The 57,671-nt window shown below is 71.0% G+C and carries 44 protein-coding genes and 2 pseudogenes (2 of these 46 running past the window's edge); 18 read left to right on the forward strand and 28 right to left on the reverse strand.

Annotated elements, in window-relative coordinates:
• From MVG78_RS07140 to MVG78_RS07155, 4 genes are all read right to left on the reverse strand, one after another.
• Nucleotides 1–1,277, reverse strand: the 5' portion of a protein-coding gene (locus MVG78_RS07140) for an ArgE/DapE family deacylase (RefSeq protein ID WP_247559457.1). It extends 4 nt beyond the left edge of the window; only the first 1,277 of its 1,281 coding nucleotides appear in the window; the start codon lies at nucleotides 1,275–1,277; its stop codon lies beyond the left edge, outside the window.
• A 62-nt stretch (nucleotides 1,278–1,339) separates the two neighbouring features.
• A complete protein-coding gene (locus tag MVG78_RS07145) occupies nucleotides 1,340–2,248 on the reverse strand; it encodes a LysR substrate-binding domain-containing protein (protein WP_247559459.1) in 909 nt (302 codons plus the stop codon).
• A 156-nt stretch (nucleotides 2,249–2,404) separates the two neighbouring features.
• A complete protein-coding gene (locus MVG78_RS07150; protein WP_247559461.1) occupies nucleotides 2,405–5,515 on the reverse strand; it encodes an efflux RND transporter permease subunit in 3,111 nt (1,036 codons plus the stop codon).
• Nucleotides 5,512–6,705: an efflux RND transporter periplasmic adaptor subunit gene (locus tag MVG78_RS07155; protein ID WP_428480769.1), complete on the reverse strand. Its 1,194-nt coding sequence runs from the start codon at nucleotides 6,703–6,705 to the stop codon at nucleotides 5,512–5,514. Before MVG78_RS07155 ends, MVG78_RS07150 begins: the two co-directional genes overlap by 4 nt.
• Nucleotides 6,706–7,439: 734 nt before the next feature.
• Here MVG78_RS07155 and MVG78_RS07160 point away from each other — a divergent pair.
• Nucleotides 7,440–7,610 (forward strand): hypothetical protein, encoded by a 171-nt coding sequence (locus tag MVG78_RS07160; RefSeq protein ID WP_247559464.1) that lies wholly within the window; start codon nucleotides 7,440–7,442, stop codon nucleotides 7,608–7,610.
• A 10-nt stretch (nucleotides 7,611–7,620) separates the two neighbouring features.
• Here the strand turns inward: MVG78_RS07160 and MVG78_RS07165 are convergent, their stop codons facing one another.
• The 8 genes and pseudogenes from MVG78_RS07165 to MVG78_RS07195 all read right to left on the reverse strand — a co-directional run bounded on the left by MVG78_RS07165 (nucleotide 7,621) and on the right by MVG78_RS07195 (nucleotide 16,544).
• On the reverse strand, nucleotides 7,621–8,349 hold the full coding sequence (locus MVG78_RS07165) for a Crp/Fnr family transcriptional regulator (RefSeq protein ID WP_247559465.1): 729 nt from the start codon (nucleotides 8,347–8,349) through the stop codon (nucleotides 7,621–7,623).
• Nucleotides 8,350–8,589: 240 nt separating this feature from the next.
• Nucleotides 8,590–9,171: a hypothetical protein gene (locus MVG78_RS07170; protein WP_247559467.1), complete on the reverse strand. Its 582-nt coding sequence runs from the start codon at nucleotides 9,169–9,171 to the stop codon at nucleotides 8,590–8,592.
• 66 nt (nucleotides 9,172–9,237) lie between these two features.
• On the reverse strand, nucleotides 9,238–10,626 hold the full coding sequence (locus MVG78_RS07175; protein ID WP_247559469.1) for a gluzincin family metallopeptidase: 1,389 nt from the start codon (nucleotides 10,624–10,626) through the stop codon (nucleotides 9,238–9,240).
• Nucleotides 10,627–10,629: 3 nt separating this feature from the next.
• Complete coding sequence (locus MVG78_RS07180; RefSeq protein WP_247559471.1) at nucleotides 10,630–11,700, reverse strand: TfuA-like protein; 1,071 nt, start codon at nucleotides 11,698–11,700, stop codon at nucleotides 10,630–10,632.
• A pseudogene (locus tag MVG78_RS21990) lies at nucleotides 11,700–11,963 on the reverse strand (TfuA-like protein); the annotation flags it as partial. The pseudogene MVG78_RS21990 and the gene MVG78_RS07180, both read right to left, overlap by 1 nt.
• On the reverse strand, nucleotides 11,960–13,219 hold the full coding sequence (locus MVG78_RS07185) for a YcaO-like family protein (RefSeq protein ID WP_247559473.1): 1,260 nt from the start codon (nucleotides 13,217–13,219) through the stop codon (nucleotides 11,960–11,962). The gene MVG78_RS07185 and the pseudogene MVG78_RS21990, both read right to left, overlap by 4 nt.
• A complete protein-coding gene (locus tag MVG78_RS07190) occupies nucleotides 13,216–16,335 on the reverse strand; it encodes an ATP-binding protein (RefSeq protein WP_247559475.1) in 3,120 nt (1,039 codons plus the stop codon). Before MVG78_RS07190 ends, MVG78_RS07185 begins: the two co-directional genes overlap by 4 nt.
• Nucleotides 16,272–16,544, reverse strand: a complete 273-nt coding sequence (locus MVG78_RS07195; protein ID WP_247559476.1) for an SAM domain-containing protein — start codon at nucleotides 16,542–16,544, stop codon at nucleotides 16,272–16,274. Before MVG78_RS07195 ends, MVG78_RS07190 begins: the two co-directional genes overlap by 64 nt.
• Nucleotides 16,545–16,800: 256 nt before the next feature.
• On the opposite strand from MVG78_RS07195, the gene MVG78_RS07200 reads away from it, so the two are divergent.
• Nucleotides 16,801–18,150 (forward strand): helix-turn-helix transcriptional regulator, encoded by a 1,350-nt coding sequence (locus MVG78_RS07200; RefSeq protein ID WP_247559478.1) that lies wholly within the window; start codon nucleotides 16,801–16,803, stop codon nucleotides 18,148–18,150.
• Between the two features lie 46 nt (nucleotides 18,151–18,196).
• Here MVG78_RS07200 and mutL read toward each other — a convergent pair whose 3' ends face one another.
• From mutL to MVG78_RS07240, 8 genes are all read right to left on the reverse strand, one after another.
• Nucleotides 18,197–20,155, reverse strand: coding sequence for a DNA mismatch repair endonuclease MutL (mutL, locus tag MVG78_RS07205; protein ID WP_247559480.1), 1,959 nt, complete (start codon nucleotides 20,153–20,155; stop codon nucleotides 18,197–18,199).
• Between the two features lie 92 nt (nucleotides 20,156–20,247).
• Nucleotides 20,248–20,493, reverse strand: a complete 246-nt coding sequence (locus MVG78_RS07210) for a DUF2171 domain-containing protein (RefSeq protein WP_247559482.1) — start codon at nucleotides 20,491–20,493, stop codon at nucleotides 20,248–20,250.
• Nucleotides 20,494–20,644: 151 nt separating this feature from the next.
• The gene (locus MVG78_RS07215) at nucleotides 20,645–21,427 is read right to left on the reverse strand and encodes a succinate dehydrogenase iron-sulfur subunit (RefSeq protein ID WP_247559484.1); all 783 of its coding nucleotides are present in this window, start codon (nucleotides 21,425–21,427) and stop codon (nucleotides 20,645–20,647) included.
• 17 nt (nucleotides 21,428–21,444) lie between these two features.
• Nucleotides 21,445–23,259 carry a succinate dehydrogenase flavoprotein subunit gene (gene sdhA / locus MVG78_RS07220; RefSeq protein WP_247559486.1) on the reverse strand — a complete coding sequence of 605 codons (1,815 nt, stop codon included), beginning with the start codon at nucleotides 23,257–23,259 and terminating at the stop codon, nucleotides 21,445–21,447.
• Nucleotides 23,260–23,461: 202 nt separating this feature from the next.
• Nucleotides 23,462–23,857: a succinate dehydrogenase, hydrophobic membrane anchor protein gene (gene sdhD, locus MVG78_RS07225; protein ID WP_247559488.1), complete on the reverse strand. Its 396-nt coding sequence runs from the start codon at nucleotides 23,855–23,857 to the stop codon at nucleotides 23,462–23,464.
• Nucleotides 23,858–23,876: 19 nt separating this feature from the next.
• Nucleotides 23,877–24,224: a succinate dehydrogenase, cytochrome b556 subunit gene (gene sdhC / locus MVG78_RS07230; RefSeq protein WP_247559490.1), complete on the reverse strand. Its 348-nt coding sequence runs from the start codon at nucleotides 24,222–24,224 to the stop codon at nucleotides 23,877–23,879.
• A gap of 314 nt (nucleotides 24,225–24,538) precedes the next feature.
• Complete coding sequence (locus tag MVG78_RS07235) at nucleotides 24,539–24,811, reverse strand: YMGG-like glycine zipper-containing protein (RefSeq protein ID WP_247559492.1); 273 nt, start codon at nucleotides 24,809–24,811, stop codon at nucleotides 24,539–24,541.
• A 235-nt stretch (nucleotides 24,812–25,046) separates the two neighbouring features.
• Nucleotides 25,047–26,078 carry an aspartate-semialdehyde dehydrogenase gene (locus tag MVG78_RS07240; protein WP_247559495.1) on the reverse strand — a complete coding sequence of 344 codons (1,032 nt, stop codon included), beginning with the start codon at nucleotides 26,076–26,078 and terminating at the stop codon, nucleotides 25,047–25,049.
• Nucleotides 26,079–26,543: 465 nt separating this feature from the next.
• Between MVG78_RS07240 and MVG78_RS07245 the strand changes: the two genes are divergently transcribed.
• From MVG78_RS07245 to MVG78_RS07260, 4 genes are all read left to right on the forward strand, one after another.
• Nucleotides 26,544–27,932 carry a M16 family metallopeptidase gene (locus MVG78_RS07245; RefSeq protein ID WP_247559496.1) on the forward strand — a complete coding sequence of 463 codons (1,389 nt, stop codon included), beginning with the start codon at nucleotides 26,544–26,546 and terminating at the stop codon, nucleotides 27,930–27,932.
• A complete protein-coding gene (locus MVG78_RS07250) occupies nucleotides 27,929–29,236 on the forward strand; it encodes a M16 family metallopeptidase (protein ID WP_247559498.1) in 1,308 nt (435 codons plus the stop codon). The genes MVG78_RS07245 and MVG78_RS07250 overlap by 4 nt, the downstream gene beginning before the upstream one ends.
• Nucleotides 29,237–29,372: 136 nt before the next feature.
• Nucleotides 29,373–31,016, forward strand: coding sequence for a glucose-6-phosphate isomerase (pgi, locus tag MVG78_RS07255; protein WP_247559500.1), 1,644 nt, complete (start codon nucleotides 29,373–29,375; stop codon nucleotides 31,014–31,016).
• A gap of 49 nt (nucleotides 31,017–31,065) precedes the next feature.
• The gene (locus MVG78_RS07260; RefSeq protein ID WP_247559502.1) at nucleotides 31,066–32,076 is read left to right on the forward strand and encodes a Gfo/Idh/MocA family protein; all 1,011 of its coding nucleotides are present in this window, start codon (nucleotides 31,066–31,068) and stop codon (nucleotides 32,074–32,076) included.
• 43 nt (nucleotides 32,077–32,119) lie between these two features.
• Here MVG78_RS07260 and MVG78_RS07265 read toward each other — a convergent pair whose 3' ends face one another.
• Nucleotides 32,120–33,088: a thermonuclease family protein gene (locus tag MVG78_RS07265; RefSeq protein ID WP_247559504.1), complete on the reverse strand. Its 969-nt coding sequence runs from the start codon at nucleotides 33,086–33,088 to the stop codon at nucleotides 32,120–32,122.
• Between the two features lie 166 nt (nucleotides 33,089–33,254).
• Between MVG78_RS07265 and MVG78_RS07270 the strand changes: the two genes are divergently transcribed.
• The 10 genes and pseudogenes from MVG78_RS07270 to MVG78_RS07315 all read left to right on the forward strand — a co-directional run bounded on the left by MVG78_RS07270 (nucleotide 33,255) and on the right by MVG78_RS07315 (nucleotide 46,522).
• Entirely contained in the window at nucleotides 33,255–34,433 is a 1,179-nt protein-coding gene (locus tag MVG78_RS07270; RefSeq protein WP_247559507.1) for an amidohydrolase/deacetylase family metallohydrolase, read from the forward strand.
• A 283-nt stretch (nucleotides 34,434–34,716) separates the two neighbouring features.
• A pseudogene (zapE, locus tag MVG78_RS07275) lies at nucleotides 34,717–35,908 on the forward strand (cell division protein ZapE).
• A 56-nt stretch (nucleotides 35,909–35,964) separates the two neighbouring features.
• A complete protein-coding gene (locus MVG78_RS07280; RefSeq protein ID WP_247559509.1) occupies nucleotides 35,965–36,477 on the forward strand; it encodes a hypothetical protein in 513 nt (170 codons plus the stop codon).
• Nucleotides 36,478–36,826: 349 nt separating this feature from the next.
• Complete coding sequence (gene mdh / locus MVG78_RS07285) at nucleotides 36,827–37,780, forward strand: malate dehydrogenase (protein WP_247559511.1); 954 nt, start codon at nucleotides 36,827–36,829, stop codon at nucleotides 37,778–37,780.
• A gap of 61 nt (nucleotides 37,781–37,841) precedes the next feature.
• Nucleotides 37,842–39,035: an ADP-forming succinate--CoA ligase subunit beta gene (gene sucC / locus MVG78_RS07290; protein WP_247559513.1), complete on the forward strand. Its 1,194-nt coding sequence runs from the start codon at nucleotides 37,842–37,844 to the stop codon at nucleotides 39,033–39,035.
• A 3-nt stretch (nucleotides 39,036–39,038) separates the two neighbouring features.
• Nucleotides 39,039–39,929 (forward strand): succinate--CoA ligase subunit alpha, encoded by an 891-nt coding sequence (gene sucD, locus MVG78_RS07295; RefSeq protein WP_247559515.1) that lies wholly within the window; start codon nucleotides 39,039–39,041, stop codon nucleotides 39,927–39,929.
• Between the two features lie 213 nt (nucleotides 39,930–40,142).
• Nucleotides 40,143–43,022, forward strand: coding sequence for a 2-oxoglutarate dehydrogenase E1 component (locus MVG78_RS07300; protein WP_247559517.1), 2,880 nt, complete (start codon nucleotides 40,143–40,145; stop codon nucleotides 43,020–43,022).
• Between the two features lie 22 nt (nucleotides 43,023–43,044).
• A complete protein-coding gene (gene odhB / locus MVG78_RS07305) occupies nucleotides 43,045–44,289 on the forward strand; it encodes a 2-oxoglutarate dehydrogenase complex dihydrolipoyllysine-residue succinyltransferase (RefSeq protein ID WP_247559519.1) in 1,245 nt (414 codons plus the stop codon).
• A 146-nt stretch (nucleotides 44,290–44,435) separates the two neighbouring features.
• The gene (locus tag MVG78_RS07310; protein ID WP_247559520.1) at nucleotides 44,436–45,758 is read left to right on the forward strand and encodes an LLM class flavin-dependent oxidoreductase; all 1,323 of its coding nucleotides are present in this window, start codon (nucleotides 44,436–44,438) and stop codon (nucleotides 45,756–45,758) included.
• Nucleotides 45,759–46,261: 503 nt separating this feature from the next.
• A complete protein-coding gene (locus MVG78_RS07315) occupies nucleotides 46,262–46,522 on the forward strand; it encodes a hypothetical protein (RefSeq protein WP_247559522.1) in 261 nt (86 codons plus the stop codon).
• Between the two features lie 166 nt (nucleotides 46,523–46,688).
• Here the strand turns inward: MVG78_RS07315 and MVG78_RS07320 are convergent, their stop codons facing one another.
• The 7 genes from MVG78_RS07320 to MVG78_RS07350 all read right to left on the reverse strand — a co-directional run bounded on the left by MVG78_RS07320 (nucleotide 46,689) and on the right by MVG78_RS07350 (nucleotide 54,742).
• On the reverse strand, nucleotides 46,689–47,666 hold the full coding sequence (locus MVG78_RS07320) for an ABC transporter ATP-binding protein (protein WP_247559524.1): 978 nt from the start codon (nucleotides 47,664–47,666) through the stop codon (nucleotides 46,689–46,691).
• On the reverse strand, nucleotides 47,663–48,691 hold the full coding sequence (locus tag MVG78_RS07325; RefSeq protein ID WP_247559526.1) for an ABC transporter ATP-binding protein: 1,029 nt from the start codon (nucleotides 48,689–48,691) through the stop codon (nucleotides 47,663–47,665). Before MVG78_RS07325 ends, MVG78_RS07320 begins: the two co-directional genes overlap by 4 nt.
• 2 nt (nucleotides 48,692–48,693) lie before the next feature.
• Nucleotides 48,694–49,488, reverse strand: coding sequence for an ABC transporter permease (locus tag MVG78_RS07330; protein ID WP_247559527.1), 795 nt, complete (start codon nucleotides 49,486–49,488; stop codon nucleotides 48,694–48,696).
• Nucleotides 49,485–50,429, reverse strand: a complete 945-nt coding sequence (locus MVG78_RS07335) for an ABC transporter permease (RefSeq protein WP_247559529.1) — start codon at nucleotides 50,427–50,429, stop codon at nucleotides 49,485–49,487. The genes MVG78_RS07330 and MVG78_RS07335 overlap by 4 nt, the downstream gene beginning before the upstream one ends.
• Before the next feature lie 7 nt (nucleotides 50,430–50,436).
• On the reverse strand, nucleotides 50,437–52,083 hold the full coding sequence (locus MVG78_RS07340) for an ABC transporter substrate-binding protein (protein ID WP_247559531.1): 1,647 nt from the start codon (nucleotides 52,081–52,083) through the stop codon (nucleotides 50,437–50,439).
• A gap of 146 nt (nucleotides 52,084–52,229) precedes the next feature.
• Nucleotides 52,230–53,537 (reverse strand): MFS family transporter, encoded by a 1,308-nt coding sequence (locus tag MVG78_RS07345; RefSeq protein WP_247559533.1) that lies wholly within the window; start codon nucleotides 53,535–53,537, stop codon nucleotides 52,230–52,232.
• Between the two features lie 269 nt (nucleotides 53,538–53,806).
• Nucleotides 53,807–54,742: a metal ABC transporter substrate-binding protein gene (locus MVG78_RS07350; RefSeq protein ID WP_247559535.1), complete on the reverse strand. Its 936-nt coding sequence runs from the start codon at nucleotides 54,740–54,742 to the stop codon at nucleotides 53,807–53,809.
• A 305-nt stretch (nucleotides 54,743–55,047) separates the two neighbouring features.
• Here MVG78_RS07350 and lpdA point away from each other — a divergent pair, with 305 nt between their 5' ends.
• Together lpdA and MVG78_RS07360 are read left to right on the forward strand one after the other, a co-directional pair.
• Entirely contained in the window at nucleotides 55,048–56,439 is a 1,392-nt protein-coding gene (gene lpdA, locus MVG78_RS07355; protein WP_247559537.1) for a dihydrolipoyl dehydrogenase, read from the forward strand.
• A gap of 165 nt (nucleotides 56,440–56,604) precedes the next feature.
• Nucleotides 56,605–57,671, forward strand: the 5' portion of a protein-coding gene (locus MVG78_RS07360; RefSeq protein WP_247559539.1) for a DUF1800 domain-containing protein. The gene runs 262 nt beyond the window's last position; 1,067 of the gene's 1,329 nt are visible here — the first part of the coding sequence; its start codon is at nucleotides 56,605–56,607; the stop codon falls past the right edge of the window.

The raw sequence follows: 57,671 nt of genomic DNA on the forward strand, positions 1-57,671 counted from the left end.
GCGCCCTCGACGCCGCACCAGCCTGCCACGAAGGCGGCGATACTCTTGGTGGTGCCGCGGATGGATTCGATCTCCACGCGCTCGTTGAAGCCGTGGATCTGCTCCGCCTTCGGCCCGTAGCAGAAGGCCGGGGTGCCGTAGAACAGGCTGTAGAAACGCGCGTCGTTCAGCCCGGTGCCGGCGCGGCTGCGCAACTCGCCACCGCCGAAGGCCGCGTTCGCCGCGCGCAGCATCGCCACCGGCTCCTCCGCATTCTCCAGCACATAGCCGCGCGACAGATAGCCCGACCAGACCACCTCCGGCGGGTTGTTGGAGAGGAAGGGATCGGCCTTCGCCGTGGCCGCCACGCAATCGGCGATCTCCTGGCGGCAGGCATCCACGTCCCAGCCCGGCAGGATCGCGATGCGGCAGTCCACGTCGCACCAGGCGGGCACGGAGGAGGCCCAGTCGCCGCCCTTGATGATGCCCGGGTTGAAGTTCAGCGGATGCTCCATCGAACCGTAATGCGGGTCGCTCTTCGCCCGCTGGTTCCAGTCCGCTTCCAGCCCCTCCAGTCCCTGGATCAGCCGGTAGGCCGCCTTGATCGCGTTGGAACCGTCGCTGGCATAGGCCACATGCGCCGGGATGCCGCGCACCTTCAGCCGGAACCACAGCACGCCGACGCAGACATCGGTGATGGTCCGGCCGCTCGGCTCCGGCAGCAGCGCGCAATCGGCGCGGTAGCCGCGCTGGAGGGTCGAAAGCGCGCCGACGCCCGTGCTCTCCTCCTCGATCACCGACTGGAAGTGCAACCGCCCCTTGAGGTTGTAGCCCGCCTGCCGCACCGCCTCGACCGCATAGAGCGCGGCGATGGTGCCGGACTTCATGTCGCCCGCGCCGCGCCCGTACATCCAGCCATCCTTCACCACCGGGCTGAAAGGCGGCGTGTCCCACATGTCCAGCGGCCCCGCCGGTACCACGTCGCAATGCCCCTGCAGGATCAGAGAGCGCCCTGTCTCCCGCGCCGGGCGCAGCGTGCCCACCACGGTCCGGGCCTGGGAGAAGTCGTGCTCGATCACGCCGCAATCGGGCAGGGCGGCGAGGTCCTCCATCCGGATCGCCCAGTCATCGACCGTGTAGCCGCGCTCGCGCAGCAGGTCGGCCATCATGTCCTGGGCCGGCCCCTCGGCGCCACGCGTGCTGGGGATGGCGGAGAAGCGCTTCGTCGTCTCGATCTGCGCGTCGAAGTTCCGGTCCACCACCTCGGCGATCCGGGCGGCGATCTGGGGATCGATCATGCGAAGCAGGCTCCTCTGCGTGGAGCGGCGATGATCCCGCAGGCCCTGGCGGGGACAATCAGCTATTTGGCGAGGACCGGTGCCTTTTCCGCACCACTCGCGCCGCCCGCCCCCGTCCGGTCTCCCATCTGGCACATCTCATGGAACCAGGCGCGCAGGGTCGCGATCTCCTCTTCCTCCCAACGCGCCGCATCGGCCAGGAAGTGATAGGATTTGGGCCGCACCTCGGAGGGGAAGGGCTCCACCAGCCGGCCGTCGCGGAGGTCCTCCTCCACCAGCAGCTCGTTCGCCAGCGCCACGCCCTGGCCCAGCCGCGCGGCATCCAGCGCCAGTTGCGCCGTGCCCAGGCAGGCCCCGAAAGGCTGCCGGCGCGACCGCATGGCGCGCAGCCAGTGCCGCCACAGGTCCATGGATTCGTCATGCAGCATCGGCAGGCGCAGCAGGTCGTCGATGTCGCGGATGCTCTGCCGCCGGTGCAGGTCCCGGCTCATCACCGGAAAGACGCGTGGCCGTGCGAGCGCCTCGCTGCGCAGCGGCGGCAGCACCGCGAGGTGTTCCAGATAGACCACCTCGACATCCACCTCGACGCCCTCCGGGCGGCCGCGGGACAGGCGCGGCTCCAGCACCACCTCCCGGCCCGGCAGCAGCCGCTGCAACCCCGGCAGGCGCGGCAGCACCCGCACATTGGAGAAGCCCGGCACGCAGCGGATGGTCAGCGGCCGCCGGCGGTGCCCCAGATCCGCGGCGGCCTCCGCCAGCCCCGCAAGATGTGGCGCCACCCGCGCGGCGAAGCGCGCACCCTCCGCCGTCAGCGCCAGACCGCGCCCGGAAGGGCGGGTGAGCGGCACGCCGAGCGCCAGTTCCAGATTGTGGACATGCCGGGACACCACCGTGTGGCTGACCCCCAGCGCCTCGCCCGCCGCCCGTACGCTGCCGGTGCGGGCCAGGGCGTGGAAGGCACGCAGCGCCACCAGGGGAGGGAGCTTCGGCAGCAGGGGTGGCACCTCCGGAAAGAACGGGGCGGGATCATACCGCGCCCCATCTGCCTGCGAAGGGCCGCCCGCCATCCGGGGCCATGCCGATGAGGGGCGGGGAAGGCCGTGCCTCCCCCAACCCAGGCGTGGTTCCTATTCCGCCGGCTGCGCCGCCGGCCCGATGCGCGGCCCCGCGCTGCGCCCGCCACGCAGGCGCTTCACCCGCTGGCCCAGCGCCTCGAAGCCCAGATAGAGCACCGGCGTCACGAAAAGCGTCAGCGCCTGGCTCACCGCGAGGCCGCCGACGATGGCCAGGCCCAGCGGCTGCCGCAGCTCCGCCGCGGCACCCCAGCCCGCCGCGATCGGCACCGCGCCGGCGGCGGCGGCCAGCGTCGTCATCAGGATCGGCCGGAAGCGCAACAGGCAGGCCGCGCGCACGGCGGAAAGCGGGTCCTCGCCCTCCCGCTGCCGGACCAGGGCGACATCCACCACCATGATGGCGTTCTTCTTCACCAGCCCGACCAGCAGCAGCACGCCGATCACCGCGATCACCGACAGGTCCAGGTTGAACCACCACAGCGTCGCCAGCGCGCCGAGCGCCGCCGCCGGCAGGCCGCTCAGGATGGTCAGCGGATGTACCAGGCTCTCGTAAAGCACGCCGAGGACCACATACATCACCAGCACGGCGGCCAGGATCAGCATGCCCTGGCCCGCCAGTGCCTGCTGGAAGACCTGCGCCGTGCCGGAGAAGCTGCCGATCACTCCGGCGGGCAGGCCCAGCTCCTCCTCCGTCTGCTGGATCGCCGCCGTGGCATCGCCCAGCGCCACGCCGGGCGCCACGTTGAAGCCGATCGTCACCGCCGGAAGCTGCCCCTGGTGCCCCACGGTCAGCGGCCCGGTGGAACGCGTCACCTTCGCCAGGGTGGACAGCGGCACCAGCTTCCCGCCGCTGGCGCGGAGGTAGATCTTGTCCAGCCCGTTCTCGTTGCGCTGGTCCTCCGGCAGGGCCTCGACGATCACCGGATAGGCATTGGCCTGGGCATAGATGGTCGAGATCTGCCGCGCGCCGAAGGCGGAATAGAGCGCCTGCCGCACCTGGTCGATGTTCACGCCCAGCGAGGCCGCGCGCTCCCGGTCCACCTGCACCGAGACCACCGGCGCATCCAGCGTCAGGTCGGTGTTCACGTCCTGGAGCTGCGGCAGCCGCCGCAGCCGCGCCGCCAGATTCTCCGAGAAATCATAGAGCGTGCCGGGATCCAGGCCCTGCAGGGTGTAGATATAGAGCGTGCGGGCCTGCCGCGCCCCGAAGGACAGGTTCTGGATCGGCTGCAGATAGACCGCCAGGCCCGGCACCCGCGCGGTCGCGCGGCGGAGCTGCTGCACCACCTCGCCGATCGGCGGCCGCTGGTCGCGCGGCTTCAACTCCACGAACATGCGGCCCTGGTTGATCGACAGGCTGGTCCCCACCGCGCCGACGGAGGAGTTCACCATCTGCACCGCGGGGTTGGCCTGGATGATCTTCGCCGCCTGGCCCTGAAGGTCCAGCATGGCGTCGAAGGAAGCGTCGCGCGGCCCCTCGGTGGAGACGGAGAGCAGCCCCGTATCCTCGATCGGGAAGAAGCCCTTGGGCATCGCCACGGCCATCCAGCCCGCCGCCGCCAGGGAGGCGATGAAACAGAGCCAGACCACGGCCCGCCAGCGCAGGGCGATGTCCAGCGCCCAGGCATAGGCCCGCTCCACCGCGCGGAAGCAACCCTCCAGCGCCGCATCGACCCGCGACGGCTTGCTGTGCGCCGGCAGCCAGGAGGACATCATGGCGGTCAGCGTCAGCGAGACGAGGCACGACACCGCCACGGACAGCGACACGGTGGCGGCGAAGGCATTGAACACCCGCCCCACCACGCCGCCCATCAGCAGGATCGGCAGGAAGACCGCGATCAGCGAGCAGGTGATCGAGATGATGGTGAAGCCCACCTCGCGCGAGCCGCGCAGCGCCGCCTCCAGGGGAGGCATCCCCTCCTCGACATGGCGCACGATGGCCTCCAGCATCACGATGGCGTCGTCCACCACGAGGCCGACGGCCAGCGTCAGCCCCAGCAGCGTCACGTTGTCGATGCCGTAGCCCAGCAGGTACATCAGCCCCAGCGTGCCGGCGAGCGAGACAGGCACCGCGATCACCGGGATCAGCGTCGCCATCGCCCGCCGCAGGAAGAGCCACACCACCAGCACCACCAGGGCGACGGCGATCAGCAGGCTTTCCTGCACGTCATGCACCGCCGCGCGGATCGACACGGACCGGTCCAGGTTCACGTCCAGCCGCGCGCCCGGCGGCAGCGCCGCCTGCAAGGCCGGCAGCGCCGCCCGCACCCCGTCCACCACATCCACCGTATTGGCGTCCGGCTGCCGCTGCACCGCCAGGGTCAGGCCGCGCGTGCCGTTGCGGAAGGAGGCGATGCGGTCGTTCTGCACCCCGTCCACCGTGTCGGCGATGTCGGACAGCCGCACCGGCGCCCCGGCCCGGCCCGCCACGATCAGGTGCCCGAAGGCCTCGGCATCGGGCGGCTGGTCATTGGCCCGCAGCACGAGCTGCTGCCGCGGCCCGCTCAGCGTGCCGACCGGCGTGTTGGAATTCGCCGTGGCGATGGCGTTGCTCACCTGGTCGAGCGTGAGGCCCATCGCGGCCAGCCGCTCCGGCCGCATCCGCACCCGCACGGAATAAAGCTGCTCGCCGAAGGTCACCACCTGCGCCACCCCCGGCACGCGCGAGAGGGCGGGCGAGATCAGCGTCGAGGCGATGTCGTTCAGCTTGTAGAGCGGCACGTCGCCGCCCGAGAGCGTCAGCAGCAGCACCGGCGCATCCGCCGGGTTCGACTTGCGATAGGAGGGCGGCGTCGTCATCTCCGTCGGCAGCCGCCGCTGCGCCCGGGTCAGCGCCGCCTGCACATCCTGCGCCGCCGCGTCGATGTTGCGGCTCAGCACGAATTGCAGCGTGATCTGCGTCGTGCCCTGGCCGGAGGTCGAGGAGATGCTGTCGATCCCCGCGATGGTCGAGAATTCCCGCTCCATCGGCAGGGCCACCGAGGTCGCCATCGTTTCCGGGCTCGCCCCCGGCAACTGGGCGGAGACGGTGATCACCGGGAAGTCCACCCGCGGCACCGCGGCCACCGGCATCGAGAAATAGCCGAGGATGCCCGCCAGCACCGCGGCCACGGCGAGCAGCCCGGTCATCACCGGGCGGCGGATGAAGGGTTCGGAAAGGTTCATCGCGCCGCCGCCTCGCGCAGCGCGCGGCCCGGCTCCGCGCTGCCGACCCTGGGGGCGCCTCCGGCACCGTGCACCGTCACATGCGCGCCGTCCTGCAGCCGCTGCGCGCCCTCCGTCACCACCGGCTCGCCATCCGCGAGCGCGGCATCGGCCAGCACGGCCCGGCCCGAGGCATAGCGCACCACGTTCACCGCGACCCGCCGGGCGGCGGCATTCTCGCCCTCGCCCTTCACCGCGTAGAGGAAGCTGCCCTGCTGCCCGCGCTGCACCGCCGCCGCCGGCACCGACAGGGCCTTCGGATCGGTGCGCGGCACCAGCACCACTTCCAGATACTGCCCCGGCCAGAAGCGCGCCGGGGCATTGGCGAAGCGCCCCTTCATGCGGATCGTGCCCGTCGTGCTGTCCACCGCGCTGTCCACGAAGACCAGCTCGCCCTCGGCGCGCGGCCCCTGGTCATCCGGCGCCCGCGCCAGCACCTTGGGCGGCGCGGCCTGCCCGGCGGCGGCGCCCTGCTGCGCCGCATGCACCTCCGACAGCCAGCGCTCCGGCACGGCGAAGGTGACCAGGATCGGGTCCGTCTGGGTGATGGTGGCCAGCACCACCCCCTCCGAGGCGCGCACGAAATTCCCCGCCTTCACCGGCAGCGCGCCCAGCCGCCCCGGCGCCTCGGCGCGGATCGTGGCGAAGTCCAGGTTCAGCCGCGTCTGCGCCAGCAGCGCCTCGTCCGCCCGCACCACCGCCGCCGCCGAGGCCGCATCCGCCTGCGCCTGTTCCAGCCGCTGCTGCGAGGCATAGGCCCCCGACTGCAGCGAGGCATAGCGCCGCGCATCCTCCTGCGCCCGCGTGAGCGTCGAGCGGTCCCGGTCCAGGTTCGCCTGCTGCTGCGCGAGCTGGGCCTGGATGAGGCGGCTGTCCAGCGTGAACAGCACCTGCCCCGCCTGCACCCGGTCGCCCTCGTTGACCCAGACCTTCTCCACCTGTCCATCGACGCGGGAGCGGACCGAGATGACCGAGGGCGCCTCGGCATTGCCATTGGTCAGCACCTCCACCGGCACCGGCCCCACCGTGGCCGGCGCCACCGCGACCGAGACGGCTGGCGCCCCGCCGCCGCGTTCCTGCGCCCGTGCGCCCGCCGGCAGCAGGCCAGGCACCGCGCCGAGAAGCGCCGAGCCAAGAAGGATCACGGGCATTGTTCCGGCCAGAGGGCTGGCTGGTTTCCGGGACGGAGCCCGGACGGACGCCCCGGGAAGGGATGGGGCGCGGAGCGCGAAGGGCATGGGCGACACCCGCGTGAGAGGGAATGGCGAGCTTTGGTGCTGCCTGTTCTGCAACGATCATACCGGAAACATCCCGCTCACGGAGCCGCGAACTTCGCCCTGTGATGCTTTGTCACCGGGAAAAGATGGTTTCGCCGTGCCGGATGAACGGCCTGCAAGCTGGCACGGTGGCGGTTCTTCCTGCGGTGGCGTCCTCATCCCCCTTCCGCCCCTCTGGCGCCGCCGCCCGGCCGCTCCCCCGTGATCCGCCGGGATGGCTTTCCCGCCATTCCCGGCACCGCCGGAGGAATGACAAGGACTTCATCTTTCGCGCCCCCGCCGCCGCTCTCCGGCAGGGAATCGCGGCCTGCGCGTCCGTCTCACCCTGGCTACCCGCGGGGCATCTGCCCCGCTGGTGGGCCGGACCTGGCCATGGCATGGCGGCGGGGCCCATGACGCCGCCCGCTTCCTCCTGTCCCCGCTGGATGTCCGGGCCGGATGCCCGGCGCTCCCCTCCAGGCCGCCGCCATCCCCGCCTGCCGCGGCTGTGGATGGCGTGGGGGCCTCCGCCCAACCCAATCCACCGGCCTTGTGCCCGGGCACACAGCCACCCGGCCGGCGAGCCGCCAGGATGCCGTCATGGCATCAGGGACGAGGAGGGGCCCGCAATGACGACGCATCCGGCGCAGCGCCTTGTCGCGCAGGTCTGGCAGGGGCTGGAACGGCTGGACAGGCGCAAGGCCCAGGCGGCCTCGTCTCTCGGCCCTGGCGAGCGTCTCGTCTGGCACACCTGGCGCTGGCTGCGCGGCCTGCGCTACGGCAGGCCCAGCCGCGCCTGACGCCGCCGCGTCAGGACAGGTTCAGCGCATGCACCGCCCGCTCGGCGCCGCGCAGCGCCGCGTCGAGCTCGGCGCGCATCGCCTCGGGCCGGCGCAGCACGATGCCGCTCCGGCTCGCATCGATCAGCCCGGCCTTCTCCATGTCCGACAACTGCCGCGACACGGCCTCGCGCCGCGCGCCGATGCGGGCGGCCAGCACATGGTGCGGCGGCGGCGGGCTGACCACACGCTCGGCCGTCTGGCCCGGCGCGGCGCGCCCGCGCGACAGGCGCAGGAGCTCGGCATAGAGCCGCTGCCGCACCGGCAGGGCCGCCAGCTCGAACAGCCGCTCGCTGCGCGAGCGCACGAGCTCCGCGAGATAGCGCATCAGCCGCAGCGACACGGCAGGAGAGGCCAGCACCAGTTCCATGAAGGCCGCCCCCGGCAGCACGCAGAAGCGCGAGCGGTGCAGGGCGGTGACATTGGCGGAACGCGGCTGTCCGGTGATGGCCGCCAGCTCGCCGAAGGCTTCGCCGGGCGACAGGTCGCCCAGGATCATCTCGTAACCCTCCCCGGTGCGCGCCACGACCCGCGCGGCCCCCTCGAGGAGGAAGTAGACATCGTCCGACAGCTCGCCGAAATCGATCAGGACCGTGCCGGGCTCGCAGGAACGGCAGCGCGCATGGCGGGCCGCCTTTTCCAGCGCACCCGGATCGGCGCCCTGCAAGAGGGCCAGGCGCCCCAGACTCTCGGTATCCACTCCATGGCTCCACATGCCCGGGGCCTCCTTTTCCCGAATATCGGAACGGTGCCGGGGAACGGTGCAGCGGTTATCCGGAGCCGCGGCATTCCGCCAGGGGGCAATCGCCCCCGGGGGGTGCTGCGCGGCCGGACCCGTGGCGGGTTCCGCGGCGGCTTCCTCGCATCTGTTCCGGGGTGATGCCGTGGCCCGGCCCCGCCTGCTTTCCTGTCCTCCCTCAGCCCGCTTTCCGCGCCATGCTCACCGCCCGCTCAGATTGGCGCGGCCGAAGACCTCGGCCCGCCCCGTCACCTCCGCCCGGCCGGTGACCTCGGCCCGTCCCGCCAGGGCATCGGCGCGGCCGCCATGCAACAGCGCCTCGATCATCCCGGTGCTGATGTCGATGCGCAGCCCCATGTCGCCACGGTCGAAGAGCCAGACCCGCAGCCCGTCCATGAAGTGCCCCGCATCCCGGATGAAGCCGGTCGTCGCGACGGAGCCGTGTTCCGGCACGGGAATGCCCTCACCCTCCACCAGGAAGACGGCGGGCGCGGGCAGCGGCACATACTGCCCGTCATAGCTGTAGCCGAAGATCCGGGCCAAGGCGGGCGGCGGCTTGGCATCCGGGGCCAGCCGCGCCATCAGCGGGTCCTGGAACCCTCCGCTCCGGGCATAGGGCGCGCGGGATGCCTCGCTGATGGTGAAGCCCAGGAAGGGCACGCCGAAGAGCCGGATCGCGGCCGGGGCGAGCAGGGTTTCCCCGAGCCGCGCCGCGGGGCTGATCTGTGCCCCGGCGCTGCCTGCTCCCACCTCGGCCTGTTCCGCTTCAGGGCTGTCCGACATGCTCCATCTCCATCCGCGAGACGCTTCGCGGCATTATATCCATTCAGGAATGATACGGCAGTGTTTTCAACCGGGCGATGCGCGCGACCCGTGCGGCATCATCCGGCGTGTGGCGATGATGTCGCCGTGGCAGGCGCAATGCCTCGGCCGGCCCAGCTCCGGCCCATGAGGGGGCCGTAGCGCTTCCGGCGCGGTCCGGGAGGCGGACGAAGGGGGTCCGGCCGGAGCCCCCGGCAGGAAGGGGCGCGGGTCGATATCCCTTTCGTCGAAGATGTCGAGCAGGGCGTCCACCGTGATGCGCGGGGCGGCGCCCGGTTCCGTCAGAGCCTCGATCAGCAATGCCGCCACGCGGTCGAAGCTGACCTCCTCCGGGTCCAGCCGCAGGATGGTGCGCGCCATGGCCAGCCCGGCCCGGTCGCGCGCCCGGTGCAGGCACAGGCGGAAGACGCTCTCGAAACGCGCCAGCGCCTCGGCCGAGGCATGCCGCAGCGGCGCCAGCGCGGCCGCGACCGCCGCCGGCGTCCAGCTCCGCGTGTCGCGGTCCGGCGGGATGACGCCTTCCGCCACCAGCCCTTCCTGGAACAGCTCCACCAGGATGTCCCAGACCGCGCCGGTCAGCGGCGCCGCCAGCATATGCGCGTTGCGGCCGAGGTTCAGCGGGTCGCGCCAGGTGCCGTCCTCCATCAGGCGCAGCCCGCGCAGGTCGCGGAGGCGGACCGTGTTGTCCACCACCCGTACCTGCTCGACATCCGAAATCTCGCCGAGCCGGCTGACCAGGTTCAGCTCGTAGAGATTGCCCGAGGTCTGGGCGAGCAGCCGCGTCACCACCGAGGGGAAGTGCAGCACCGCGACGGTCGAGATCAGGTCGGCGAAAGCTTCGTGGAAGGCCAGGAAGGCGCCGCTCACCGCGCCGGAAGCCGGCACGCCCATGGTGGAGAAAAGGATGGCGTGGCCGACCTCATGCGCCACGACATCGAAGCTGAGGCAGAGCGGCAGCGCCTGCCCGAAGCGGGTCCAGCGCAGCCCCGTTTCCAGGAAGCCGAAGCCGGACTGCGCATTGGCCCAGTACACGACCGGCTGCAGCTCCAGCCGCGGCAGCACGTCCGCATGCCACCACCGGACGGGCCGCCCCAGATAATCCTCCCAGATCTCCAGCACGAGCCGGGTCGTGCCGTAGAGATGCGCCGACAGGAATTCCGGCGCGCCGGAGGGGATGCGGTCGAAATTCCCGGCCGCATCCGGCAGGGCGGGCGGCAGCAGCGCGCCCTGGTAGGGCGGCAGCCAGGCCGGCGGGTCATAGGGCTCCCGCTTGTCCACCGCATGCGCGACATACATCCGGTCGTCCGACGGCCCCGGGCCGATGCTGCCGGGGGCAGCCGCCAGTTCCACCAGCTCGGGCTCGTCATAGCCCTGCGCCCATTGCGGGAAGAGCCGGAACAGCGTGCCCCCGGCCATGCCTCAGCCCCCGCCCTGGGGTGGGGAGGCCTCCACCCCGTCGCGCCGCATGGTCAGGGCCATGCGGTATTCCCGCCAGATGGCGGCCCGGAAGCGGTCCGCATCGGGGAAGCCATGGGCCCGCGCCTCGGCCTCCTCCCCGCCGGGCGGCGGGGGCGGCCGCTCCGCCCGTGTCTCGAACCACCAGCGCAGCGCCGCGTCGAGCACCGCCTCGCCGGCCATGTCCCGGTCTTCCTCCTCCCGCCCCGCCAGCCTGGCCCGCAACGCGGCGTAGCGGCCGGACAGGCGCAGCGCATCCAGCATCGCGCCCAGGGTGGCCGGGGCCGGCGGGCGCCGCAGCCCCTCCCGGATCGCGGCCTCCCGGGCGAGGAGCCGGTGCAGCCCGGCCTCGTCGAGGTCATGGGCCGCCAGCCAGGCTTCCAGCGCCGAGCGCCGCCACAGGCCATGGCGCCGGCGGAAATCCTCCAGCAGCGCGGCATCGGGCACCCCATGGCCAGGCGGGCCCGGATGACCCTCCGCCATCAGGCGCAACTCCCGCCATGCGGCCGGATCGGACACCGCGAGTTCCTGCAACACGCCTTCCCTCTGCTCCTCCCCCTCCGGCTGCGCGGCAAGGAAGTTCTCCCAGGCAAGGCTACGGATGAAGCGGAACCCCGGCGCCCTCCGATCGGGGGAGATCAGGCCGATTCGGGCCAACAATTCCTCGGCATCGCGCCGTTTCTGCGCGACCCGGTGGTGCCGCAGCCACTCCACGGCCTCACGCCCGAGCCCCGGCATGGCCGCGGCCTCCCGGACGAGGCGCGCATGGCTCCGCTCCGGGAAGGGCAGGCGCTTGAGTGCCCGGGCCAGGGCCTCGCACCCCTCCAGCCCGATCGCGCCGGCGCTCCAGGCGGCGGCCAGCGTGGCGCGCAGGTCCACCATGGCGTCGGAGGCGGCGACCCAGCCGGCCTCGGCGGGTGCGTGCAGGATGGCGACCTCGTCGTCATCCTCGAAGGCTTCGCCGAAAGGGGGAAGCGCCCGGCGCGATAGGCGCGGTAGACGGCGCCGACCCCCTCCATCCCGAAGGCGTCGCATTCGGCGGCGCGCAGGGCCCCCATGCTGGCGGCACCCAGCACCGGGATGCCTTCGGACAGAGCCCAGAGGATCTCCCGGTGCCAGACCGCCGGCGCCTCCCGGAACAGCCCGTCCACCAGCCCGATCGCGCGGGGGCGCAGGGAGCGTGCCGCGCGGTAGAGATCGCCCTGCCGCGCCGGGGGCAGGAGGATGGCCTCCGGCGCGATCGCCCGCGCATCCTCCCGCGGCAGGCTGGGGCCGAGAAAGACGACCGGCGCCCTCATGTCCGGCCCACCGCCCTGGCCCGGGCGCCGGGGGCATAGCCGCCGCCGGCCGGGCCCGGCGTGCCCTCCAGCCCCGCCACCACGGCCCGCACCACCGGGATGCCGATCTCCTCCCGCGTCAGGTCCACCCAGGCCACGGGCCCGAGCCCGGCCGCCCCGATCCGGGACAGCAGCAGGGCGAGGTCGGCACCGATCCCGGGAGCCGCGCAGCCCTGGACCTCCCCGAAGCGCCGCCGGGGCATCGCCGCCTCGGCCATGGCGCGCCGCGCGGCGGCGCGGCGGGCGGCCCGGGCGGGGGCGGCATAGGATTCCGGCGCGAAATCGTCCCGCGCGCCGGAGATGCGGGTGACGCGCGCCTGCGCCGCCTCGGCCAGGGCACGGGACAGGGCCACGCCCGGGTCGGGATGGCATCCCAGGCCAAGCTCCGCCTCCACCCCCGGCTCCTCCCGCCCCGGCAGGGCCAGGACGCGGAAGGCGGGGATGCCGAGGCCGGAGGTGATGTCCCAGATCGCCAGGGCGATGCCGGCGGCGGCGAAGCGGGCCAGGAAATCGGCGCAGAGCGGATCGGCGATGCTGGCGGGGTCGATCGCCGTCTCCGCCCGGGCCTCCGGCGGCCGGGCCAGCCAGAGGGCATGCGCGTCGCGCTCCACCAGCTCGGCCAGGGCATGCACCAGCGCCTCGGCGCGCGTGTTGCCGGAGGCAAGGCCGTTCGTGGTCGCCTGGAGGAAGCCGCCGGAGGGCGGCCCGTCCAGCGCATAGTCGGCGGTCACCAGATCCAGCGGCACCCAGAGCGGCATGCCATCGGCGAGGTCGCGCCCCTCCACCCAGAGCATCGGCACCGCGCACGGCAGCAGGTCCGGCGCCGCGCCGGCGCTGCGCGGCAGCCGGGCCGGGTCCAGCAGCCTCAGCCCGCCCTCCCGCAGCCCGTCATGGCTGCCCCAGCGCAGCGGCGCCGCATGGGTCTCGGCATGCCAGGCCTCCGCCGCCTCCATCACCGCCGAGGCCTTGGCCGCCGCCAGGGTCGCGCCCTTGCCCTGGAAGACGGAGAGGGAGCGCGCATTGGGGCGGACCGCCGCCGCGACGGGAATGCCCGTCACGTCCAGCCCGGTCAGCACCGCCACCCGCGTCAGGCCGAAGCGCTCCGCATGGCGCAGCGCCCGCTCCAGGGTGTCCCCGGGATCGCAGACCCGGTGCGCGCCGAGGCGGAAGCGCTTGGCCCCGTCCTCGGGCGGCAGACCGGGAGGAAGACCGGTCACGGCGCCAGGGAGACGGCGATCCGCCGGAGCCTCGCCAGCAGGCGCTCGACCTCGCCATCGCCGTCCCGTTCCGCGCGCTCCGCCGCCGCCGCGATCCGCCGCAGCATCTCCGCATCGCCGCGGCGGCCGAGCCGCAGGTCGAGATGCGCGAGGCTCAGCCGCGCCCGCAGCGCCAGCATCGACGCGCCCTGCGCCTCGGCCAGCCGCAGCGCCTCGCGCAGCGAGGCCTCGGCGGCGGCCTCCGAGCCGGGGCCGCCGGCCTGCAGGCGCAACTGGCCCAGCACGCGCCACACCTCCGGCATCCAGATCTGCAGCCCGACGCGCTCGAACAGCTCGCGCGCCTCGTCGAGTTCCGCCACCGCGCGCCGCACCTGTCCCGCCGTGGTCTGCGCCTCGGCCAGCAGCGTGTGGAAGATGGGGAAGTCCTCGATGGTGCCGACCTCGCGCTGCACGGCCAGCCCCGCCTCGATCGAGCGCAGCCCCTCCGCCGCCTCCCCGCGCGCCGAGGCCGCCCAGCCGCCGAAGATCATCCCCTTGGCCCGGTAGTCGGGCAGGTCATGCGTCTCGGCGGCTTCCATCATGCGCCGCGCCGCCTCCGCCATCTCCGCCGGGTCGCGGCGGTAGGCCCGGTGCATGGCGTGGATGTCCAGCGCGTGCAGGATGCTGCCCAGATGGTTGATCTCCAGCGCCCAGGCCCGGGCCTGGGCCTCGGCGCGCAGCGCCGCGCCGGGGCGGCCTTCCAGCCATTCCAGCAGCGCCGTCTCGCCCAGGGCGCAGACCTTGGCATCGTGGTTGCCGTAGAGCGTGGCGTGGTGGCGATAATCACCCGCCTCGTAGATGGCGAGCCCGGACTCGATGTCCTCCCGGCAGCCGCAGAGATCGCCCAGGCCGAAGCGCGTGCCCCAGCCGCAGTGATGCGCCTGCAGCAGGCTGCCCGGCTCGCCGCGCCGGCGGGCCCGTTCGGACAGGGCGCCGGAGCGCAGCCGCTTGATGTTGTAGTCCCGCGACACGCGCCACCAGCCCCAGGCGATGGGGAAATGCGCGCTCTCGTCGGCGGCCGTGTCGTTCAGCGCGGCATAGCTCTCGGCATAATGGTCCTGCGTCTCGGCGGCGCCCGGCCCGTGCAGGGCGATCAGCGCCGGGCCGAGCAGCGCCAGGAGTTCCAGCCGCTGCGCGCGCAGCGCCGGGGTGGGCGGCACCGTGTCGATCGCCCGCAGCGCCCGGCGCAGCAGGCGCGTCGCCTCGGCATAGGCGGAGCGCCCCAGGCTGCGCCGCGTCGCGGCGAGCCAGAGCGGCACGCTGTCCGCCACCCGCCCGGCTTCGGCGAGGTGATGCGCCAGGACCTCCGGCTCCGCGGCGACCCGGTCGGGGTCGAACTCCGGCAGCGCCTGGGCAAGCCGCGCATGCAGCAGGCGGCGCCGGTCGCGCACCAGGCTCTCATAGGCGGCGTCGCGCAGCAGCGCGTGGTGGAAGGTCCAGCCCTCGCGCCCGGACAGGCTGCGCCGCTGGAGCACCCCGGCCATTTCCAGATGCGCCAGGGCGGCGTCCAGCTCCTCGCCCGGCAGTTCCGTGGCCGCCTGGAGCAGGTCGCGCGGCACGGAGCGCCCGGCCGCCGCCGCCGCCTGGGCCACCGCCTTGGCGGATTGCGCCCGGTCGAGCCGCGCCACGAGGCATTCCCGCAGGCTGGGCGGCACCTCCGCCTCGGCCTCCACCGTGCCGTCCAGGATGGCGCGCGCCAGCTCCTGCGCATAGAGCGGCACGCCCTCCGTGCGCGACGCGACCAGCCGGCTGATCCGCCGCGTCAGATGCGGGGCATCCGGGGAGGAGCCGGCCACGGCCTCCACCAGTTGCACCATGTCGGGCTCGCTCAGCGGCCGCAGCTCCAGGAGCTCGACATCGCTCCAGGCCGGGGTGGCGGGAGGGGCGAAGGCCTCGCGCGAGGTGAGGAGGAGCAGGCAGCGGCCCGGCAGGCGCGACAGGGCGCGCTCCAGCAGCTCCATCGAGCTGGGATCGAGCCAGTGCAGGTCCTCCACCATCAGGCAGAGCGGCTGCCGCGCCGAGAGCCGGGTGAGCTGGTCGAGCAGCGCCGTGAGGGTCAGGCTGCGGAGCCGGCGCGGCGCCAGGGCGGCCAGGGCCGCCGGCCGCGCCCCCGCCCCGTCGCCGCCGACAAGCAGCAGCTCCGCCAGGGCGGCCGCGCGCTCGCCGGTCTCCGGCGCCTCCTCGCCCAGCCAGTGCCGCAGCTTGACCAGGGCATCCGGCCATTCCTCGTCCGGAGCCAGGCGGGCCAGGGCGCGCAGCGGCGTCACCAGGGGATGGAACGGCGTGTCGGTGTGGAAGGGCGAGGCCATGAAGGTCAGCGCGGCCGAGCCGATCCGGTCCCGCCGCGTCGCCAGGAAGCGGCGCAGCAGGCTCGACTTGCCGATCCCGGCCTCACCCCGCAGCAGCACGGTCCGGCTGGCGCCGGCCAGCACGCTGTCCCAGGCCTGTTGCAGCCGGGCGAGATCGGCCAGCCGGTTGACGAAGGCGTCGGGGCGGGCGAGGCGCCGGCGCTGGCCGCTGCGCTGGGCCTCCCGGCGCACCAGGAAGGCGGGGCAGGGCTCGCTGAAGCCCTTCAGCACCTGCGGGCCGAGATCGCGCATCTCGAAGATCGGCGTCAGCCGCGCCCGCGTCTCGCCGGACACGATGACCCCGCCGGGCGGTGCCAGGGCCTGGAGCCGCGCCGCGAGATTGGGCGTGGAGCCGATGGCCATGCTGTCGCCCGGCGCGTCGCCATGGCCCAGCAGGTCGCCGATCAACACCTGCCCCGTGGCGATCCCGGCCCGGGCGCGCAGCGGCTCCTGCCCCGGCGGCAGGTTCGGCAGCGGCACGCGCAGCCGCCGCACCGCCTCCACGGCCTCCAGCGCGGCGCGCACGGCGCGTTCCGGATCGTCCTCATGCGCGGCGGGGAAGCCGAAATAGGCGAGCACGCCATCGCCCAGGAACTGCGCGATGCGCCCGTCATAGCGCGCGACCGGGCCGGCACAGGCCTCGCGGTAGCGCTGCATGACCCGCATCAGGTCCTCAGGCTCCAGCAGCTCCGCGAGGCGGGAGGAACCGACCAGGTCGAGGAACAGCACCGACAGCGGGCGGCGCTCGGCGCCCTGCGGGCGCCCCGGGTCCGCAGCGCCCGGCGGATCTGCTTGCGCGCGCCGATCGGCAAGCCGAGCTCGCGCAGGTCCGCCTCGCTGAGCTCCGGCAGATCGGAAAGGCTGATCCCGTGCGCCGCGAAATCCGGCGCGTACTGGGCGAGGCCGACCGACTGCAGCCACCGGAGCACGTCATCCATACCGCAATCTGTCCATGGTCCTGCGGCAGCGTAAAGGATTCAGCGGCTTGGTGAAGGCGTGTTCGGCGGCACGCAGGGCCGGGCGGGTTGCCCAGGTGGTTGCCCAGCCGGGCGCAAGGCCGATTACCCGGGAAAAAGCGGCGGTCGACGGAGCGGTGTGACCTGCCGCACAGCCCGCCGGAACGCCGTCCGGCAGGATGTCCCCAACGAATCATCCATATGCCGGGCCGACCCAGCCCGGCCGAGAGGATAGACCATGCTGGAAGGCCAAGCGTCATCCATTCGGACGGTCCCGGATCGTACGGCCACGGATGCCCATGCCACCGTCAGCCTGTCCCCCCTGCTGCCGGCATCGCCCCAGGGCGAGGACCCGGTGTCCACCGTCATCGGCCTGATCTACGAGGCCGGCATGGCGCCGGAACGCTGGCCCGAGGCGCTGGGCCGGCTGGCGGACCTGTTCGGCAGCGCCGCCGCGGCGCTGCATGTCGGCGAGGCGGGGGTGCCGGCCCGGATCACCATGGCCTATGGCCTCTCCGAGGAGGCGGTGCGCGGCTATGGCGGCTGCTACAACGCGCTCGATCCGGTGACGCCGGCGCTGCTGGCCGGCGCGGCCTGGAAGGCCCCGGCGACGCTGCGGCAGATCTCGCCGGCGCTGGAGCGCACGCGCTTCTTCACCGACTGGATGCGGCCGCACGGGATGGAGGATGGGCTGTGCCTCGGCCTCTGCCCGCCGGACCGGCCGCAGCAGGCCACGCTGCGCCTGCTGCGGCCACGGCGCGCCACGCGCTTCGGCCCGCCGGAGAGCGCCCTGCTGATGCGGCTGGCCCCCCATCTGCGCCGCGCCGCGGAGATGCACCACCGGCTGGCCTCGCCCCACGCACGCCCGGACGGGCCGCTGGTGGAGATCCTGAACCGGCTCGCCTGCGGGCTGATGCTGGCGGATTCGCGCGGCGCCCTGATCTGGGCGAACCGTGCCGCCAGCCGGATGCTGGAGGAAGCCGACGGCATCGGCACCGAGCGCCAGGGCAACCTGCGCGCGGGGTCGCCGGGCATGACGCGCCTCCTGCGCGACCTGGTGAACCGCGCGGCGCTCGGCCAGCATGCGGCGCTGCCCCTGCCGCGGGCCTCGGGAAAGGTTTCCCTCGCCCTCCAGGCCATGCCGATCACGGTGCGGGAGGTGGAGCGCCACCGCCAGGTCCTGCCGGCCTCGCCACGGGCCAGCGTGCTGCTGCTGCTGACCGATCCGGCGCGCGGCGCCATGCCCACGCCGGAAATCTGCCAGCAGCTCCGCGAGATCTACGGGCTGACCACGGCCGAGGCCGGCGTGGCGGCCTGGGCGGCACAGGGCATCGGCCTGCCGGAGGTGGGGCAGATCCTGGGGATCACCGTCAACACGGTGCGGACCCATGTGCGCCGCGTCTTCCACAAGACCGGGGTGCGCAGCCAGGCGGAGCTGGCGCGGCAGGTGGAACGGCTCGCCCCGCTGCTGGCGGAGGAAGGCCCGGGGCGGGGTGCGGAAAGGCCCGCGGCCGGAAGCGGCCTGCCGCGCGCACGGGCGCCCTGGCCCGCCGTGGGGAGCCTGCGGGACAGCTCCCCGGGGACGTGATGCCGGGGACGTGATGCCGGGGACGTGATGCCGGGGGCATGACGGCTCACCGCCGGCCGAACATCTTCTCCAGCATCGGCTTGTCCATGCGCAGGAAGGTCGGGCGGCCATGGGAGCAGGTGGCGGCGCGGGGCGTCGCCTCCATGGCCCGCAACAGGGCCGACATCTCGGCCGTGTTCAGCCGGCGCCCGGCCCGCACGCTGCCGTGGCAGGCCAGCCGCGCGATGGCGGCGTCGATCCTGGCCTCCAGCGCCTCGGCGCCCTTCCATTCCGCCAACCCGTCGGCCAGGTCCTCCAGCAGCGGGCCGGGTTCCGGCGCCCCCAGCAGGGCCGGCAGGGCGCGCACCATGACCGCGCCGGGGCCGAACCCCTCGATCTCCAGCCCCAGGCGCAGCAGCTCCGGGGCATGGTCCAGCAGCCGGGCGGCGCGGGCGGGCGGCATGTCCACCACGGCGGGCAGGAGCAGCGGCTGCATGCGCACGCCGCCGGCCACGAACTGGGCGTGCAGCCGTTCCTGGGTCAGCCGCTCATGCGCGGCGTGCTGGTCCACCAGCACCAGCGCGCCATCCGGGGCCTCGGCCAGGACATAGGTGTCCAGGAGCTGGGCCAGCGGGCGGCCCAAGGGGCCATCGGCAAGGGGGGCCTCGCCGGCATCTTCTCTCACCGGAGGCAACGCGGCCGGGTCGCCGGATCGGGCGGCGTATTCCGCCATGGCCTGTCCGGGATGGGGCATGGCGGCCCCCTCCGCCTCCGCGCCGGCGGGCCAGGACGTCGCGGGCAGGCGGCGCGGCGCCAGGGGCAGTCCCGGCTGAAGCGGGGGCGGCGCGGGGAAGCTGGCGCGGCTTTCCGAGAAGCCGCTCCAGCCCGGCCCTTCCGCGGCCCGCGGCGAAAGGGGCTCCGGGCGGGGCGGGTTCCAGCCGCGCACCGTTTCCGCGAGCCCGCCGCGCAGCCCGGCCGCCGCGCCCTCCTCTCCACGGGCTCCGCCCCCGGCCCCGATTCCAGTCCCGGTCCCAGCTCCGGTCCCAGCACCGATCCCAAGGGCCCGGCGCAGCGCGACGATCACCGCGCCGCGCACCGCGTTCGGGTCGCGGAAGCGCAGCTCCGCCTTCATCGGGTGCACGTTCACATCCACCGTCGCCGGGTCGATCTCCAGGAACAGCGCGGCCATCGGATGCCGGCCGGACACCATCACGTCGCGATAGGCCGCGCGCAGCGCCGCCTTCAGCACGGGATCGCGCACCGGGCGGCGGTTGACGACCAGGTGCTGCTCCGCCGCCGTGGCGCGGGACAGGCTGGCGGGGCCGGCCAGCCCGTCCACCCGCAGATCGTCCCACAGGCCGCCGACCCGCAGGGCCCCGGCGGCGAATTCCTCGCCCATGATCGCCGCCACGCGGCCCAGCCGGTCGTCCGGCGCCACGTCCAGCACCACCCGGCCCTCGACCTCCACCCGGAAGCCGGTGCCGGGCCAGGCCATGGCGAGGCGCCGCACCGCCTCCGCCGCATGCTCCGCCTCGGTGCGGGGCTGGCGCAGGAACTTGCGGCGGGCGGGGGTGGCGAAGAACAGGTCGCGGACCTCGACCCGCGTGCCGGGGGCGCCGGAGGCCGGCACGACCTCGCCCTTGCGCCCGCCCTCCACCATGACCGCATGGGCCTGCCCATCCCTGGCGCGGGAGGTGATGGACAGCCGCGCCACGGCGCCGATGGAGGGCAGGGCCTCGCCCCGGAAGCCCAGCGTGGCGATGCGGAAAAGCGTGTCCTCCTCGGGCAGCTTGGAGGTGGCGTGGCGCTCGACGCAGAGCCCCAGATCCTCCGGCCCCATGCCGCAACCGTCATCCTCCACCAGCAGCCGGTCGATGCCGCCGCCCTCGATGGTGACGGCCACGCGGGTGGCGCCGGCATCCAGCGCGTTCTCGACCAGCTCCTTCACCGCCGCGGCCGGGCGCTCGACCACCTCGCCGGCGGCGATTCGGTCGGCGGTGACGGCGGGAAGAAGGCGGATGCTCATGCCCGGTAGATGGGGCAGGGAGGGCCGTCCTGGCCAGACCCCCCGCGCCGCATTCCGGCCTTCCGGACCGGCGGCGGATCAGGCTCCTGGGTTCAGGCTTCGGTGTGCTTCCCCTGCTCCGGGCTCCGTTCCAGCCGCTGGAGCTCGGCCCGGCTCAGTTGCAGCACCACGGTCTCGCTCCGGACCTCGGAGACCTCGGACAGCGGGACGGGGCGGGGCTCCCCCTGCCCCTGGCGCAACAGGAGTCGCCCGGCATCCAGGTGATCGACGGTACCGACGGCCTCGCCCCGGCAATCGACCACCCGCATGCCGCCCTCGATCATCGTGGTATCGACCATGGCCGCTCTCCTCCCACCGGGAAGAGACAACGTTCCGCGCCACCACCGGGCTGCATGGCCCGGGGGGGGGGCAGGGACGGGGGGCAGGGGCGGCCGGAACGAAAAAAGGGGGGCCGGAGCCCCCCTTTCCTTCCGTGGCGGCGCGGGGCGTTCAGCCCTCGCGCTCGACCATCATCTTCTTGATCTCGCCGATCGCCTGGGCCGGGTTCAGGCCCTTCGGGCAGGTGCGGGAGCAGTTCATGATGGTGTGGCAGCGATACAGGCGGAACGGGTCCTGCAGCGCGTCCAGGCGGTCGCCGGTGTGCTCGTCGCGGCTGTCCGCGATCCAGCGATAGGCCTGCAGCAGCACCGCCGGGCCGAGATAGCGGTCGCCGTTCCACCAGTAGGACGGGCAGGCGGTGGAGCAGCAGAAGCACAGGATGCACTCCCACAGCCCGTCGAGCTTGGCGCGCTCGTCCTTGGACTGCAGGCGCTCCGCATCGGGCGGCGGCGGGGTATCGGCCTTCAGCCAGGGCTCCACCGAGCGGTACTGCGCGTAGAGCTGGTTCAGGTCGGGCACCAGATCCTTCACCACCGGCATGTGCGGCAGCGGGTTGATCTTCACATCGCCCTTCACGTCCTCGATCGGCTTGAGGCAGGCGAGGGTGTTCAGCCCGTCGATGTTCATCGCGCAGGACCCGCAGATGCCCTCGCGGCAGGAGCGCCGGAAGGTCAGCGTGGTGTCCACCTCGTTCTTGATCTTGATCAGCGCGTCCAGGACCATGGGCCCGCACTGCGCCAGATCGATCTCATAGGTGTCGTAGCGCGGATTCTCGCCCGTGTCCGGGTCCCAGCGATAGATCTTGAAGGAACGGACGTCCTTGGCGCCCGGCTCGGCCTTGTGGGTCTTGCCGGCCTTGACCTGGCTGTTCTTGGGAAGCTGGAAATTGGCCATGATGCTCTGTCCGTCCCTCAGTACACGCGCGGCTTGGGCGGGAAGACCTGGACCTCGTTCGTGAGGGTGCGCATCTTCACGTCACGGTAGTCGAGCTTGACGAGCCCGTTGCTGTCGCAGGTGGCGATGGTGTGCTTCAGCCAGTTCACGTCGTCGCGCTCGGGATAATCCTCGTGGGCATGGGCGCCACGGCTCTCGTGCCGCGCCTCGGCGCTCACCATGGTGCACATGGCGTTGCCCATCAGGTTGTGCAGCTCCAGCGCCTCCATCAGGTCGCTGTTCCAGACCAGGGAGCGGTCATGGATGCGGATGTCGGACAGGCCGTCATAGACCGTCTGCATCTTGTCCACGCCTTCCTTCAGGCTGTCGGAGGTGCGGAACACCGCCGCATGGCTCTGCATGGTGCGCTGCATGCGCTCGCGCAGCGCGGCGACGCTGGTGCCGCCCTTGGCGTTGCGCACGCCGTCGAGGCGGGCCAGCGAGGCCTCGCCCGCATCGGCCGGCAGCGGCGCCTGGGTCGCGCCCGGCTTGACCGTCTCGGCGGCGCGGTGCGCGGCGGCGCGGCCGAAGACCACGAGGTCGAGCAGCGAATTGGTGCCGAGGCGGTTGGCGCCGTGCACGGAAACGCAGGCGGCCTCGCCCACCGCCATCAGGCCAGGGACCACGCGGTCCTGGTCCTCCGCTGTCGGGTTCAGCACCTCGCAATGGATGTTCGTCGGAATGCCGCCCATGTTGTAGTGGACGGTCGGCAGCATCGGGATCGGCTCCTTGGTCACGTCCACGCCGGCGAAGATCTTGGCCGTCTCGGAAATGCCAGGCAGGCGCTCATGCAGCAGCTCGGCGCCCAGATGCTCCAGGTGCAGGTAGATGTGGTCCTTCTTCGGGCCGACGCCGCGGCCCTCGCGGATCTCCATCGACATGGCGCGGGACACGACGTCGCGGGAGGCGAGGTCCTTCGCCGTCGGGGCATAGCGCTCCATGAAGCGCTCGCCCTCCGAATTGGTGAGGTAGCCGCCCTCGCCGCGCGCGCCCTCGGTCACGAGGCAGCCGGAGCCGTAGATGCCGGTCGGGTGGAACTGCACGAATTCCGGGTCCTGCAGCGGCAGGCCGGCACGCAGCACCATGCCGCCGCCATCGCCCGTGCAGGTATGGGCGGAGGTGCAGGAGAACCAGGCGCGGCCATAGCCGCCCGTCGCCAGCACCACGGTCTGGGCGCGGAAGCGGTGGATGGAGCCGTCCTCCAGGCACCAGGCCATCACGCCGCGGCAGGCGCCTTCCTCCATGATGAGGTCGAGGGCGAAGTATTCGACGAAGAACTCGCAGTTGTGCTTCAGCGACTGCTGGTAGAGCGTGTGCAGGATGGCATGGCCGGTGCGGTCGGCCGCGGCGCAGGCGCGCATCGCGGGGGTCTTGCCATAGTTCTGCATGTGGCCGCCGAAGGGCCGCTGGTAGATCTTGCCGTCCTCGGTGCGGGAGAACGGCACGCCGTAATGCTCCAGCTCGATGATCGAGGGCACGGCCTCGCGGCACATGTACTCGATGGCGTCCTGGTCGCCGAGCCAGTCCGACCCCTTCACGGTGTCGTACATGTGCCAGCGCCAGTCGTCCTCGCCCATGTTGCCCAGCGCGGCGCCGATGCCGCCCTGCGCCGCCACGGTGTGGGAGCGGGTGGGGAAGACCTTGGTGATGCAGGCCGTCTTCAGGCCGGAGGCACCCATGCCGAAGGTGGCGCGGAGCCCGGCGCCACCGGCCCCCACCACCACCACGTCATAAGTGTGGTCCACCACCCGGTAGGCCGCGCCGCCGATACCCGGCTTGCTGATCGCGTTCATCTCAACCGCCTCGTCCGAAGCTCGTCCGCGCGGTCATTGGGCAGGGTGGAAGAGGATGTCCGCCCGCCCTGGCGCCGCCCGGCACCAATTCCTGGGAAAGCCGGCCCCCGGGCCGGCACGTGTTCGTGAAATGGCCCCGCCGCCCGGTTCCGCCAGCCCGGAAGGGCCATCGGTGGGACCGGCCGCGGAAGGGCATCGTGGTTCAGACCGCGATCCGCAGCACCGCCAGCGCGGCGAAGAGCGCCAGGATCAGGCAGACCGCCTTCTGCACCAGGTCCACCAGCTTCCGCTTGCTCTCGGGGCGGACATAGTCCTCGATCACCACCTGCAGTCCGGAGGCGGTGTGGTGGAAGCCGATGCCGATGTAGAGCAGCAGCAGCACGGCGTGGAAGGGATGCCCGATCCAGGCCAGCACCCGCTCATAGGGCGCCCCCGCGAGGCCCGCCACGCCGAAGGTGAACCAGATGGTCAGCGGCAGCAGGGCCATGGAGGTGACCCGCTGCATCCACCAGTGATGCGTGCCGCCCTTGGCGGAACCCAGGCCCCGCACCCGGCCGAGCGGGGTCTGGAGGCGCAGTGCTTCGTGATGTTGGCTCATGCTCGTCGCGTCCCTTCGCTCAGCGGATCCAGGCCACCAGGGCGACGATCCAGGTGACCGCCGTCAGCGCCGCGGTGCCGATCAGCACCAGCCGGCCGGTGCGGTAGGTGGTGGGGATGTCGTAGCCATGGCCGGCATCCCAGACGAGGTGCCGGATGCCGTTCAGCGTGTGGTACCAGGCCACGGCGATCAGCCCCATCAGCACGATCACGCCGAGGAAGGAGCCGGCGAACCACTGCACCCAGGCGAAGGCCCGGGGCCCGGACGCCGCCGCCGCCAGCCACCAGACCATGAACAGCAGCCCCACCACCCAGGCGCAGCCGGTGATGCGGTGGCTGATCGACATGGCGCTGGTGATCTGCAGCATGTCGTAGACCTGCAGATGGGGGAAATCGGGCGGCGGACGGGCTTGCCATCGGAACGCCGGCCGTTGAACATCGCCTCGCGTGCGTCTTGTCCGCTCGCCATGCCGCTCCTCGTCCTCATGTCACCGAGTCCGGGCGGCCTGGAAATGCCGGCGCGGCCGGGCCTCGTGTTGCAATAATCCGTGTCCGGGGCCTTTTAGGTTACGGCTTCGCACAACGTCAACGCGGCCCGGAATAACCTTCCTGAAGCGGGACAAAAAAGAAAGGGGAGGCCCGGCCTCCCCGCAAGTAAATTGCGAATGCTTCGCAATACAGGTTACCAGCCGCGATAATAGCCCCGCGAGGGGCCGTAGCCGCCGTAATAGGGCCGCTGCGGCGTGGTGATGGCACCGCCCACGGCGCCGATCGCCCCGCCCAGCAGGGCGCCGGTGGCCGGATCGCCGCCGGTCAGTCCCGCCACGGCCGCGCCGCCGCCGGCGCCGATCAGGCCGCCGCCCAGGGCACGCTGGCCGGGGCTGTAGGGATTGCTGCAGGCCGCGAGCCCCAGCAGCACCGCCACGGCCACGCTGGTTCGCAGAACGCGACGCATCTGGTCTTCCTCCTTCGCAGACTTCCGCATGCCCAGGAGGCTGCGGGCCGGTCCGGGCGCCTTTGCGGCACATGCCGGGCGCCAAAAAGGAGAATTGGGGCGGGCCCGCCGTTTTTTCCGACCCGCTTCCGGTCTGCTTCCGCCTGCTTCCAGTCTGCTTCCCGCTGGGGGCGCATGCCTGGATTGTGCTGCGGTGCGGGATGGGCGGGCACCCATCCCCTCCGACTCGGCCTCTTCAGGCGCCGCCGCGGCCGAGCAGGCCCTGCCGGTGCATCTCCTCGGCGATCTGCACGGCGTTCAGCGCCGCGCCCTTGCGCAGGTTGTCGGAGACGCACCAGAAGGCCAGGCCGTTCTCCACGGTCGGGTCCTGGCGGAGGCGCGAGACATAGACCGCGTCCTCGCCGGCGCATTCGATCTGGGTGACGTAGCCGCCATCCTCGCGCTGGTCATGGACGATCACGCCCGGGGCCTCGCGCAGCGCCTCCCGCGCCTGCTCCACGGTGATCGGGCGCTCGAACTCCACATGCACCGCCTCGCCATGGCCGATGAAGACGGGCACGCGCACGGCGGTGGCGAAGACCTTGATGTCCGGGTCGAGGATCTTGCGGGTCTCGACCGCCATCTTCCACTCCTCCTTGGTGGCGCCGTCCTCCATGAACCGGTCGATATGCGGGATGCAGTTGAAGGCGATCGGCTTGGTGAACTGCTCCGGCGCCGCGGCATCGTTCACGAAGACGCCCCGGGTCTGGGAGAAAAGCTCGTCCATCGCCTCCTTCCCCGCGCCGGAGACGGACTGATAGGTCGAGACCACCACGCGGGTGATCCGCGCCAGGTCGTGCAGCGGCTTCAGCGCCACCACCATCTGGATGGTGGAGCAGTTGGGGTTGGCGATGATGCGGCGCCTGCGGAAGCCCTTCAGCGCCTGCGGGTTCACCTCCGGCACCACCAGCGGCACGTCCGGCTCCATGCGGAACTGGCTGGTGTTGTCGATCACCACGCAGCCCGCCTCGGCCGCGCGCGGGGCATGGACAGCGGAAACGGAGGCGCCCGGGCTGAACAGGCCCAGATCGGTGCCGTGGAAGTCGTACTTGTCCAGGCTCTGGACCTTGAGGACCTTGTCCTCCCCGAAGGAGACCTCGGCCCCGGCCGAGCGGCCGGAGGCGAGCGCCACCACCTCGCCCACCGGGAACTGGCGCTCGGCCAGGGTCTTGAGGATCTCGCGGCCCACCGCCCCGGTGGCGCCGACGACGGCAACCTTGTAGCTCATCTGAACTCCCTGGCCTCTGCTCTGGCTGTCTGGCACGAAGAGGCGGCACTTAGGGCGCCGCTCCCCGCCGCCGCAACCCCGCGCATCGCGCCCCGCCCGTGGCCCGGGGGAAAGGCGCCGCCTTTCCCCCATCCCCCCTATCCGCCAGGGAACTGAGTTCCCTGGACCCTCCGTTCGTGGTATGTTCCATATCGAATCATGCCGGAGAACCCTGTTCTCCCGGCGAACCACGCCCCGGCACGGGACCTGAAGCCCCAAAAGGCTAAAACCCTAAAATCCTAAAGTGCCCACGCTCCACCATCCGGCGCCAGCACAAGGCAGGTCCAGGAGCCACTGGCTCCTGGCGGAGTGGGGGGCCGGGGGCGAGGCAGAGCCTTGCCTCCGGGGGCCGCCGCACACCCCGCGCCGGCAACCTTTCGGCGGATGGTGGAAAAACCGGGAACCTTCCGCCATCTTGGGGCGGACATGTCCCTGACCCGACGTGCCGCGCTCGCCGCGGCGGCCAGCCTGCCCCTCGCCCCGCCCGCCCTGCGGGCCCAGCCCCCGGAAGGCGCCCCCGCCGGGGAGAAGCGCCTGTTCGATGCCGGGCTCTGGCGCCTGCCCAACGGGCTGCGCGTCGCGCATATCGAGAACCGCCGGGCGCCGGTGGTGGCGCACTACCTCTATTACGGCGTCGGCGCCGGGGACGACCCGGCCGGCCGTTCCGGCACCGCCCATTTCCTCGAACACATGATGTTCAAGGGCAGCCCCAACGTCGCCTCGGGCGAGTTCAACCAGCGCGTGGCGCGGGAGGGCGGGCAGGACAACGCCTATACCTCCCGCGACGTGACCGCCTATCACCAGACGGTCGAGGCTTCCCGCCTCCAGCTCATGGCGATGATGGAGGCCGACCGGATGCGGGCGGTGACGCTGCCGGAGGCGGAGGTCGAGCCGGAGCGCAACGTGATCCTGGAGGAGCGGCGGCAGCGCACCGACGCCAATCCGCGCGCCCGGTTCCAGGAGGCCTACCACGCCGCCATGTGGGGCCCGCAGCACTGGCACGGCCGCCCGATCATCGGCTGGGAGCAGGACATCCGGGCGATCTCGCGCCAGGACCTGCTGGATTTCCACAGCCACTGGTACGCGCCGGGCAACGGCGTGCTGGTGGTCTGCGGCGCGGTGAGCGAGGAGGAGCTGCGCCGGGTGGTGGAGGCCGAGTATGGCGGCATCCCCGCCCGCGAACTGGCGACCCAGGAGCCCGGACGCGGCCGTGCCGCGCCGCCCGTGGCGCCGCTGGAGGCGCGGCTGGTGCGCAACGACCCCCAGGTGCGGGAGGCGCAGTACCTGCGCTCCTGGATCGCGCCCAGCCTGACCTGGGGCGAGACCGGCCTGGCCGAACCGCTGGAGGTGCTGGCGCACCTCTTCGGCGGCGGCCCCGGCTCGCGCCTGCACCGGGCGCTGGTGGAGACGGGCATCGCCGTCTCGGCCGGCTGCTACTACGATTCCGACGATCTCGGGGCCGGCTCGCTGATGCTCTATGCCACGCCGCGGCGCGACATCGCCCCGGCGAAGCTGGAGGCGGCGATGGAGGCCGAGGTGGCGAAGCTGCTGGACCAGGGCGTGACCGGGCCGGAGGTCGCCCGCTCCAAGCGGCAGGTGACGGCGGGCGCGCTGCTGGCCCTGGACGGGCTGGGCTCGGCGCCCCGCATGTTCGGCCATGTTCTTTCCATCGGGCTGGGGCCGGAGGTGGTGGAGTTCTGGCCCACCCGCATCCGCGCCGTGACCGAGGCCCAGGTGGCCGCCGCCGCCCGCGCCGTCTTCACCCATCCCTCCATCACGGGCTGGCTGCTGCCCGAGGGCGTGAGCGCATCGTGACCTCTGCTTCCCTGACCCCGCCGCCCTCGCATCCGCAGGCCGGCTTCTCCCTGCCGATCCGCGAGGTCACCGCGCCCGGCGGGCTTTCCGCCTGGCTGGCCGAGGACCATTCCGTGCCGGTGGTGTCGCTGGCCTGGAGCTGGTCGGGCGGCGCCTCGCTCGATCCCGAGGGGCAGGAGGGCGCCGCCGCCCTCGCCGCCGCCCTGCTGACGGAGGGGGCGGGCGACCTGCCCGCCGCGCAGTTCCAGGACGCGCTGCGCGATGCCGCGATCGGGCTTTCCTTCCACGGCGACCGCGACGGCTTCGAGGGCGGCTTCCGCGCGCTGAGCGATGCGCTGCCGGAGGCGATGCGGCTGGCGCGGCTGGCCATGCTCGCGCCGCGCTTCGATGCCGAGGCGGTGGAGCGGGTGCGGGCGCGGGCCATCGCCGGCGCGCGGCAACAGCTCGAAGGCCCGCGCGGTCAGGCGAACCGGGCCTTCTGGGCCCAGAGCTTCCCGGGCAGCCCCTATGGCCGCATGCCCGGCGGCACGGCGGAAAGCCTCGCCGCCCTGCCTGCCGAAGCGATCCGGGCCGCCGCCGCGCGGCATCTGCGCCGGGACGGGCTGGTGATCGCCGCCGCCGGGGCGATCACGGCGGAGGCCTTCTCCGCCCTGCTGGCCGAGGTCTTCGGCGCCCTGCCGGAAGGCCAGGCGCCCGAGGCGCCGCCGCTGCCGGACTTCGCCCTGCCGGCCCTGGCCGGGCCGGGACCGGTGGTGGTGCCGGTGGATGCGCCGCAATGTGCCGTGCTCTTCGGCCAGCCCGGCCTGCCGGTGCGCGACCCGGACTGGGAGGCGGCGCAGGTGGCGCTGCGCGTGCTGGGCGGCGGTGGCTTCTCCTCCCGCCTGATGCAGGAGGTGCGGGTCAAGCGCGGCCTGTCCTACGGCATCGGCGCCGGGCTGGACGTGATCGCGGGGCAGGGCCTCGTCACCGGCTCCGTGGCCACGGAGAATGCCCGCGTCACGGAGACGCTGAACGTGCTGCGCGCCGAATGGGCGCATATGGCGGCGGAGGGGCCGACCCAGGCGGAACTGGAGGAGGCGGTCTCCTACCTCACCGGCAGCCTGCCCTTGCAGTTCACCGACAGCCGGCGCACCGCCTCCATCCTGATGGGCCAGCGCCGCAACGGAAGGCCGGCGGACTGGCTGGCGAAGCGGCCGGAACGGCTGGCGGCCCTGACCCGCGATGGCGTGGCGAAGGTGGCGGCGCGCCTGCTGCAGCCCGGCCGCCTGGGCGCGGTGGTGGCGGGGAAGCCGGAAGGGATCTGACCTGCCGCGCGGGGCTGGGCTGCGACCTCTGTCGGGCGGGGGGCCTGCAACGCCCGCGCCCGTTCCTGCGCTGGGTCAGGCGAGATTGCCCGCGCGGAGCGGGCCTGACGGACCGGAAATGGGAGAGGGGAATCGCATGCCGCAGGATGCCGCCGACGCCACCGCGAAGTGGACGGAGATCGCCTCCCTGGCACGGGCGCCGGGGGCCTCGGCGATCCGCCCGCTCTTCGCCGCCGATCCGGGCCGGGCGGAGCGCTTCACCTTCCGCGCCGGCGGGGTGCTGCTGGACCTGTCCAAGACTTCCATCGCCCCGGAGGTGATGCAGGCGCTGCTGGGCCTGGCGCGGGCGCGCGACGTGGCCGGACGGCGCCGGGCCATGGCGGCGGGCGAGCGGATCAACACGACCGAGGACCGGGCCGTGCTGCACATGGCGCTGCGGGCGCCGCGCGGCACCTTCCGGGCGCTGGAGCGGGATGGGGAGGAGGACGCCTCCGCCAGCGTGAACGACACGCTGGAGGAGATGCGGGCCTTCACCCTGCGGACCCATGCGGGCCAGCCCTATACGGATGTGGTGAATATCGGCATCGGCGGCTCGGATCTCGGGCCGCAGATGGTGGTGCGGGCGCTGCACCGGCATGACAGCCCGATGCGGGCGCACTGGCTCTCCAATGCCGATGGCCATGCCTGGGAGGCGCTGCGGCACCAGCTCGACCCGGCGCGGACGCTGGTGCTGATCGCGTCCAAGACCTTCACCACCGCCGAGACCATGTCCAACGCGCATCTCGTGCGCGACTGGCTGCGCGCCACGCTGGGGGAGGCGGGCAACCGGCATCTCGTGGCGCTCTCCACCAACCGGAAGGCCACGGCGGAGTTCGGCGTGCCGGAGGACCAGGTCTTCGGCTTCCGCGACTGGGTGGGCGGGCGCTTCAGCCTCTGGTCGGCGGTGGGGCTTTCCATCGCGCTGTCCTGCGGCTGGCTGGCCTTCGAGCGCCTCCTGGCCGGGGCGCGGGCGATGGACGAGCATTTCCTCGCCGCGCCGGACGCGGAGAACCTGCCGCTGCTGATGGCGCTGGCCGAGGTCTGGCATGTGGACGGGCTGGGCTATGGCACCCGCGCGGTGCTGCCCTATGACGAGCGGCTCGCCCGCTTCCCGGCGCATCTGCAACAACTGGAAATGGAATCCCTCGGCAAGCGCGTGACGCTGGAGGGGCTGCCGGTGACGCACAACACCGGGGCGGTGGTCTTCGGCGAGCCGGGCACCAATGCGCAGCATTCCTTCATGCAACTGCTGCACCAGGGCACCACGCCGGTGCCGGCGGATATCGTGCTGGTGGCGCGGCCGGACCACCACTTCCCGGCCAGCCATCGCCTGCTGCTGGCCAATGGGCTGGCCCAGGCCGAGGCATTGCTGCGCGGCCGCGATGCCGAGGAGGTGCGGGCCGAGATGATGAAGGCCGGCAAGTCCGCGGCGGAGGTGGAGGCGCTGCTGCCGCACCGGCTCTTCCCCGGGGACCGGCCGAGCACCACGATCCTGATCCCGGAACTGACGCCCTTCACCCTGGGGCAGCTCGTGGCGCTGTACGAACACAAGGTCTTCTGCCTCGGCGCGCTGTGGGACGTGAATGCCTTCGACCAATGGGGCGTGGAACTGGGCAAGCAACTCGCCAGTGCCATCCTGCCGGAGCTCACGGGACCGGTGGGGCCGGGGCATGACGGTTCCACCGCCGCGCTGATCGGCGCGCTGAAGCGGCTCTGGCCGGAGGGAACGGGCCAGGGCTAGGCTCCTCTCCGGGAGGCGCCCGGGAGCGGCGCCGGGAGGGGAGAGGCCCATGGAAAGGATCGGTGTCGCGGTGGTGGGGCTGGGCCCCGCCGCCCAGCCGCATGCGCGCAGCCTGCTGGACCTGTCGGACCGGGCCGAGGTCGTCTGGGCCGCCAGCCGGACGCGGGAGCGGGCGGAGGCTTTCGCGCGGGACTTCCCCTTTCCCGCCACCACCGACATCGGGGCCGCCATCGCCGATCCGCGGGTGCGGGCGGTGCTGGTGCTCACCCCGCCGGCGGCGCATCTGGAGGTGGCGCGGCGCTGCCTCGATGCGGGCAAGCATGTGCTGGTGGAAAAGCCGCTGGAGCTGGACGCGGCCAGGGGAGGGATCCTGGTCGAGGCCGCGCGGCGGGCCGGGCTCTGCCTCGGCGTGATGCTGCAGCACCGCTTCCGCCCCGCCAGCCTGAGGCTGCGCGCGGTGCTGGAGGGTGGGGCGCTGGGCGCGGTGCAGGCGGCCTCGATGAGCGTGCCCTGGTGGCGGCCGCAGAGCTATTATGACGAGCCCGGGCGCGGCACGCGGGCGCGCGATGGCGGCGGCGTGCTGCTGACCCAGGCGATCCATACGCTGGACCTGTTCCGCTCCCTGGTTGGGATCAGCGCCGTGACGGCGGCGGAGGCACGCACCACGGCCCTGCACCGGATGGAGACGGAGGACTATGTCGCCGCCCTGCTGCGCCTGGGGAATGGCGCGCCGGGGATGCTGATGGCCACCACCGCCTTTCCGCCGGGGCAGCCGGAGCGGATCGAGGTGATCGGCGCCGGGGGCTCGGCCAGCCTGGTCGGCGGGGCGCTGGACCTCGCCTGGGCCGATGGGCGGCGGGAGCATGTCGAGGCCGAGGGCAGCACCGGCAGCGGGGCGAACATCATGGACTTCCCGCATGACGCGCACCGGGCGCTGATCGCCGATTTCCTCGATGCCTGCCGGGCGGGCAGGGCGCCCGCCGTGTCCGGGGAGGAGGCGCTGGAATCGCAGCGCTGGGTGGAGCGCATCCTGACGCGGGCGGCGGAGGGCCGGGCTTAAAGCATGATCCGCGCGAGCGGAAGCGCGCCGCTTTGGGCCACGCTCAGGCCGCCCCCCGCCCCATGGGCGAAGTGCCGGACGCCACCCCTTGTGCCGGATCGGATGCCGCATCCCCCATCAGGCGGGAGAAGCTGTCGGCAGGCCGGTTCTGCATCTCGTCGAAGACCAGTTCCTCCGGCCGGCGCGTCAGCCGGATCCGGGTGCTGCCTTCGGCCTGTTCGATGAAACTGTCGAGATGCGTGAAGTTCTGCTGCGTCAGGTCGAGGACCGGCTCGCGGGACTGCTGCATCTTCTCGCGGAAACCCAAGGCGGTACCGTAGCTCGACATGTATTCGACGAGGCGGCGGAAGAGTTTCGGCAGCAGGCAGGCTCCGTCCGTGATCACCGCGAGGCTGTCGGCATCGAAGCCGGCATTGGTCCTGTCCTCGGGCCAGAGTCCCAGCCCTGCCGTCCGGGCCTGGGCCACGGCCGCAGTCAGGCTGTCGCGCAGATCGCGGAACAGGCCGGTGTAGAAGGTCGGATAGGCGAGGCCCTGGCGCAGAGCGATGATATTGTAGCTCTTCGCGAGATAGGCCGTGTCGAGGAAGACCGGCTCCCCGACAGCGAAGGGCGAGGAGCCGGCATGGACGAAGGCGACCGGGCGGCCGTTCTTCTCGACCGAGCGAGCCAGGATATGGCCGGGTGTGCTGTCCCGGGCCGAGACCACGGTGTTCCGGCCCTCGTCCCAGACCACCCCGGTGATCCCGGCAAAGTCCAGCAGCAGCTCCTGCGCCCGTTCCGCCCATCGCCGCGGCTGGTGATAGACGCCGCCGCCGCTCGGCGGGCTGTAATGGGTCTCCAGCGCGTCGATCGCCTCGATGCGGAGCTGGACATGGCCCCGGGCGTTGATCCGGGGGCGGAAGCCGCCCAGCCTGCCCAGCTGCGCAGGATCGTCGGGGGCGAAACGGATGGAGTCGCCATCGGGCGAGTATCCCGTGACGTGGAACCGGCCGGGGATGGACCAGAAGGGCATGATTCCGTCTTCGTCCCAGACTTGCCGCATGAATTTTAATTCTATGACGAAATGAAAAATGCCGGCGATGACGATTTCGGGACAGGAAAGCGCCCTGGCGCGGTTTTCAGCCCAGGACGATCTGCTCTAGCGTCCGGCCTCCTCAGATTTTCGGGAAGCGCGGCGCATGTCCTACGACCTCATCCTCACCGGCGGGCGGGTGATCGACCCGTCGCAGAAGATCGACGGTGTCATGGATGTCGGCTTTTCCGGCGGCAAGGTCGCGAAGCTCGGCCAGGGGTTGGCGACGGGGCTGGAGGCCGGGCCGGAGACGGATGTGCGCGACGTGTCGGGGTATATCGTCTCGCCCGGGCTGATCGACCTGCACACCCATGTCTATGATGGCGGCACCTCGCTCGGCATCAATGCGGAGCATTTCGCGCGGATCTCCGGCGTCACCACGGCCGTCGATACGGGCAGCGCGGGGCCGGGCAACTGGCCGGGCTTCCGTCACCATGTGATCGAGCGCAGCCAGGTGCGCATCCTGGCCTATCTCCATGTCTCCCACGCCGGTATCTTCGGCTTCTCCAAGCGGGTGATGGTGGGCGAGAGCGGCGACCTGCGGCTGATGAACCCGATCGAGGCGGTGCAGGTGGCCGATGCCAACCGCGACGTGATCGTGGGCATCAAGGTGCGGGTCGGGCTGCATGCCTCGGGCAATTCCGGCACGGTGCCGCTGGATATCGCGCTGCAGGTGGCCGACGAGACCGGCTTGCCGCTGATGGCGCATATCGACCACCCGCCGCCGAGCTACGAGGAGGTGGTGGAGCGGCTGCGGCCCGGCGACATCCTGACGCACTGCTTCCGGCCCTTCCCCAACGCGCCGATCACCGCCCAGGGCAAGGTGAAGCCGGTGGTGCTGGCGGCGCGGGAGCGTGGGGTGATCTTCGATATCGGGCATGGCCAGGGCAGCTTCGCCTTCAAGACCGCCCGGGCCATGCTGGCCAACGGCTTCCCGCCGGACACCATCTCCTCCGACGTGCATGCGCTGTGCATCAACGGCCCGGCCTTCGACCAGGTGACCACCCTGTCGAAGTTCCTCTGCCTCGGCATGCCGCTGGACGAGGTGATCGCGCGCTCCACGGTCGAGGCGGCGAAGGCGCTGAAGCGGCCGGAACTGGGCTCGCTGAGGCCGGGCAGCGTGGGCGATGCCACCATCCTTTCGGTGAAGGAGGGGAGCTTCGACTATGTGGACGTGACCGGCGAGGTGCTGAACGGGGACCGTCGCATCCTGTCCGAGGGCGTGGTGATCGGCGGCAAGTGGTGGCATCCGCAGGAGGCCGGCGCCTTCAGGCGCTCCGCCTGACAGGGCGCGGTCCGGTCGCGGAACGGGCGGCGTTCCACGGGGAACAGGACCCTTCCCCGCCGGATGGGCCGAGCGAGCGCCGGCCGGCGAGGCGGCTGCGCTTTCCGGCCGGGTCTGCCCCGCCCGTTTCCACGCCCGGCACAGGATGGACCGCAGGGATGGCGCGGGAAAATCAGCGTGAGAACACGGGCTTGGCGCGTGTTCTTCGACTGTCGTGAAAGTTACGCCGCCCCTGCATCACGCGGTTGCGATAAACCGGCCGGCAGTCTAGGACACTGTTCCGATGGACGGATCGCTGCCGGGCACGCTTGCCGACGCCCCGGCCCCCCGAGGGGAGGGGCCGCTTCCCGCCTACCGGAACAGGGTGGCGGCGGGCAATCTGCGTCCCGATCCGGCCCAGGAAGAGGCGGCGGAGCGGCTCCAGGAGCTCTGGCAGCGCATCCGGGGCTATGACCCGAAGCCTCTGGCTGAGCCGGCCGCGGAAAGCAGCGGGCTGCTGGGCCGGCTGTTCCGGCGCAAGCCCGCGGCCGAGGCGCTGCCGGAGGCGCCGAAGGGCCTCTACCTCGTCGGCGAGGTCGGTCGGGGCAAGTCCATGCTGATGGACCTGTTCTTCGACACGGCGGAGGTCGCGCGCAAGCAGCGCATCCACTTCCACCAGTTCATGCAGGACTGCCACCGGCGCATCCACCTGTGGAAGCGGGAGAACCCCAACGGCGACGACCCGATCCCGCCGCTGGCCGACACGATCGCCGCCAAGGCCGCGCTGCTCTGCTTCGACGAGTTCCAGGTGCATGACATCACCGATGCCATGATCCTGGGGCGGCTGTTTCAGGCGCTCTTCGCGCGTGGGGTGGTGGTGGTCGCGACCTCCAACACGGCGCCGGACGATCTGTTCAAGGGCAAGCCGGGGCGGGACGCCTTCCTGCCCTTCATCGCGCTGATCAAGGCACGGACCGGGCTTCTGTTCCTGGATTCGCGGCAGGATTACCGGCGCGACCGGGGGCGGTCCCTGACCACCACCTGGCACAGCCCGGATGACGGGCGGGCGGAGCGGGCGCTGGACGTGGCTTTCCGGGAGCTGACCGGGCGGGATCATGGGGAGCCCGCGCGGATCGAGATGCCGGGCCGCAGCTTCTCGGTCTCGCAGGCGCATGGAGGCGTCGCGCGGGCCGGGTTCGACGAGCTCTGCGGAGCCTTCCTGGGGCCGGGGGACTACCTGGCGCTGGCGACGCGCTTCCACACCCTGATCCTGGACGGGGTGCCGCGGCTCGGGCCGGAGAATTACGACAAGGCGCGCCGTTTCATCACGCTGATCGACGCCTTGTACGAGCATCGCTGCAAGCTGGTGGCCAGTGCCGCCGCGCAGCCGGACACTCTCTATGAGCGGGGAGAACGCGCAGATGTTCCAGCGCACCGCCTCCCGCCTCATGGAGATGCAGAGTCGGGAGTACCTGGCGCTGCCACATCTCGACTGAGACGCATGAAGGGGGAAGACATGCGCCGTGGAACTGTTTGGGGGAAGTTTCTGTTCGTGCTGGCGGGCTGTGGCCTCGCGGCGGTGCTCGGCGCGGGGAACGCCGATGCCGCCCGCAAGGGCAGCGACAGCCATCGCGGCACGCAGGTGACGCGGAGCGTCAAGGCGAAGCCGGCGACCAGCCGGCGGGTGGCCAGCGCCGCGCCGTCGGTGCGCCGCGTATCCGCCAGCACCGCCACCGGGCGTGGCAAGGCCGTGGCCAGCCGCTCCACGCGCGGCGCGGCCAAGGCCGGGGGCGGCGGACGCCATGTGGTGGCGAGCAAGCAGATGAGCCGTTCCGAGATGAAGGCCATGGCCTCTGGCACCTGCCTGCGGCGGGATGCACGGGGCAACTGCACGGGGGCGCGGCTGGCCAGCTTCGCCTCCTCCGCCCGGGCGGCGACGCCGCGCCGCAGCGTCTGGCACGCCGGCCTGCCGGCGCCGGAGGCCGAGCAGATGGCCTGCCCCGAAGGCACACTGGCCACGCTGGCCCGTGGCCATACCGATACGATCCGCTGCATGCCGCTCTGATCGGTTGGGGTGCTGGGGGAGGGTGGGGGAACCCGCCCCCAGGGCCTGGAGCCGGTGAGTGGGGGTATTCCCGCTCGTCATGCCAGCCTTCGCCGGCCCGCTGCCCGGTTTTCCCCGGGGGCGGGCCGTGCCGTTTCCGGCCCGGGCCGCCCTTCGCGCAGGTCCGGGGCCGGATGCGGAGGGCATGGGCGGTGAGGGGGCGTGGGGCCTCTTGCCTTTGTGACCGAATGATCTTCTGTTGCATTTGCGAAGAGCGCCGGAGCCCCCGCCTTGTCGGGCCGTGCTCACGGGTCTAATCGGTCCGGCGGCCTTTCGACACACGGACGGTCCTTTTTCATAAGGAAACCCCATGGCCCGCAAGAAGATCGCGCTGATCGGCGCCGGCAACATCGGTGGCACCCTCGCCCACCTTATCGGTCTCAAGGAACTCGGTGACGTCGTCATGTTCGACGTCTTCGGTGGCGTGGCGGCCGGCAAGGCCCTGGACATCATGCAGTCCAGCCCGGTGGACGGCTTCGACAGCGCCATGTCCGGCGGGTCCGACTACGCCGCCATCGCGGGCGCGGACGTCATCATCGTCACCGCCGGCTTCCCCCGCCAGCCGGGCATGAGCCGCGACGACCTGCTGACCAAGAACGCCGGCGTGATGGGTCAGGTGGCCGAGGGCATCAAGAAGTATGCCCCGGACGCCTTCGTGATCTGCATCACCAACCCGCTGGACGTCATGGTCTGGGCGCTGCAGCAGAAGTCCGGCCTGCCGGCGCACAAGGTGGTGGGCATGGCGGGCGTGCTCGACAGCTCCCGCTTCCGCCTCTTCCTGGCCGAGGAGTTCAAGGTCTCCGTCGAGGACGTGACCGCCTTCGTGCTGGGCGGCCATGGCGACACGATGGTGCCGCTGACCCGCTACTCCACCGTGGCCGGCATCCCGGTGCCCGACCTGGTGAAGATGGGCTGGACCACCCAGGAGAAGATCGACGCGATCGTGACCCGCACCGCCAATGGCGGCGGCGAGATCGTGAAGCTGCTGGAGAAGGGCTCCGCCTTCTATGCCCCGGCGGCTTCCGCGGTGGCGATGGCCGAGGCCTACCTCAAGGACAAGAAGAGGGTCCTGCCCTGTGCCGTCATGCTGAACGGCGAGTATGGGCTGAAGGACTTCTACGTGGGCGTGCCGGTGGTGATCGGCGAGGGCGGCGTGGAGCGCATCGTCGAGGTGCAGTTCACGCCGGAGGAGAAGGCGGCCTTCGACAAGTCCTGTGACGCGGTGAAGAAGCTCGTCGAGGACTTCAAGAAGCTCGGCGTTTGAGAACATCCTGGGCCGGGGGCGATCCCCGGCCCTTTCCGCATTCAGAGAAGCGGAGACTTCCATGAACATTCATGAGTACCAGGGCAAGGAGCTGCTGCGCCGCTACGGCGTCGCGGTGCTCGACGGCTACGTCGCCAAGACCCCGGAGGAGGCCGAGGCCGCGGCGAAGAAGCTGCCGGGCCCCGTGGTCGTGGTGAAGTCGCAGATCCATGCCGGCGGGCGTGGCGCGGGCCGCTTCAAGGACGACCCGAATGGCAAGGGCGGCGTGCGCGTCGTCAAGCCGGAGGCCGCCAAGGAAGCCGCCGCCGCCATGATCGGTCACACGCTGGTCACCAAGCAGACCGGCGCCGAGGGCAAGGTCGTCAATCAGGTCTATGTGGAGGCCGGCTGCGACATCAAGCGCGAGCTGTACCTCTCCATCCTGCTGGACCGTGAGACCTCCCGCATCACCGTGATGGCCTCGACCGAGGGCGGCATGGAGATCGAGGAGGTCGCCGAGCACCAGCCGGAAAAGATCCTCAAGGTCGCCGTCGATCCGGCCACCGGCATCCAGGGCTGGCACGCACGCAAGCTCGCCTTCGGCCTCGGGCTGGAGGGCAAGCAGGTCGGTGTCTTCACAAAGTTCGTGACAGCCATGTACCAGGCCTATACGGACCTCGACATGGCGATCGTCGAGATCAACCCGCTGGTGGTGACCGGCGCGGGCGAGGTCGTGGCGCTCGACGCCAAGGTCTCCTTCGACGACAACGCGCTGTTCCGGCACAAGGACCTGGAGGCCCTCCGCGACGAGACGGAGATGGACCCGAAGGAGCTGGACGCCGCCAAGAACGACCTGAACTACGTCGCGCTGGACGGTGAGATCGGCTGCATGGTGAACGGCGCCGGGCTGGCGATGGCCACCATGGACATCATCAAGCTCTACGGCTCCTCCCCGGCCAACTTCCTCGACGTGGGCGGCACGGCGACGGCCGACCGCGTGACCGAGGCGTTCCGGATCATCACCTCGGACAGCAACGTCAAGGGCATCCTGGTCAACATCTTCGGCGGCATCGCCAAGTGCGACATGATCGCCTCGGGCATCGTTCAGGCCGCCAAGAACCTGACCCTGAAGGTGCCGCTGGTGGTGCGCCTGGAGGGCACGAACGTGGACCTCGGCAAGAAGATCCTGGCCGAGAGCGGCCTGGCCATCATCCCCGCGGACAACCTCGCCGACGCCGCCCAGAAGGTGGTGGACGCCGTGAAGAAGGCGGCCTGAACCATGGCTATCCTCGTCGACAAGCACACCAAGGTGATGACCCAGGGATTCACCGGGTCCCAGGGCACCTTCCATGCCGAGCAGGGCATCGCCTACGGCACCAACTATGTGGGTGGCGTGACCCCGGGCAAGGGCGGGCAGACCCATATCGGCCTGCCGGTCTTCAACACCGTGGCCGAGTGCGTGGAGAAGACGGGCGCCGATGCCTCCGTCATCTACGTGCCGCCGCCCTTCGCCGCGGACTCGATCCTGGAGGCGATCGCGGCCGAGGTCCCGCTGATCGTCTGCATCACCGAGGGCATCCCGGTGCTGGACATGGTCAAGGTGAAGCGGGCGCTGGACGGTTCCAGGTCCCGCCTGATCGGGCCGAACTGCCCGGGCGTGATCACCCCGGAGGCCTGCAAGATCGGCATCATGCCGGGCTACATCCACAAGCGCGGCTCGGTGGGCGTGGTCTCCCGCTCCGGCACCCTGACCTATGAGGCGGTGGCGCAGACCACGGCCGCGGGCCTCGGCCAGTCCACCTGCGTGGGCATCGGCGGCGACCCGGTGAAGGGCACGGACTTCCTGGATGTTCTCCAGATGTTCCTGGCCGACCCCGAGACCAAGCAGATCGTGATGATCGGCGAGATCGGCGGCCAGTCGGAGATCATCGCGGCCGAGTTCCTGGGCCAGGAGAACAAGCCCGGCTCCAGGAACTACAAGCCGGTCGTGGGCTTCATCGCCGGCGCCACGGCGCCTCCGGGCCGCCGCATGGGCCATGCGGGTGCGGTGATTTCGGGCGGCAAGGACACGGCCGAGGCCAAGATGGACGCCATGCGTTCCGCCGGCATCTTCGTGGCCGACAGCCCGGCCTCGCTGGGCTCGACCATGATGAAGGCCATCAAGGGCTGAAGCCCGTGCCGTCCCGGGGGACCTGCCCCGGGACGGATGCCCGGCCGGAGGCGCGAGCGTTTTCCGTGACGCGCACCTGATCCGCCTGTCGCGGGTGCCATCCTCCGGCCATGGTCACTATGTTTACGGGCGCCGCCGCAGTATAGCGGCGGCGTTCTTGCATGTCGTCAGCCGGCTGGCCCGACGGAGGGTCGGCTCGCAGGAGGAAGACCGATGCCTGGTGTGGACATCCTCGCGACCGCGATGACGGGGGCGAATGCCGCCTTCCTCGCGGATCTCTACGCGCGTTGGGTGGAGAAGCCCGACAGTGTCGATCCATCCTTCCAGGAGCTTTTCGCGGCCCTGAACGACGATGCCCGCGCCGTGCTGGAGGATGCCACCGGCGCATCCTGGGCGCCCCGCCCGCGCGGCGGCTTCGCCCCAGAGGAGCCGGCCGCGCCGCCGGCCAAGGGTGGCAAGGAGACGGCGGCCCCCGCCGCTGGCGCCAGCCGCCAGGAAGTGCTCGATTCGCTGCGCGCCCTGATGCTGATCCGCGTCTATCGCGTGCGCGGGCATCTGGAGGCCGATCTCGACCCGCTGGGCCTGCAGAAGAAGAAGCCGCATCCCGAGCTCGACCCGGCCAGCTACGGCTTCACCGAGGCCGATTACGACCGCCCGATCTTCATCAACGGCGCGCTGGGCCGCGAGACCGCCACGCTGCGCGAGATCCTGGCGATCCTCCGCGCCTCCTATTGCGGGGCGATCGGCACCGAGTTCATGCACATCCAGGACCCGGACCAGAAGGCCTGGATCCAGAGCCGCATCGAGGGCGCGCCCTGGAAGGCCAAGGATGCCTTCAGCAAGGCCGAGAAGGCCGCGATCCTGGAGGACCTGACCGAGGCCGAGGGCTGGGAAGCCTTCTGCGCCAAGAAGTATGTCGGCACCAAGCGCTTCGGCCTGGAGGGCGGCGAGGCCACCATCCCGGCGGTGCAGGCGGTGATCGAGACCGGCGCCAAGGACGGCGTCAACGAGGTCGTGATCGGCATGGCCCATCGCGGCCGCCTGAACACGCTCGTGAACGTGGTGCGCAAGCCCTACGTCCAGGTCTTCTCCGAGTTCAAGGGCGGTTCCGCCAACCCGGACTCGGTGCAGGGTTCGGGCGACGTGAAGTACCACCTGGGCACCTCCACCGACATCGAGATCGAGGGCCGCAAGGTCCATCTCTCGCTGCAGCCGAACCCCTCCCATCTGGAATGCGTCGATCCGGTCGTGGCCGGGAAGGTGCGGGCGCGCCAGGACATGGCGGGCGACACCAAGGGCCGGAAGTCCGTGATGGGCATCCTGCTGCACGGCGACGCGGCCTTTGCCGGCCAGGGCGTGGTCTATGAGACCCTGGCGATGAGCCAGCTCATCGGCTACCGCACCGGCGGCACGGTGCATGTCGTGACCAACAACCAGATCGGCTTCACCACCACCCCGGCGCATGCCTATTCCGGCCTCTACTGCACGGACGTGGCGAAGTCGGTGCAGGCGCCGATCCTGCACGTGAACGGCGACGATGCCGAGGCCGTGGTCTTCGCCGCGCGCCTCTGCACCGAGTTCCGCCAGCGGTTCGCGGTGGACGTGGTGCTCGACATCGTCTGCTACCGCCGCCATGGCCACAACGAGACGGACGAGCCGGCCTTCACGCAGCCGCTGATGTATGCCCGGATCAAGGAAACGCCGACGGCGCGCGTCAAGTATGCGAAGCAGCTCGTCGCGGAAGGTTCGCTGACCGAGGCGGACGTGCAGGCGATGCTCGACGCCTACAACGCCAAGCTGGAGGATGCCTTCCAGGCCTCGGCGAGCTTCAAGCCGAACAAGGCGGACTGGCTGGAGGGCCACTGGTCCGGGCTGAAGGCCCCGACCGACGAAACGGCCGATTCCGAATACGAGACCGCCGTCTCCCTGGACACGCTGCGCGAGGTCGGCGGCGCCCTGGCCCGCGTGCCGGCCGATTTCAACGTGAACCCGAAGATCGCCCGGCAGCTCGAGGCCAAGAAGCAGGCCATCGAGACCGGCGAGGGCATCGACTGGGCGACCGGCGAGGCGCTGGCCTTCGGCAGCCTGCTGCTGGATGGGCACCGCGTGCGCCTGTCCGGCGAGGACGTGCAGCGCGGCACCTTCTCCCAGCGCCATTGCGTGCTGATCGACCAGAAGGACCAGTCCGAATACGTCCCGCTGAACAACATCCGCGAGGGGCAGCCGCGCCTGGAGGCGTTCAACTCGCTGCTTTCCGAGTTCGGCGTGATGGGCTTCGACTACGGCTACTCGCTGGCGGACCCGCAGACGCTGGTGCTGTGGGAAGGCCAGTTCGGCGACTTCGCCAATGGCGCGCAGGTGATCATCGACCAGTTCATCTCCTCGGCGGAGACGAAGTGGCTGCGCATGTCGGGCCTCGTGCTGCTGCTGCCGCATGGCTATGAGGGCCAGGGGCCGGAGCACTCCTCCGCCCGCCTCGAGCGCTATCTGCAGCTCTGCGCCGAGAACAACATGCGCGTGGTGAACATCACCACCCCGGCCAACTACTTCCACGCCCTGCGCCGGCAGTTGAAGGCCAACTACCGCAAGCCGCTGGTGCAGATGACGCCGAAGTCGCTGCTGCGCCACAAGCTGGCGGTGAGCAGCCTGAGCGAGTTCGGACCCGGCACCGGCTTCCGCGCCGTGATCCCCGAGATCGACGCGATCGCGCCGGAGGAGGAGGTCAAGCGCGTCGTGCTCTGCACGGGCAAGGTCTATTACGACCTGCTGCAGGCGCGCCGCGACGCCGGTGTGAAGGATGTCGCCATCGTCCGGGTGGAGCAGATGTATCCCTTCCCGGCCAAGGCGCTGGCCACGGTCCTCGCGCCCTACAAGAAGGCCGAGGTGATCTGGTGCCAGGAGGAGCCGGAGAACATGGGGGCCTGGACCTTCATGGACCGGCGCCTGGAGAAGGTGCTGAAGAACCTCGACATCGCGGCCAAGCGGCCGGACTACGTGGGCCGTGCCATCGCGGCGAGCCCGGCCACCGGCCTGGCGAAGACCCATGCGGAGCAGCAGCAGGCCCTGGTGGGGCAGGCTCTCGCCCTTTCCTGACGAGACGGAACGAGAAGAATCCATGAGCGATATCCTGGTCCCCACCCTGGGTGAGAGCGTCAGCACCGCGACCGTGGCGCGCTGGCTGAAGAAGGCCGGCGAGGCGGTGAAGGCCGACGAGCCGCTGGTGGAGCTGGAGACCGACAAGGTCACGGTCGAGGTCAACGCGCCGGAGGCCGGCGTGCTGGAGGCGATCGCGGCCGACGAAGGTGCCGAGGTCGAGGTCGGCGCGCTGCTCGGCTCCATCGCCGCGGGTTCCGGCGCCGCGGCCGCCAAGCCGGCGGCCGCCCCCGCCGCGCCGGCGGCTCCGAAGGTCGAGGAGCCGCGCCCGGCCTCCGGCCCCGTGTCCCGGCCAGGCGGCGTGGAGACGCCGACCAAGGCCTCCGAACACGCGCCACTGCCCGCCGCCGCCAAGATGATGGCGGAGAAGGGCGTGTCCGCCGAGCAGATCGGCGCGGGCACGGCCAAGGACGGCCGCATCTCCAAGGGCGACGTCCAGGCTTTCCTGAGCCGCCCGGTCTCCGAGCCGTCGAAGCCCGCCGCGCCGAAGGCGCCGCGCGCGCCGCAGGCTGGCGAGGAGCGGGTGAAGATGACCCGCCTGCGCAAGACCATCGCCAACCGGCTGAAGGAGGCGCAGAACACCGCCGCCATGCTGACCACCTTCAACGAGGTGGACATGTCGGCCGTGATGGCGCTGCGTGCCGAGTACAAGGACGCCTTCGAGAAGAAGCAGGGCACGAAGCTCGGCTTCATGTCCTTCTTCGTGAAGGCCTGCGTCGCCGCGCTGCAGGAATGGCCGGCGGTGAACGCCGAGATCGACGGTGACGACGTCGTCTACAAGAACTTCGTGAACATGGGCATCGCGGTCGGCGGGCCCAACGGCCTCGTCGTGCCGGTGCTGCGCAACGCGCAGGATCTGAGCTTCGCGGAGATCGAGAAGGCGATCGCGGGCTTCGGCAAGCGTGCCCGTGACGGCTCGCTGAAGCTGGACGAGCTGGCCGGTGGTTCCTTCACCATCACCAATGGCGGCATCTACGGCTCGCTGATGAGCACGCCGATCCTGAACCCGCCGCAGTCGGGCATCCTGGGCATGCACAAGATCCAGGAGCGCCCGATGGTGGTGGGCGGCAAGATCGAGATCCGCCCGATGATGTACCTGGCGCTGAGCTACGACCACCGGATCGTGGACGGCAAGGAGGCGGTGAGCTTCCTGGTCCGCGTGAAGGAAGGCATCGAGGACCCGCGCCGCCTGATGCTGGGCGTCTGAAGCGACCGGCCTGTTGCTGGAAGGGAAGGGCGGGGGCTTCGGCTCCCGCCCTTTTTCATGCGTGCCTGGAAAGCTTGGCGGCCCGCCTCCAAATGCTCCGGTGGGCCGACCGGCAATCCCGCCGCGTCGCGCGGGAACATCCTGACATGACCCGACAACTGCATCTGGGCGCCTTCATGCGCCCCGTGGCCATCCATACGGGCGCCTGGCGCTATCCGGGGGCCTGGCCGGATGCGAACTTCAACTTCGCGCATCTGCGCCATCTCGCGCGCCGGCTGGAGGAGGCGAAGTTCGACGCCTTCTTCATGGCGGATCATCTGGCGGTGCTGGACATGCCGGTGCGGGCGCTGAAGCGTAGCCACACCGTCACCTCCTTCGAGCCTTTCACGCTGCTCTCCGCCCTGGCCGGGGCGACGGAGCGGATCGGGCTGGTGGCGACGGCCTCGACCACCTTCGACGAGCCCTATCACATCGCCCGGCGCTTCGCCTCGCTCGACCATCTCAGCGGCGGCCGGGCGGGGTGGAACATCGTCACCACGGCGAACCCGGATGCGGCGCTGAATTTCGGGCAGGACACGCAGATGGAGCACGATGCACGCTACGACCGCGCGCGCGAGTTCTATGACGTCGTGACCGGTCTCTGGGACAGTTTCGCCGACGATGCCTTCCTCCGTGACGCGGAAAGCGGGATCTATTTCGATCCGGAGCGGATGCATGTGCTGGATCATCACGGGCCTTATCTGAATGTGCGCGGGCCGCTGAACATCGCGCGGCCGGTGCAGGGCTGGCCCGTCATCGTGCAGGCGGGCGCCTCCGAGGCGGGGCGGCAGCTCGCGGCTGAGACGGCGGAAGTGGTGTTCGGCGCATCGCCCAATCTGGAGGCGGGCAAGAGCTTCTACCGTGACGTGAAGGGGCGCATGGAGAGGCTGGGGCGGGACCCGGACCACCTGAAGATCCTGCCCGCGGCCTTTCTGGTCGTGGCGGACAGCATCGAGGAAGCACAGGCGGAACGGCACCGGCTGGATTCGCTGGTGCATTACGACAGCGGCATCGCTTCGCTGAACGGGATGCTGGGCCACGACGTTTCCGGCTACGATCCGGACGGGCCGCTACCCGAGATCCCGGAAACCAATGCCAGCCGCAGCGCGCGGGAGCGGATGATCGAGCTGGCGCGGCGGGAGAACCTGTCCATCCGGCAACTCGCCCAACGGGCCGGCAGCTATGCGGGCCTGGCCTTCGCCGGCACACCCCGCTCCGTCGCGGACGAGATGGAGCAGTGGCTTGTGGAGCGCGGTTCCGACGGGTTCAACGTCATGTTCTCCTGGCTCCCCGGCGGGCTGGAGGCCGTGGTGCGGAAGCTGGTGCCGGAACTGCAGCGGCGCGGAATCTTCCGGCGCGACTATGCCGGGGCGACGCTGCGCGAGCATCTCGGCCTGCCACGCCCGGGGAATCGGTTCTTTCCGGGGTGAGTTGCCGGGTTCCGGCTTTCCGGGAGGGAATGCGGGGTTCGGCGTCGTGCTGTCTGGCTGGCCTCGTTGGAGAGGCGCCGCCTCTCCGCCCGGACCCCCGTGCCGCCGGGGGCCGAAACTGGCCCCCGGACCCCGGGCTTTCGTTGGTTCTCGTGGTAGCCGCCAACCCGGCCCGCCTCGCCGCGGCTGCGGCCCTCATGGATCTCGGCCGTGGCCAGCAGGCATCGGATCTGGCCCGGGTTCTTCCTCCGCCTCGCCAATCCGCGCACCGCTGCTATGCGGGAATTCTCAGACAGTCTCGTTCACAGAGACTTGGTTATCAGGCGGTCACCACGAAGGTGAGGCTGTGAGGACGAGGTGGATGGCCTGGCAGGGGGCGCCAGCCCTCAGTGGCAATCGACAGGCCGAACTCATCTGAGGCGTCAAGGGAATGTCCGGCGGGCGCTTACGGTCCGCTGGTTTCGTTATTCTTCTTCTTTTTCCCTTCATCGTGATGCCACTTGATGGCGAAGAACATGCCCGTGCCTAACACGATAATCTTGAACGGGAGGAAGACTATAGGGAACCAATCCCACATTTTTGATATTTCCGGTCTATTGCTTGGTGATATCTATTGCAAGGTGAAGTATTCTGAAATTGCTGCCGTGGCGGCTTCATTCTTGCTCAAACCATCTGACTTGCCACTGATCTTTTCACTTGGCTGCAATGAGCGCCTTGGCGGTTTTGGATACGCCGAATGGCGTGTTGGAAGCAACCGGTGGTGAGGACGGCATGGGCACCCGGTGCGACCGCCGGGCCCTGCGGGACGAAGCGCCCGGCCCCCATGCTGGGCTACGGACTCGGACCCAAGGGCGCATCGGGGGCCGGGCGCACGCCCAGTGTCCCGGGCCAGAGGCACAACGGCCACCCGCTCCAGCCCTGATGTCGCGGCTATCCCGGGAAGTGGCAGGCCACCGGCCAGGGGCCCTGGCGGACGGTCAGTTCCGGCACATCCGCCGAACAGCGCGGGAACTGCGCGACCGGGCAGCGGGTGTGGAAGGCGCAGCCGGAGGGTGGGGCGAGGGGGCTGGGTACTTCGCCGGAAATGGGCGCCGGGCGCGGGGCGGCGGAAGGGTCGAGGCGCGGCACGGCGGAAAGCAGGGCGCGGGTATAGGGATGGCGCGGTGCGGCGAAGAGCCGCTTCGTCGGCCCTTCCTCCACCACCTTGCCCAGATACATCACCGCCACGCGCTCGGTGAGGTGGCGCACCAGCCGCAGGTCATGGGTGATGAAGACCAGGGTGAGGCCCAGCCGCTCGCGCAACTCCGCGAAGAGGTTCACCACGCCGGCCTGCACGGAGACGTCGAGGGCCGAGACCGGCTCGTCGGCCACGATCATCTCGGGTTCCACCGCCAGGGCGCGGGCGATGCCGATGCGCTGCCGCTGGCCGCCGGAGAATTCGTGGGGCCGGCGCGTGGCCGCCTCGGGCGGCAGGTTCACTGAGGCCAGGAGCTCCGACACCCGCCCGGCGATCTGCCCGACCGGGACGATGCCGTGGACGCGCAGCGCCTCGCCCAGGGTCTCCCCCACGGTCAGGCGCGGGTTCAGCGAGGTGTGCGGGTCCTGGAACACCATCTGCGCCCGGCGATGGAAGCGCCGGCGCGCGGCGCCGCGCAGGGCGGCCAGGTCCTCCTCGCCGAAGCTCACCTGCCCGCCATCGGGGGAATCCAGGCCGACCAGCAGCCGCGCCAGGGTGGACTTGCCACAGCCGGACTCGCCCACGATGCCGAGCACCTCGCCCCGGCGCACCGTGAGCGACACGCCGCGCAGCGCCTGCACCCGCCCGCCGCGCGGCGCCTTGAAGCTGCGCGTGACCTCGCTGACGCGCAGCAACACGCCCGGCGGCGCGAACTGGAGGACGGCGCTCAACGGTCCTGCTCCATCCAGCGTGGCGGCAGGAGGTCGGCGGCGAGGCAGGCGGCCATATGGTCCGGCTCCACGGGCTCCAGCGCCGGCACACCGGCCTCGCAGCCGGTCATCCGCCAGGTGCAGCGGGGGGCGAAGGCACAGCCGGGCGGCATCCGCAGCGGCGAGGGCGGCGTGCCGGGCACGGGGCGGAGCTTCGCGCCTTCCGCCTCCTCGCCCAGCATGGCGCCCAGCAGCGCCGCGGTATAGGCGTGGCGCGGATGGGCGAAGAGGCCGACCGCCGGGCCGCTCTCCACCACCCGCCCCGCATACATCACCGAGACCCGGTCACAGGTCTCGGCCACCACGCCCAGATCGTGCGTGACCAGGATCATGGCCATGTGGTGCTCTTCCACCAGCCGGCGCAGCAGGCGCAGGATGCCATCCTGCACCGTGACGTCGAGCGCCGTGGTCGGCTCGTCGGCCAGCAGCAGGCGGGGGCCGGGGGCCAGGGCGATGGCGATCATCGCGCGCTGGCGCATGCCGCCGGAGAATTCGTGCGGGTAGGAGCCCAGGCGTTCGCGCGGGCTGGGGATGCCGACCTCGGCCAGGAGCTGTTCCGCCCGCTCGCGCCGGGCGGGCCGGCCGAGGCGTGGGAAATGCGCCTGCAGGCTCTCGTCGATCTGCGCGCCCACGGTCATCACCGGGTTCAGCGCCAGCCCGGGTTCCTGGAAGATCATCGCGACCTCCCGCCCCCGCACCTGATGCAGGGCGCGCGGCGGCAGGGACAGCAGGTCCCGGCCGTTCCACAGCACCTCGCCGGAGATGCGGGCCCTGGGGGGAAGCAGGTTCGGGATGGCGCGCAGGGACACGCTCTTGCCGCTGCCGCTTTCCCCCACCAGACCCAGGATCTCGCCCGGCGCCACGGCGAGATCGACGCCATGCACGATCGGCAGGGGGCCCATGGCGACGCGAAGGCCGCGCACCCGCAGCCCTTCGCCGGCAGCGGGCAGGGCGGCGGTTCCGGGCGACGTCAGGGTGCCCGCCATCGTCAACGCCGGATGTCCATGCGGTCCGCCAGCCCGTCGCCCAGGAGGGAGAAGCCGAGGCCGCAGATCACCACGGCGATGCCGGGGAAGAGCGCGATCCAGGGCGCCTGGGTCAGGAAGTTCTTGCCGTCCGCCACCAGCACCCCCCATTCCGCCTCCGGTGGCTGGGCGCCGAGGCCGAGATAGCCGAGGGATGAGCCCAGCAGGATGGCCAACGCCATGTCGGAGACCGCATAGGCCAGGACCGGCCGCACCGCGTTGGGCAGGACATGGCGGCCGAGGATGCGGGTGGTGCCGTAGCCCAGGCCGCGGGCAGCCGTGACATGGTCCGTGGCCGCCACCACCGCGACCTCGCCCCGCATCAGCCGGGCATAGGGGACCCAGCCGGCGATGGCGATGGCGATGTACATGTTGGTCAGGCCCGGGCCGAGCACGGCGACGATGGCGATCACCAGCACCAGGAAGGGGAAGGTGACCACGAGGTCCATGGCGCGGCCCAGCAGCGTGTCGGCGACGCCGCCGAGATAGCCCGCCATCAGGCCGAGGAAGCCGCCGACCGCCATGGGTCCGGCCACGGCGAGCACGGCGATCTCCAGATCCACCCGCGCGGCCCAGACGGTGCGGGAGAGGACGTCGCGGCCGAACTGGTCGGTGCCGAAGGGATGCTCCCAGGAAGGCGGCGCCATCAGCGCGTTGTAGTCGAAGAAGAGCGGGTCGTATGGCGCGATGAGCTGCGGTGCCAGGGCGCAGAGCGCCACGACCCCGAGGATCGCACCGCCGAGCATCAGTGCCTTCATGGGCGCCTCCGCTGCGTCGCGCGCGGATCGAGCCAGGCGACGGTGAGGTCGGTCGCCAGGAAGGTCAGCGAGACCAGCACCGCCAGCACCAGGGTCAGCCCCTGCACCACCGGGTAATCGCGGGCGAAGATGCTGTCCACCATCAGCCGCCCGACGCCGGGGATGGCGAAGACGCTCTCGGTGATCACCGCGCCGCCCAGCAGCCCACCGATCTGCAGCCCGACCAGGGAGACCGTGGCCGCGGCTGCCGGGCGCAGGACGTGGGAGCGCATCACCGCGGATTCCGGCAGGCCCTTGGAGCGGGCGAAGGCCACATGTTCCGCCCGCAGCGTGCCGAGCAGCGAGGCGCGCAGCGAACGCGTCGCCACGGCGGTGAAGGAGAGAGCCAGCGTCAGCGCGGGCAGGAAAAGGTGATAGACATGCTCCAGCGGCGTGTCGCCATAGCCGCCCACCGGAAAGAGCCGCCACTGCGCCGCGAAAAGGGTGAGCAGCAGCAGGCCGAGGAAGAAGATCGGCGCGCTGAGACCGACCTGGAGGCCGCTGCGCACCGCCACATCCTGCCACCGCCCGGCGCGCAGCGCGGCGATGAAGGCCAGCGGCAGGCTGAGCAGCAGCGACAGGATGATCGCCATCAGCGTCAGCAGCAGCGTGGCGGGCAGGCGTTCCGCCACCAGTTGCAGCACCGGCACCCGCGCGCCGATCGACATGCCCAGATTACCGTGGGCCAGCAGGGTCACATAGGACCAGAGCTGCTCCGGCACCGAGCGGTCCAGCCCCAGCTCGGCGGTGATGCGCGCCAGGGCCTCGTCGGTGCCGCGCTCGCCCAGCATGGCGGAGACGGCATCGCCCGGCATGGCGCGCGCCAGGAAGAAGACCGCGACCACCGCCAGGGCGAGGGTCGGCAGCATCTGGCCGATGCGGCGCAGGGCGTAGCGCAGCACCGGCGGCTCAGTGCTGGACCGCGGCTTCCGCGAAGAGGTTGTTGCCCAACGGGATCTGCACGAAGCCGGTGGCCTGCCTGCGGAAGGCGACCGGGTAAGGGGTCTCGTAGAGGAAGAGGATCGGCGCGGCCTCGGCGTAGATCTTCTGGATCTCCTGGTACATCGCGGTGCGCTTCTCCAGATCCGTCTCCTTGCTGCTGGCGAGGTAGAGCTCGTCCAGCCTCGGGTCGCGGTAGCCGGAGCGCACATTCTCCACATTCGGGTAGTAGGCGAAGTAGGAGGCGATCTGCGCCGGGTCGGCGATGTCGTTGGTCCAGAGCGCGGTGCGGAGCTGGAAGTCGCCGGCGCGGTAGCGGGCGACCTTGGTGGCGTTGTCGAGCTGCTCAATCGTCACCTTGATCCTGATCGCGGCCAGCATCTGCTGGATCGCGGTCAGGTCGTTCACATCGTCCTGGTTGCCGGAGACGGTCTGGCAGCTCACCTCGAAGCCGTCGGCATAGCCCGCTTCGGTCATCAGCGCCTTGGCCTTCGCCAGGTCATAGGGGTAGAGGGCGCCCGAGGCCGGGCCGCTGAAGAGGGGCGTGGTGGAGGACATGAAGGAACGCATGGGCTTGCCCAGCCCCTGCGTGGTGATCGCGATGATCGCGTCCTTGTTCACCGCATGGTTGATGGCCCGGCGCACCCGCGCATCGGCCATCGGGTTCTTCTTCCCCTTGTATTCCGGGCGGCAGTTCAGGCCGATATAGCGGATGCGGGTGGAGGGCCAGAGTTCCATCCGCAGCGAGGGGTCGTTCTGCAGCTCCCTCACCCGGGCATAGGGCACGAATTCCGTGCCATCCAGCTCCCCCGCCTTGAGCTTCAGCAGGCGGGTGGCGTCGTCTGGCACGATGTCGAAGCGCAGCTCGTCCAGATAGGGCAGAGGCTTGCCGTCCCCGGCCATGCGCCAGTGATGCGGGTTGCGCCGCAGCAGCATGGTCTGGCCGCGCTGCCAGGAAACCAGGACGAAGGGGCCGCTGCCGACCGGCTTCTCGGCGAAGGACTTCATCTTGTCTTCCACCGTGGCGCCCGGGGCCGCCTCGACCAGCTTCCGCGGCATGATGCCGGTGTTGAAGGTGGCCAGCGCAGCCAGGAGCGTGGCGTCCGGATGGCTGAGCCGGATCGTGACCCGGCCTTCGCCCGGCTCGATGGCCGCGATCGAGCCGATCAGGTCCTTCCAGGCGCCGGTGCCGCGGGCGCGGTCGAGCGACCAGGCCACATCCGCCGGGGTGAGGTCGCTGCCATCGGCGAACTTCACGCCGGGGCGGAGCGTCAGATCCAGGGCGAGCCGGTCGTCGCTCCACTTCCATTCCGTGGCCAGGCCCGGTTGCAGCCCCTTGCCGTCCGGGCTGGGGGAGAGGAGCGTGTCGAAGAGGTTGGTGAGGACCCAGATATCGGCGTTCAGCTCGGTGGTCACCGGGTCCAGGAACTGGCTGTCCGTGTAGCGGCCGAAGACCATGCGCCCCCCGCGGATGGCCGAGGAGGGGGCCCCGGGACCCTGCCCGGCCGCGGTCCCGGATTGGGCCAGCGCCTGGCCGGGCAGGGCCGGGGCCGCCACGGCCAGCGTCGCGAAGCCGGCCATGAGGGAGCGTCGGGTCAGTTCGAAAGCGTGGGTCATGCGCGGGGGCTTTCCTGGATTGCCCCTAGGCTGTCCCCCGGACGGCGCGGGTGTCAACGTGCCGTCCCTTCCTGTTTTCCGAGGAATTTCAAGGCGCCTGGGCCGGGCTGCACAGGATCTGTGCAGTCCGGCCCAGGCTTCGGCAGTCAGCGGCTGTGCTCGTCCCGCATGAAGCCCTTCTTCTGCATGTCCGGCATCAGGATCACGGAGATCAGGGCGACCACCAGCATGAAGGTGACGTACCAGGCGAAGTAGCTCTCCACGCCGGCGTTCTTGAAGCTGAGGGCGACATATTCCGCCGAGCCGCCGAACACGGCATTGCCGATGGCATAGGAGAGGCCGACGCCCAGGGCGCGGACCTCGGCGGGGAAAAGTTCCGCCTTCAGCACGCCGCTGATGGAGGTGTAGCAACTGATGATGGCCAGGGCGATCAGCAGCAGCCCCAGGGCGACGGCGGGGGAGGAGGCGGTCCCCAGCGCGTTCAGCAGCGGGATGGTGGTGAGGATGCCCGCGACGCCATAGACCAGCAGCAGGTTCTTGCGGCCGAAACGGTCCGAGATCGCGCCGAAGATCGGCTGCATGCACATGTAGAGGAAGAGCGCCGCGGTCATCACGAGGCTCACGGTCTTCACCGGGAAGCCGGTGGTGTTGACCAGATATTTCTGCATGTAGGTGGTGAAGGTGTAGAAGGGCAGGCTGCCGCCGGCGGTCAGGCCCAGCACCGTCAGGAAGGAGCGCGGGTGGTCCAGCAGGGCCCGCAGCGTGCCCGCGCCCTTGGCGTTCCGCGTCTTCTCCGTCGAGGTCTCGTGCAGCGAGCGGCGCAGGTAGAGGGCGATCACCGCCGTGGCGGCGCCGATCAGGAAGGGGATGCGCCAGCCCCAGGCGCGCATCTCATCGGCCGTGATGAGAAATTCCAGGATCACCACCACCAGCACGGCGAGAAGCTGGCCGCCGATCAGCGTGACGTACTGGAAGGACGAGTAGAAGCCGCGGTTCTTAGAGGTGGCGACCTCGCTCATATAGGTCGCGACGGTGCCGTATTCGCCGCCCACCGAGAGGCCCTGGGTCATGCGGGCGAGCAGCAGCAGCAGGGGCGCCGCGATGCCGATGGTCTCATAGGTCGGCAGGATCGCGATCAGCAGCGAGCCGCCGCACATCATGAGCACCGAGACCAGCATCGAGAACTTGCGCCCCTTGCGGTCACCCAGCCGGCCGAAGAGCCAACCGCCGATGGGGCGCATCAGGAAGCCGATGGCAAAGACCGCCGCCGCCTGCAGAAGAGCCACGGTCTGGTTGCCGCTGGGGAAGAAGGCATGCGCGAAGTACAGCGCGGTGAAGGCGTAGGTGTAGAAATCGTACCATTCGACCAGATTGCCGGAGGAGGCGCCGACGATCGCCATGACGCGTTTGCGGACCTCATGAGGCTCGCCGACAACGATTGCGCCGCTATCCATCCGATCTCTCCTGTTCGAACAAGCCGTCTCCCTAGCGCGGTTGCCGGGGCGGACATAGGTCGCAGCTGGTAGATCTATCTGATGAATGGGCATTGCAGGTCGTCGCTTTCATGGATGCTTGTCCATGAAGGGTGGGGCTTTCCTGCATCGTGTTCCCGGCTGGGATGGCCCGCGCCGCTCGGCCGCCGACCGTCGTGGGATGGTTCCGGAGCGCAGGCTTCGGAACCGGGGCGGCGACCAGATCCCGGCCGTGAGCGGGCCTGCGGGCCTCAGCCGCGCATCGCGGGCACCAGCAGCCCGACATTGTGCCGGAACATGGCCTCGTAGGTGGCGGCCGGCCCGTCCGGGGGTGAAAGGGAGTCGGAGAACAACTCGCCCTGCACCTTGGCGCCGGCATCCCGGGCCAGGCGCTCCAGGAGGGCGGGATTGGTCATGTTCTCGATGAAGACGGCGGTGACATGCTGTGCCCGCACCTGCCGGATCAGGGCGGCGACCTGAGCGGCGGAGGGTTCGCTTTCCGTGCTCATGCCCTGTGGCGCTTCGAAGCGCACGCCATAGGCAGCGCCGAAATAGCCGAAGGCGTCGTGGCTGGTGACCACGATGCGGCGTTCCGCCGGCACGGTCGCGATCTGTTCCCGTACCCATGTGTCCAGGCTGGCGAGGCGTGCCCGGAAGGCCGCGGCGTTGCGGCGGTAGAGGTCGGCCCCGCCGGGATCCGCCGCGGCGAGGGCCTCCGCGATGTTGCCGGCATAGGTCTGGCCATTCCGCAGGTCCTGCCAGGCATGCGGGTCGGTCGCCTCGTGGCTGTGGCCATGGCCTTCCTCCATCATCTTCCGCGGGGTCACGCCCTGGCTGGCTGTCGCGATGGGAGCCTTGGTGGCGGAGGAGCGGACCAGCCGGTCCAGCCAGGGCTCGAAACCGAGGCCGTTGCGGACCACGAGCCCGGCGGAGCGGATCGCCGCGGCGTCGGAGGGGCGGGGCTGGTAGGTGTGGGCATCGCCGCCAGGGCCGACCAGGGTGCGGACGGCCACCCGGTCGCCGCCGATCTGCTGCACCATGTCGCCCAGGATGGAGAAGGACGCCACGACATCCAGGCGCCTGGGGGATGACGGGGCCGGGGCCTGCGCCCGGGCCTTCCCGGTGGCGAGGATGCCGCCCAGGGACAGGAGGGCGGGGGCCAGGAGCAAGGCGGTGCGGCGGCGCATGGGTGTGGCTTTCAAAACGTTATAACATCTCATAACGCCGGCCGGCGTGGCGTAGCAAGCTGGCATGCGTCCGCTTCCCCAGGGCCGGCCATGGCACCGACCGGGAGAGTGATGGGCCCGCCCGGACCCGTGCCTTGCGCATCCCTGTTTCCCGCCCGCGGGCGCGGCGCCGGGCTGTCATGGCACCCCTCTGGCGGGATAAGCGGGGGCTGGGCGTCTTCCTGGTGGCCTGTGCCCTTCAAGCCCGGCGCCAGCCCTGCTACGCCTGCCCGCAACGTCCACCTGACAGGATCGCAGCACCCATCATGTCTGAGAGCTTCGACGTTATCGTCATCGGCGCCGGTCCCGGCGGCTATGTCTGTGCCATCCGCGCCGCTCAGCTCGGCATGAAGGTCGCCTGCGTGGAGAAGCGCGCGACGCTCGGCGGCACCTGCCTGAACATCGGCTGCATCCCCTCCAAGGCGCTGCTGCAGTCCTCCGAGAACTACGAGGAGGCGGCGCACCACTTCGCCGATCATGGGATCGGCGTGGGGCAGCTCACGCTCGACCTCGCCCGCATGCAGGCCCGCAAGGGCGAGGTGGTCGGCGCCAACGTCAAGGGCGTCGAGTTCCTGTTCAAGAAGAACAAGGTCACCTGGCTGAAGGGCACAGGCAAAATCACCGCCCCGGGCAAGGTCGAGGTCGAGGGCCAGACCTACGAGACGAAGAACATCATCATCGCCACCGGCTCCGACAGCGCGCCCCTGAAGGGCGTCGAGGTGGACGAGACGCAGATCGTTACCTCCACCGGTGCGCTGGAGCTGGACAAGGTGCCGGGCCATCTCGTCGTCATCGGTGGCGGCGTGATCGGGCTGGAGCTGGGCTCCGTCTGGCGCCGCCTGGGTGCCGAGGTGACAGTGATCGAGTTCCTCGACCGGCTCGTGCCCGGCATGGATGGCGAGATCGCAAAGCAGTTCGAGCGCGTGCTGTCCAAGCAGGGCATCAGGTTCAAGCTCAAGAGCAAGGTGACCGGTGCCACCAAGGGCAAGGATGGCGTGACCCTGGCCGTCGAGCCCGCCGCGGGCGGTACGGCCGAGGAGATCAAGGCCGACGTCGTGCTGCTGGCCATCGGCCGCCGCCCCTATGTCGAGGGGTTGGGCCTCGAGGCCGTGGGCGTGGCGCTGGATGAGCGGGGCCGGGTGAAGGTGGACGGGCATTTCGCCACCAACGTGCCCGGCATCTATGCCATCGGCGACGTGATCGCCGGCCCGATGCTGGCCCACAAGGCCGAGGAGGAGGGCGTCGCCGTCGCCGAGATCCTGGCCGGGCAGCATGGTCATGTGAACTACGCCGCCATTCCGGGCGTGGTCTACACCTGGCCCGAGGTGGCCTCGGTCGGCGAGACGGAGGAGACGCTGAAGGCGGCCGGGACGGCCTACAAGGTCGGCAAGTTCCCCTTCACCGCCAATGGCCGCGCCCGCGCCATGGGCTCCACGGATGGCTTCGTGAAGATCCTGGCCGACAAGGAGAACGACCGTGTGCTCGGCGCCCATATCCTGGGCCCGGATGCGGGCACGCTGATCGCCGAACTGGTGATGGCCATCGAGTTCGGGGCCTCCGCCGAGGATGTGGCGCGCATCTGCCACGCACACCCCTCGCTCAACGAGGCGGTGAAGGAAGCGGCGCTGGCCGTGGACGGACGGGCGCTGCATATCTGAGACCCCCGCATCCCAGGCGGGTATGCCTGCCTGGGAGCATGCGGCATTCCACCGCCCCGCCAGCCCGGCGGGGCGCATGGAATGCACGTAAAGAGTGCATGAATAGCGGTTCAGTTACTCTTTGTGGTTGCGCAGCGCAGCAAGCGCTGTGACATCATGCGGAGCATGAGCGCCCGATCCATCCAGGCCGCGATCCGCTTCGGGTTGGGGCCGCGGCCGGACCTGCCGGTCCCCGACGATGCCGAAGCCTGGCTCCTCGCCCAGATCGACCAGCCAGCCCCGCAACCTCCGCCACCGGCGGGATTCGACCATATGCCGACCGTCGCGGACGGCTTCCGCGTGTGGCGGGAACGGGATGCGGCGGGGCCACCGGGACCAGTGACGCCAGTAGACATTTATTTCCGAGCCGAGAGCATCGCCGCCTGCGCCTGGAGGATCGACACACCGGCCCCTTTCCGCGAGCGGCTGGTCGATTTCTGGACCAACCATTTCACCATCAGCCGTCGTGCCAGCACCCTGGCCACTGTCGCAGTGCCTTCCTTCGTCCGCGACGTGATCCGGCCGCGTGTGACCGGGCGCTTCGTGGACATGCTGATCGCCTCCACCACCCATCCGGCGATGCTCGGCTATCTCGACCAGGCGGCCTCCATCGGGCCGGACAGCCCCATCGGCCGCAAGACGGGGCGGGGGCTGAACGAGAACCTGGCGCGGGAGGTGATGGAGTTGCACAGCGTCTCCCCCGCCGCGGGCTATACCCAGCGCGACGTGACGGAATTCGCGCGCCTGCTCACAGGCTGGCGCTTCGAACGGGACCGCGAGCCCTATGGCACCGTGTATCGCGAACAGGCGCATGAGCCGGGCGTGAAGACCATCCTCGGCCAGCGCTTCGGCGGCGGCCCGCTGGTGGATGGGCGGGAGGAGACGGAGGCGGCACTGCGCTTCCTGGCCGCCCACCCCGCCACGCACCGGTATCTCGCCACCAAGCTGGCCCGGCATTTCGTGGCCGATGACCCGCCGCCCGCCGCGGTGGCGAAGCTGGAGGCGGTGCTGCGGGACACGGAGGGCGACCTGGGCGCCGTCTCCCGCGCCCTGGTGCGGCTGCCGGAAGCGTGGAACCCGCCGCTGACCAAGCTGCGCGGGCCGCTGGACTATGTCACCGCCGTCTATCGCGCCTGCGGCACCGATGGGGCGCAGTTCGGGGAGGTGGCCTTCAAGAGCGCCTTCGGCCTCGG

The sequence above is a fragment of the Roseomonas gilardii subsp. gilardii genome (assembly GCF_023078375.1).
Lineage (GTDB): Bacteria > Pseudomonadota > Alphaproteobacteria > Acetobacterales > Acetobacteraceae > Roseomonas > Roseomonas gilardii.

Bases quoted from the DNA above. Each gene is read 5' to 3' on its own strand.
- MVG78_RS07210 (WP_247559482.1), bottom strand. From the start codon at position 20,493: ATGGTCGATACCACGATGATCGAGGGCGGCATGCGGGTGGTCGATTGC.
- MVG78_RS07245 (WP_247559496.1), top strand. From the start codon at position 26,544: ATGTCCCTGACCCGACGTGCCGCGCTCGCCGCGGCGGCCAGCCTGCCC.
- MVG78_RS07235 (WP_247559492.1), bottom strand. From the start codon at position 24,811: ATGCGTCGCGTTCTGCGAACCAGCGTGGCCGTGGCGGTGCTGCTGGGG.
- MVG78_RS07175 (WP_247559469.1), bottom strand. From the start codon at position 10,626: ATGGCCGGGGGCACGCTGTTCCGGCTCTTCCCGCAATGGGCGCAGGGC.
- mutL (WP_247559480.1), bottom strand. From the start codon at position 20,155: ATGAGCATCCGCCTTCTTCCCGCCGTCACCGCCGACCGAATCGCCGCC.
- MVG78_RS07345 (WP_247559533.1), bottom strand. From the start codon at position 53,537: ATGGATAGCGGCGCAATCGTTGTCGGCGAGCCTCATGAGGTCCGCAAA.
- sucD (WP_247559515.1), top strand. From the start codon at position 39,039: ATGGCTATCCTCGTCGACAAGCACACCAAGGTGATGACCCAGGGATTC.
- pgi (WP_247559500.1), top strand. From the start codon at position 29,373: ATGCCGCAGGATGCCGCCGACGCCACCGCGAAGTGGACGGAGATCGCC.
- MVG78_RS07315 (WP_247559522.1), top strand. From the start codon at position 46,262: ATGGCGAAGAACATGCCCGTGCCTAACACGATAATCTTGAACGGGAGG.
- sdhD (WP_247559488.1), bottom strand. From the start codon at position 23,857: ATGAGCCAACATCACGAAGCACTGCGCCTCCAGACCCCGCTCGGCCGG.
- MVG78_RS07260 (WP_247559502.1), top strand. From the start codon at position 31,066: ATGGAAAGGATCGGTGTCGCGGTGGTGGGGCTGGGCCCCGCCGCCCAG.
- MVG78_RS07240 (WP_247559495.1), bottom strand. From the start codon at position 26,078: ATGAGCTACAAGGTTGCCGTCGTCGGCGCCACCGGGGCGGTGGGCCGC.
- MVG78_RS07195 (WP_247559476.1), bottom strand. From the start codon at position 16,544: ATGGATGACGTGCTCCGGTGGCTGCAGTCGGTCGGCCTCGCCCAGTAC.
- MVG78_RS07200 (WP_247559478.1), top strand. From the start codon at position 16,801: ATGCTGGAAGGCCAAGCGTCATCCATTCGGACGGTCCCGGATCGTACG.
- MVG78_RS07150 (WP_247559461.1), bottom strand. From the start codon at position 5,515: ATGAACCTTTCCGAACCCTTCATCCGCCGCCCGGTGATGACCGGGCTG.
- sucC (WP_247559513.1), top strand. From the start codon at position 37,842: ATGAACATTCATGAGTACCAGGGCAAGGAGCTGCTGCGCCGCTACGGC.
- MVG78_RS07215 (WP_247559484.1), bottom strand. From the start codon at position 21,427: ATGGCCAATTTCCAGCTTCCCAAGAACAGCCAGGTCAAGGCCGGCAAG.
- MVG78_RS07270 (WP_247559507.1), top strand. From the start codon at position 33,255: ATGTCCTACGACCTCATCCTCACCGGCGGGCGGGTGATCGACCCGTCG.
- sdhC (WP_247559490.1), bottom strand. From the start codon at position 24,224: ATGCTGCAGATCACCAGCGCCATGTCGATCAGCCACCGCATCACCGGC.
- lpdA (WP_247559537.1), top strand. From the start codon at position 55,048: ATGTCTGAGAGCTTCGACGTTATCGTCATCGGCGCCGGTCCCGGCGGC.
- MVG78_RS07180 (WP_247559471.1), bottom strand. From the start codon at position 11,700: ATGCGACGCCTTCGGGATGGAGGGGGTCGGCGCCGTCTACCGCGCCTA.
- MVG78_RS07155 (WP_428480769.1), bottom strand. From the start codon at position 6,705: ATGCCCGTGATCCTTCTTGGCTCGGCGCTTCTCGGCGCGGTGCCTGGC.
- odhB (WP_247559519.1), top strand. From the start codon at position 43,045: ATGAGCGATATCCTGGTCCCCACCCTGGGTGAGAGCGTCAGCACCGCG.
- MVG78_RS07265 (WP_247559504.1), bottom strand. From the start codon at position 33,088: ATGCCCTTCTGGTCCATCCCCGGCCGGTTCCACGTCACGGGATACTCG.
- sdhA (WP_247559486.1), bottom strand. From the start codon at position 23,259: ATGAACGCGATCAGCAAGCCGGGTATCGGCGGCGCGGCCTACCGGGTG.
- MVG78_RS07340 (WP_247559531.1), bottom strand. From the start codon at position 52,083: ATGACCCACGCTTTCGAACTGACCCGACGCTCCCTCATGGCCGGCTTC.
- MVG78_RS07310 (WP_247559520.1), top strand. From the start codon at position 44,436: ATGACCCGACAACTGCATCTGGGCGCCTTCATGCGCCCCGTGGCCATC.
- MVG78_RS07160 (WP_247559464.1), top strand. From the start codon at position 7,440: ATGACGACGCATCCGGCGCAGCGCCTTGTCGCGCAGGTCTGGCAGGGG.
- MVG78_RS07170 (WP_247559467.1), bottom strand. From the start codon at position 9,171: ATGTCGGACAGCCCTGAAGCGGAACAGGCCGAGGTGGGAGCAGGCAGC.
- mdh (WP_247559511.1), top strand. From the start codon at position 36,827: ATGGCCCGCAAGAAGATCGCGCTGATCGGCGCCGGCAACATCGGTGGC.
- MVG78_RS07325 (WP_247559526.1), bottom strand. From the start codon at position 48,691: ATGGCGGGCACCCTGACGTCGCCCGGAACCGCCGCCCTGCCCGCTGCC.
- MVG78_RS07330 (WP_247559527.1), bottom strand. From the start codon at position 49,488: ATGAAGGCACTGATGCTCGGCGGTGCGATCCTCGGGGTCGTGGCGCTC.
- MVG78_RS07350 (WP_247559535.1), bottom strand. From the start codon at position 54,742: ATGCGCCGCCGCACCGCCTTGCTCCTGGCCCCCGCCCTCCTGTCCCTG.
- MVG78_RS07300 (WP_247559517.1), top strand. From the start codon at position 40,143: ATGCCTGGTGTGGACATCCTCGCGACCGCGATGACGGGGGCGAATGCC.